At 40.7% G+C, this 57,358-nt stretch carries 61 protein-coding genes (2 of these 61 only partly in view); 35 read left to right on the top strand and 26 right to left on the bottom strand.

Annotation, left to right across the window (positions count from 1 at the left end; all coding sequences use genetic code 11):
* A protein-coding gene (locus CFH81_01255) for a cytochrome C (protein ID DAB40954.1) crosses the window boundary here: on the top strand, nucleotides 1–205 show its end. 2,390 nt of this gene lie to the left of the window's left edge; the window shows 205 of its 2,595 coding nt (coding positions 2,391–2,595); its start codon lies off the left edge, out of view; its stop codon occupies nucleotides 203–205.
* A 174-nt stretch (nucleotides 206–379) separates the two neighbouring features.
* Here CFH81_01255 and CFH81_01250 read toward each other — a convergent pair whose 3' ends face one another.
* Entirely contained in the window at nucleotides 380–904 is a 525-nt protein-coding gene (locus CFH81_01250; GenBank protein ID DAB40953.1) for a histidine kinase, read from the bottom strand.
* A 261-nt stretch (nucleotides 905–1,165) separates the two neighbouring features.
* On the opposite strand from CFH81_01250, the gene CFH81_01245 reads away from it, so the two are divergent.
* Nucleotides 1,166–1,492: a hypothetical protein gene (locus CFH81_01245; GenBank protein DAB41410.1), complete on the top strand. Its 327-nt coding sequence runs from the start codon at nucleotides 1,166–1,168 to the stop codon at nucleotides 1,490–1,492.
* Nucleotides 1,493–1,540: 48 nt separating this feature from the next.
* Here CFH81_01245 and CFH81_01240 read toward each other — a convergent pair whose 3' ends face one another.
* A complete protein-coding gene (locus tag CFH81_01240) occupies nucleotides 1,541–2,749 on the bottom strand; it encodes an acetate kinase (protein ID DAB40952.1) in 1,209 nt (402 codons plus the stop codon).
* Nucleotides 2,746–4,845 (bottom strand): phosphate acetyltransferase, encoded by a 2,100-nt coding sequence (locus CFH81_01235; protein ID DAB40951.1) that lies wholly within the window; start codon nucleotides 4,843–4,845, stop codon nucleotides 2,746–2,748. The genes CFH81_01240 and CFH81_01235 overlap by 4 nt, the downstream gene beginning before the upstream one ends.
* 184 nt (nucleotides 4,846–5,029) lie before the next feature.
* Between CFH81_01235 and CFH81_01230 the strand changes: the two genes are divergently transcribed.
* Nucleotides 5,030–5,608: a hypothetical protein gene (locus CFH81_01230; protein ID DAB40950.1), complete on the top strand. Its 579-nt coding sequence runs from the start codon at nucleotides 5,030–5,032 to the stop codon at nucleotides 5,606–5,608.
* Between the two features lie 32 nt (nucleotides 5,609–5,640).
* Here the strand turns inward: CFH81_01230 and CFH81_01225 are convergent, their stop codons facing one another.
* The gene (locus tag CFH81_01225; protein DAB40949.1) at nucleotides 5,641–6,228 is read right to left on the bottom strand and encodes a hypothetical protein; all 588 of its coding nucleotides are present in this window, start codon (nucleotides 6,226–6,228) and stop codon (nucleotides 5,641–5,643) included.
* Between the two features lie 59 nt (nucleotides 6,229–6,287).
* Nucleotides 6,288–6,497, bottom strand: coding sequence for a hypothetical protein (locus CFH81_01220; GenBank protein DAB40948.1), 210 nt, complete (start codon nucleotides 6,495–6,497; stop codon nucleotides 6,288–6,290).
* 252 nt (nucleotides 6,498–6,749) lie between these two features.
* Between CFH81_01220 and CFH81_01215 the strand changes: the two genes are divergently transcribed.
* The 10 genes from CFH81_01215 (at nucleotide 6,750) to CFH81_01170 (ending at nucleotide 18,558) form a co-directional block, all read left to right on the top strand.
* Nucleotides 6,750–8,186, top strand: a complete 1,437-nt coding sequence (locus CFH81_01215) for a Fe-S cluster assembly protein SufB (GenBank protein ID DAB40947.1) — start codon at nucleotides 6,750–6,752, stop codon at nucleotides 8,184–8,186.
* Nucleotides 8,186–8,935: a Fe-S cluster assembly ATPase SufC gene (gene sufC / locus CFH81_01210; protein ID DAB40946.1), complete on the top strand. Its 750-nt coding sequence runs from the start codon at nucleotides 8,186–8,188 to the stop codon at nucleotides 8,933–8,935. The genes CFH81_01215 and sufC overlap by 1 nt, the downstream gene beginning before the upstream one ends.
* The gene (locus CFH81_01205) at nucleotides 8,932–10,143 is read left to right on the top strand and encodes a Fe-S cluster assembly protein SufD (GenBank protein DAB40945.1); all 1,212 of its coding nucleotides are present in this window, start codon (nucleotides 8,932–8,934) and stop codon (nucleotides 10,141–10,143) included. The genes sufC and CFH81_01205 overlap by 4 nt, the downstream gene beginning before the upstream one ends.
* 49 nt (nucleotides 10,144–10,192) lie before the next feature.
* A complete protein-coding gene (locus CFH81_01200; GenBank protein ID DAB41409.1) occupies nucleotides 10,193–10,630 on the top strand; it encodes a Fe-S cluster assembly protein SufE in 438 nt (145 codons plus the stop codon).
* A complete protein-coding gene (locus CFH81_01195; protein ID DAB40944.1) occupies nucleotides 10,620–10,946 on the top strand; it encodes a FeS assembly SUF system protein in 327 nt (108 codons plus the stop codon). Before CFH81_01200 ends, CFH81_01195 begins: the two co-directional genes overlap by 11 nt.
* A 229-nt stretch (nucleotides 10,947–11,175) precedes the next feature.
* A complete protein-coding gene (locus tag CFH81_01190; protein DAB40943.1) occupies nucleotides 11,176–12,675 on the top strand; it encodes a DEAD/DEAH box helicase in 1,500 nt (499 codons plus the stop codon).
* A gap of 225 nt (nucleotides 12,676–12,900) precedes the next feature.
* On the top strand, nucleotides 12,901–13,923 hold the full coding sequence (locus CFH81_01185; protein ID DAB40942.1) for a cytochrome C biogenesis protein CcsA: 1,023 nt from the start codon (nucleotides 12,901–12,903) through the stop codon (nucleotides 13,921–13,923).
* A 147-nt stretch (nucleotides 13,924–14,070) separates the two neighbouring features.
* Nucleotides 14,071–14,895 (top strand): haloacid dehalogenase, encoded by an 825-nt coding sequence (locus tag CFH81_01180; GenBank protein DAB40941.1) that lies wholly within the window; start codon nucleotides 14,071–14,073, stop codon nucleotides 14,893–14,895.
* A gap of 148 nt (nucleotides 14,896–15,043) precedes the next feature.
* Nucleotides 15,044–16,936 carry an ATP-binding protein gene (locus tag CFH81_01175; GenBank protein DAB40940.1) on the top strand — a complete coding sequence of 631 codons (1,893 nt, stop codon included), beginning with the start codon at nucleotides 15,044–15,046 and terminating at the stop codon, nucleotides 16,934–16,936.
* 359 nt (nucleotides 16,937–17,295) lie between these two features.
* Complete coding sequence (locus tag CFH81_01170) at nucleotides 17,296–18,558, top strand: arsenical efflux pump membrane protein ArsB (GenBank protein DAB40939.1); 1,263 nt, start codon at nucleotides 17,296–17,298, stop codon at nucleotides 18,556–18,558.
* Nucleotides 18,559–18,788: 230 nt separating this feature from the next.
* Here CFH81_01170 and CFH81_01165 read toward each other — a convergent pair whose 3' ends face one another.
* From CFH81_01165 to hemL, 8 genes are all read right to left on the bottom strand, one after another.
* Entirely contained in the window at nucleotides 18,789–19,457 is a 669-nt protein-coding gene (locus CFH81_01165; GenBank protein DAB40938.1) for a mannose-1-phosphate guanylyltransferase, read from the bottom strand.
* Between the two features lie 187 nt (nucleotides 19,458–19,644).
* Entirely contained in the window at nucleotides 19,645–20,640 is a 996-nt protein-coding gene (locus CFH81_01160) for an aminoglycoside phosphotransferase (protein ID DAB41408.1), read from the bottom strand.
* A gap of 98 nt (nucleotides 20,641–20,738) precedes the next feature.
* Nucleotides 20,739–21,944: an anhydro-N-acetylmuramic acid kinase gene (locus tag CFH81_01155; protein ID DAB40937.1), complete on the bottom strand. Its 1,206-nt coding sequence runs from the start codon at nucleotides 21,942–21,944 to the stop codon at nucleotides 20,739–20,741.
* Nucleotides 21,945–22,112: 168 nt separating this feature from the next.
* Nucleotides 22,113–23,627, bottom strand: coding sequence for a sodium:solute symporter (locus CFH81_01150; protein ID DAB40936.1), 1,515 nt, complete (start codon nucleotides 23,625–23,627; stop codon nucleotides 22,113–22,115).
* Entirely contained in the window at nucleotides 23,627–24,190 is a 564-nt protein-coding gene (locus CFH81_01145) for an N-acetylmuramoyl-L-alanine amidase (protein ID DAB41407.1), read from the bottom strand. The genes CFH81_01150 and CFH81_01145 overlap by 1 nt, the downstream gene beginning before the upstream one ends.
* A gap of 144 nt (nucleotides 24,191–24,334) precedes the next feature.
* Nucleotides 24,335–24,889, bottom strand: a complete 555-nt coding sequence (locus tag CFH81_01140; protein ID DAB40935.1) for a hypothetical protein — start codon at nucleotides 24,887–24,889, stop codon at nucleotides 24,335–24,337.
* On the bottom strand, nucleotides 24,876–25,190 hold the full coding sequence (locus tag CFH81_01135) for a hypothetical protein (GenBank protein ID DAB40934.1): 315 nt from the start codon (nucleotides 25,188–25,190) through the stop codon (nucleotides 24,876–24,878). Before CFH81_01135 ends, CFH81_01140 begins: the two co-directional genes overlap by 14 nt.
* A 92-nt stretch (nucleotides 25,191–25,282) precedes the next feature.
* Nucleotides 25,283–26,575, bottom strand: a complete 1,293-nt coding sequence (hemL, locus tag CFH81_01130; GenBank protein ID DAB40933.1) for a glutamate-1-semialdehyde-2,1-aminomutase — start codon at nucleotides 26,573–26,575, stop codon at nucleotides 25,283–25,285.
* Nucleotides 26,576–26,617: 42 nt separating this feature from the next.
* Between hemL and CFH81_01125 the strand changes: the two genes are divergently transcribed.
* From CFH81_01125 to CFH81_01105, 5 genes are all read left to right on the top strand, one after another.
* Entirely contained in the window at nucleotides 26,618–27,514 is an 897-nt protein-coding gene (locus tag CFH81_01125) for a hypothetical protein (GenBank protein DAB40932.1), read from the top strand.
* 118 nt (nucleotides 27,515–27,632) lie between these two features.
* On the top strand, nucleotides 27,633–28,403 hold the full coding sequence (locus tag CFH81_01120; protein ID DAB40931.1) for a sad1-interacting factor 2: 771 nt from the start codon (nucleotides 27,633–27,635) through the stop codon (nucleotides 28,401–28,403).
* Nucleotides 28,400–29,500, top strand: coding sequence for a hypothetical protein (locus tag CFH81_01115; protein ID DAB40930.1), 1,101 nt, complete (start codon nucleotides 28,400–28,402; stop codon nucleotides 29,498–29,500). Before CFH81_01120 ends, CFH81_01115 begins: the two co-directional genes overlap by 4 nt.
* A gap of 121 nt (nucleotides 29,501–29,621) precedes the next feature.
* On the top strand, nucleotides 29,622–30,830 hold the full coding sequence (gene trpB / locus CFH81_01110; GenBank protein ID DAB41406.1) for a tryptophan synthase subunit beta: 1,209 nt from the start codon (nucleotides 29,622–29,624) through the stop codon (nucleotides 30,828–30,830).
* A 9-nt stretch (nucleotides 30,831–30,839) separates the two neighbouring features.
* Nucleotides 30,840–32,303, top strand: a complete 1,464-nt coding sequence (locus CFH81_01105) for a leucyl aminopeptidase (GenBank protein DAB40929.1) — start codon at nucleotides 30,840–30,842, stop codon at nucleotides 32,301–32,303.
* Between the two features lie 50 nt (nucleotides 32,304–32,353).
* On the opposite strand, the gene CFH81_01100 is transcribed toward CFH81_01105, so the two are convergent.
* Nucleotides 32,354–33,982, bottom strand: coding sequence for a potassium transporter (locus CFH81_01100; GenBank protein ID DAB40928.1), 1,629 nt, complete (start codon nucleotides 33,980–33,982; stop codon nucleotides 32,354–32,356).
* Nucleotides 33,983–34,113: 131 nt separating this feature from the next.
* Here CFH81_01100 and CFH81_01095 point away from each other — a divergent pair, with 131 nt between their 5' ends.
* From CFH81_01095 to CFH81_01080, 4 genes are all read left to right on the top strand, one after another.
* The gene (locus CFH81_01095; GenBank protein DAB40927.1) at nucleotides 34,114–35,217 is read left to right on the top strand and encodes a redox-regulated ATPase YchF; all 1,104 of its coding nucleotides are present in this window, start codon (nucleotides 34,114–34,116) and stop codon (nucleotides 35,215–35,217) included.
* An 8-nt stretch (nucleotides 35,218–35,225) separates the two neighbouring features.
* Nucleotides 35,226–35,687 (top strand): hypothetical protein, encoded by a 462-nt coding sequence (locus CFH81_01090; protein ID DAB40926.1) that lies wholly within the window; start codon nucleotides 35,226–35,228, stop codon nucleotides 35,685–35,687.
* Nucleotides 35,688–35,695: 8 nt separating this feature from the next.
* Nucleotides 35,696–36,169: a hypothetical protein gene (locus tag CFH81_01085; protein ID DAB41405.1), complete on the top strand. Its 474-nt coding sequence runs from the start codon at nucleotides 35,696–35,698 to the stop codon at nucleotides 36,167–36,169.
* 296 nt (nucleotides 36,170–36,465) lie between these two features.
* Entirely contained in the window at nucleotides 36,466–36,684 is a 219-nt protein-coding gene (locus tag CFH81_01080; protein ID DAB40925.1) for a cold-shock protein, read from the top strand.
* Nucleotides 36,685–36,850: 166 nt separating this feature from the next.
* Here the strand turns inward: CFH81_01080 and CFH81_01075 are convergent, their stop codons facing one another.
* Entirely contained in the window at nucleotides 36,851–37,405 is a 555-nt protein-coding gene (locus tag CFH81_01075; GenBank protein ID DAB40924.1) for a manganese efflux pump MntP, read from the bottom strand.
* Nucleotides 37,406–37,479: 74 nt separating this feature from the next.
* Between CFH81_01075 and CFH81_01070 the strand changes: the two genes are divergently transcribed.
* Entirely contained in the window at nucleotides 37,480–38,052 is a 573-nt protein-coding gene (locus tag CFH81_01070; protein ID DAB40923.1) for a tellurium resistance protein TehB, read from the top strand.
* A gap of 44 nt (nucleotides 38,053–38,096) precedes the next feature.
* Here the strand turns inward: CFH81_01070 and CFH81_01065 are convergent, their stop codons facing one another.
* From CFH81_01065 to CFH81_01055, 3 genes are read right to left on the bottom strand one after another with little or no spacing between them, the layout of a single operon-like run.
* Entirely contained in the window at nucleotides 38,097–38,714 is a 618-nt protein-coding gene (locus CFH81_01065; GenBank protein DAB40922.1) for a haloacid dehalogenase, read from the bottom strand.
* Nucleotides 38,711–39,625, bottom strand: coding sequence for a hypothetical protein (locus CFH81_01060; protein ID DAB40921.1), 915 nt, complete (start codon nucleotides 39,623–39,625; stop codon nucleotides 38,711–38,713). Before CFH81_01060 ends, CFH81_01065 begins: the two co-directional genes overlap by 4 nt.
* A gap of 11 nt (nucleotides 39,626–39,636) precedes the next feature.
* The gene (locus CFH81_01055) at nucleotides 39,637–40,452 is read right to left on the bottom strand and encodes a phosphatidylserine decarboxylase (protein ID DAB40920.1); all 816 of its coding nucleotides are present in this window, start codon (nucleotides 40,450–40,452) and stop codon (nucleotides 39,637–39,639) included.
* 185 nt (nucleotides 40,453–40,637) lie between these two features.
* Between CFH81_01055 and CFH81_01050 the strand changes: the two genes are divergently transcribed.
* From CFH81_01050 to CFH81_01035, 4 genes are all read left to right on the top strand, one after another.
* Nucleotides 40,638–41,375: a DNA polymerase III subunit epsilon gene (locus CFH81_01050; protein ID DAB40919.1), complete on the top strand. Its 738-nt coding sequence runs from the start codon at nucleotides 40,638–40,640 to the stop codon at nucleotides 41,373–41,375.
* A 145-nt stretch (nucleotides 41,376–41,520) separates the two neighbouring features.
* Nucleotides 41,521–42,831, top strand: coding sequence for a glutamate--tRNA ligase (locus tag CFH81_01045; protein ID DAB41404.1), 1,311 nt, complete (start codon nucleotides 41,521–41,523; stop codon nucleotides 42,829–42,831).
* The gene (locus tag CFH81_01040; protein DAB40918.1) at nucleotides 42,828–43,097 is read left to right on the top strand and encodes a hypothetical protein; all 270 of its coding nucleotides are present in this window, start codon (nucleotides 42,828–42,830) and stop codon (nucleotides 43,095–43,097) included. Before CFH81_01045 ends, CFH81_01040 begins: the two co-directional genes overlap by 4 nt.
* Nucleotides 43,098–43,498: 401 nt before the next feature.
* Entirely contained in the window at nucleotides 43,499–44,665 is a 1,167-nt protein-coding gene (locus CFH81_01035) for a lytic murein transglycosylase (GenBank protein DAB41403.1), read from the top strand.
* Nucleotides 44,666–44,708: 43 nt separating this feature from the next.
* Here the strand turns inward: CFH81_01035 and CFH81_01030 are convergent, their stop codons facing one another.
* Nucleotides 44,709–45,233, bottom strand: coding sequence for a hypothetical protein (locus CFH81_01030; protein ID DAB40917.1), 525 nt, complete (start codon nucleotides 45,231–45,233; stop codon nucleotides 44,709–44,711).
* Between the two features lie 140 nt (nucleotides 45,234–45,373).
* Here CFH81_01030 and mobB point away from each other — a divergent pair, with 140 nt between their 5' ends.
* Genes mobB through CFH81_01015 form a run of 3 tightly spaced genes read left to right on the top strand, consistent with a single transcriptional unit; the run spans nucleotide 45,374 to nucleotide 46,931 of the window.
* A complete protein-coding gene (mobB, locus tag CFH81_01025; protein DAB40916.1) occupies nucleotides 45,374–45,871 on the top strand; it encodes a molybdopterin-guanine dinucleotide biosynthesis protein B in 498 nt (165 codons plus the stop codon).
* Nucleotides 45,871–46,722, top strand: a complete 852-nt coding sequence (locus CFH81_01020; protein DAB40915.1) for a class 1 fructose-bisphosphatase — start codon at nucleotides 45,871–45,873, stop codon at nucleotides 46,720–46,722. Before mobB ends, CFH81_01020 begins: the two co-directional genes overlap by 1 nt.
* A complete protein-coding gene (locus CFH81_01015; GenBank protein DAB40914.1) occupies nucleotides 46,722–46,931 on the top strand; it encodes a hypothetical protein in 210 nt (69 codons plus the stop codon). The genes CFH81_01020 and CFH81_01015 overlap by 1 nt, the downstream gene beginning before the upstream one ends.
* Here the strand turns inward: CFH81_01015 and CFH81_01010 are convergent.
* Entirely contained in the window at nucleotides 46,928–47,173 is a 246-nt protein-coding gene (locus CFH81_01010) for an endonuclease (GenBank protein DAB40913.1), read from the bottom strand. The two genes, CFH81_01015 and CFH81_01010, sit on opposite strands and share 4 nt — an antisense overlap.
* 9 nt (nucleotides 47,174–47,182) lie before the next feature.
* Nucleotides 47,183–48,829: a sodium-independent anion transporter gene (locus tag CFH81_01005; GenBank protein ID DAB41402.1), complete on the bottom strand. Its 1,647-nt coding sequence runs from the start codon at nucleotides 48,827–48,829 to the stop codon at nucleotides 47,183–47,185.
* A gap of 424 nt (nucleotides 48,830–49,253) precedes the next feature.
* Here CFH81_01005 and CFH81_01000 point away from each other — a divergent pair, with 424 nt between their 5' ends.
* On the top strand, nucleotides 49,254–51,212 hold the full coding sequence (locus CFH81_01000; protein ID DAB40912.1) for a methionine--tRNA ligase: 1,959 nt from the start codon (nucleotides 49,254–49,256) through the stop codon (nucleotides 51,210–51,212).
* Nucleotides 51,213–51,214: 2 nt separating this feature from the next.
* A complete protein-coding gene (locus CFH81_00995) occupies nucleotides 51,215–52,195 on the top strand; it encodes a hypothetical protein (GenBank protein ID DAB40911.1) in 981 nt (326 codons plus the stop codon).
* A gap of 56 nt (nucleotides 52,196–52,251) precedes the next feature.
* On the opposite strand, the gene CFH81_00990 is transcribed toward CFH81_00995, so the two are convergent.
* A complete protein-coding gene (locus tag CFH81_00990; GenBank protein DAB40910.1) occupies nucleotides 52,252–52,929 on the bottom strand; it encodes a methyltransferase in 678 nt (225 codons plus the stop codon).
* Nucleotides 52,930–53,044: 115 nt separating this feature from the next.
* Here CFH81_00990 and CFH81_00985 point away from each other — a divergent pair, with 115 nt between their 5' ends.
* A complete protein-coding gene (locus CFH81_00985) occupies nucleotides 53,045–54,142 on the top strand; it encodes a C4-dicarboxylate ABC transporter (protein ID DAB40909.1) in 1,098 nt (365 codons plus the stop codon).
* A gap of 51 nt (nucleotides 54,143–54,193) precedes the next feature.
* On the opposite strand, the gene CFH81_00980 is transcribed toward CFH81_00985, so the two are convergent.
* The 3 genes from CFH81_00980 to CFH81_00970 form a co-directional block, all read right to left on the bottom strand.
* Entirely contained in the window at nucleotides 54,194–54,499 is a 306-nt protein-coding gene (locus CFH81_00980) for a hypothetical protein (GenBank protein ID DAB40908.1), read from the bottom strand.
* A 66-nt stretch (nucleotides 54,500–54,565) separates the two neighbouring features.
* A complete protein-coding gene (locus tag CFH81_00975) occupies nucleotides 54,566–55,321 on the bottom strand; it encodes a 23S rRNA (guanosine(2251)-2'-O)-methyltransferase RlmB (GenBank protein ID DAB40907.1) in 756 nt (251 codons plus the stop codon).
* Between the two features lie 5 nt (nucleotides 55,322–55,326).
* Nucleotides 55,327–56,148, bottom strand: coding sequence for an enoyl-[acyl-carrier-protein] reductase FabI (locus tag CFH81_00970; GenBank protein DAB40906.1), 822 nt, complete (start codon nucleotides 56,146–56,148; stop codon nucleotides 55,327–55,329).
* Between the two features lie 95 nt (nucleotides 56,149–56,243).
* On the opposite strand from CFH81_00970, the gene CFH81_00965 reads away from it, so the two are divergent.
* Both CFH81_00965 and CFH81_00960 read left to right on the top strand, forming a co-directional pair.
* Nucleotides 56,244–56,741, top strand: coding sequence for an asparaginase (locus tag CFH81_00965; protein DAB40905.1), 498 nt, complete (start codon nucleotides 56,244–56,246; stop codon nucleotides 56,739–56,741).
* A gap of 147 nt (nucleotides 56,742–56,888) precedes the next feature.
* Nucleotides 56,889–57,251, top strand: a complete 363-nt coding sequence (locus tag CFH81_00960; protein DAB40904.1) for a hypothetical protein — start codon at nucleotides 56,889–56,891, stop codon at nucleotides 57,249–57,251.
* A gap of 26 nt (nucleotides 57,252–57,277) precedes the next feature.
* Here the strand turns inward: CFH81_00960 and queC are convergent, their stop codons facing one another.
* On the bottom strand, nucleotides 57,278–57,358 hold the final stretch of the coding sequence (queC, locus tag CFH81_00955) for a 7-cyano-7-deazaguanine synthase QueC (GenBank protein ID DAB41401.1). The gene runs 597 nt beyond the window's last position; the window shows 81 of its 678 coding nt (coding positions 598–678); the start codon falls outside the window, past its right edge; it ends in the stop codon at nucleotides 57,278–57,280.

The following is a 57,358-nucleotide window of genomic DNA, read 5'->3' as shown; positions in this document are numbered from 1 at the left end:
CGGTGTTCTTAAACGGCACAGAAATGCAGAACAGTGGGTTGCAGAATACATTAAAAACCCCGAGAGTAAATTTCATGAACCTTACATGAAGAAATTAATCGAGTTTTTCAACCTTAAAATGCCAAACCAAAATATGAATGATCAAGAGATTAAAGATATCGTTGAGTATTTTAAATGGATAGATGAAAATGCGGATCTGTTTTAGTGATCAAAAAGTGTTTTTAAAGCGTACAGACCCGGCTGTACGTTTCAGATGAAAGAATATATTTCTTTTATCTGAAGATTCTTTTTATTTTGATATTTATCTCATGAAAATCAATAGAAAGAAGCGGGGGAATTTGTCTCACCGCCCCTCATTTGCAGAAAATGCTTGTTTGCCTTAATAGAATTTATGGATATTTTCCATAAGATCCTGGATCTCCAAATTTGGATCTTTCTCTTTTAAAAATTTATCCAGATATTCAAAAGATGCTTCCATTCCGCCTTCTTTTTCTAAGGCTACGAGTTTTTTATAAAGAGCATCTATAATCTCAACAGCATCTTTGGGGGCTGCTTTTCTTGATGCTTTGTATCCAAAAATTTCTCCCGTATCTGTATCTCTTTGAGGTTCAAATGAAGTAAATACCCAATAGTATCTCCCATCTTTTGCTAAATTTTTAATAAGGGCGAGCAAATTCTCCCCTTTTTGTATCCTGTCCCACATAAGTTTAAATATAATTTTTGGCATATCCGGATGACGAATAAGGCTATGAGGCTTTCCGATAAGTTCTTCTTTGCTGTATCCGCTGATCTCGGCAAAATAATCATTGGCAAAATCAATCACACCATGCTTATCCGTTCTGCTCACCAGGTATCTCTTTGGATCAACCTGTATCTCTTCATCAATAGGTGTCGGCTTTATCATGATCTATTCTCCTCTAATTTTCAATTTAATTCATTTTTAATGATAGCACAAATAAACATATACTTGTATTACTTTGGGCCGCAAAAAAATAGAATTAAAAAATAATTATGTTATTTCCAACAATTAATAAACTAGATACTATAATCACCTATTGCAATCAAAGGAAAAAATATTACATACACATTCATTCATACCATTCACATCTTTTCGGTTTTCATCTATGGGGGATTTTTATTTACAGACAATCTTTTTATGGCAAAAATGGGCCGATCCCTTAGCCCGGAGGAACACGCAAAGGCCAGAGAGGCTATCATGATACATGTAAGAAAAGTGGTTCCCTACAGCCTGATGGTGGCTGTGGCTTCAGGACTTTTTTTGTTTAGTCAGGTTTTTGGGGAGATAGCGGATGACGGGCCCAGCAGGTTTCAAATACTTCTAAGCATAAAAGCATTTTTTGGGTTATGGCTTGGCTTTCGAGGAATAAATCAAAAACTTTTTGGGATTCAGCCTTTTGTTTTTAAAAGTCATCTTTTTCCATTTTTTCTTGTGATAATAGTTATTTTTTTATCACAATTTATGAATGTTTAATCCATTGCGTCATCAAAACAGTCTTTGTTTGGGTTTATTTGTACTGTATCAGATCTGATTCTTTTTGCTCTTGCGGCCCGTGACCTGAACTGTCTCTTTGGCGATAGCGCACTCTTCATCTGTAGGCGTGATCCAAATCTCTATCTTGCTTTCTGATGCATGAATGCTTCTGCATCCATTTTGGATTTGGGTATTTAAATGCATATCCATTTGTGCGCCAAAAAGTGTAAGTTTCGCACAAACAGCTTCTCTTGTTTTTGCACTGTGTTCACCTATGCCCCCTGTAAATACCAACGCATCAAGACGTCCTAAAATGGCGGCATAAGCGCCGATGTATTTGACGATGCGATAAACAAAAATTTCCATTGCGAGTATGGCCAATGGATCTTCATGAGCTATTTTTTCTTCTATCTGGCGCATATCGTTGGTTTGGACTATTCCTTTGAGTCCGCTTTGTGTGTTGAGCATCTTTTCGATTTCATCGGCATTGAGCTGCGTATGTCTTAGCAGATAAAAAATAATTCCCGGATCAATATCTCCGCTTCTGCTTCCCATCACCAATCCCTCAAGAGGAGTCATCCCCATGGAGGTATCTATGCTTCTGCCCTCCCGGATGGCACATGCGCTTGCACCGTTACCCAAATGCAGCGAAATTATATTGAGTGTTTCTAATTTTTTGCCCATGGCTTCGGCTGTCTGCTTGGCAACATAATGATGCGACGTTCCGTGAAATCCATAACGCCGCACGCCTAGGTTATCGTAAAAAAAATTGGGCAGTGCATACCGGTACGCATAAGGGGGTACGGTATGATGGAAAGCCGTATCAAACACGGCTACTTGAGGCAGATCGCCAATGAGTGCCTGCATGGCGCGTATGCCTTCAAGATTGGCATGATTATGCAAGGGAGCGAGAGGCTCAAGTGATTCGATCTGGCTTATCACCTCTTGGGAAATCAATGTTGGTTCATAAAAAAGATTGCCCCCATGCACTACTCTATGACCCACAGCAGCGATCTCTCTAAGCGAAGAGACAACCTGATGCGATACAAGCATTTTTACCAGCAGCGTGATCGCCTCTGTATGATTATCTATCTTTTCTTGATACCGGTACTGTTCTTTATCGCTGGCAAAAGAGACTGTTGAGATAGGCTCAAAAATACTTTCCGCTATCCCCGACGCAAGAACTGTCCATTTTTCTATGGAAAAAAGTTTAAATTTAACCGAAGAACTTCCGGCATTAAGCACAAGCACTTTCATTGCTGTTCCTCTTTTTGCGCCTGTACGGCCGTAAGTGCAACCGTATTGACGATGTCAACGACACTGCATCCGCGGCTGAGATCATTGACGGGCTTATTGAGTCCCTGCAAAATCGGTCCGATGGCAATTGCGCCGGCGGAACGCTGTACGGCCTTATAGGTATTGTTTCCGGTATTGAGATCAGGAAAGATAAAAACATTGGCGTGTCCGGCCACTTTACTTTCGGGCATTTTGTTTGCTCCCACCGCAGGATCAACGGCAGCATCGTATTGGATAGGTCCCTCAATGGGCAAATCAGGACGTTTTTGCCGCACTATCTCTGTCGCTTTACGAACTTTTTCCACATCTGTGCCTGTGCCGGAATTTCCGCTGGAATATGAAAGCATTGCCACGCAAGGAGCCAAACCAAACTTTATGGCCGTATCGGCCGAAGCGATCGCAATTTGAGCCAATTGTTCGGCATCCGGATCAGGATTGACCGCGCAATCAGCATACACCAGGACCTCAGTATCAAAACACATAAAAAAACAACTTGATACAATGGTAAATCCCGGTTTTGTTTTGATAGTCTGCAGGGCAGGCAAAATCGTTTCTCTGGTCGTATGTGTGGCGCCGCTGACCATTCCGTCAGCCATTCCTTCATGGACAAGCATGGTTCCAAATAACGTTTTACTGCTCATAGCGTCAAATGCTTCTTGGAGCGTCACACCTTTGTGTTTTCTAAGCCCGAAATAACATTCGCACAATCTCTCCCTGAGCGCTCCCTCTTCAGGATCAATGATTCTCGCACCCTTGAGATCCAAACCTAAGATTTTAGCCCTGGAAGCAATCTCTGCTTTTGTTCCCAAAAGTATAATCGATACGATTCTGCGGCGCAAAAGTATATCCGCTGCCATCAGTATCCGATCGTCTTCTGTTTCGGTTAGGACGATTGATTTTATTTCTTTGGCGGCACGCTCAAAAAGCTGATGTCTAAACATCGCCGGGGTAAGGATGCCCGATGAAGCCCTGGAAAGTTTTTGAATAAGCTCTTGGGGGGATGTATTGCTGCTGAAAATTCCCAATGCTGTTGCGATCTTATTGGGTGTTTGCATACTTAAACCGGGAGTAAGCGTCTGAAGTTTTTCCAATGCGGTAAACATATCATACCCAAGATAAAGTATTGGGATTTTGATAGGCTTCATATCTTCAAGAAGATGCATCACGCTCTGTGCAGGCTTAAAGTCTCCGCAGAGCAGTATGGCGCTTAAAGAAGGCTGAGAAGATGTATGGTGGGCCAAGATCGCTGCAAAAATAATATCCGAACGGTCTGCTGATGTGACGATAATATCTTTTTGCTTGATGCGTGTTAAAAAATGATCAACACTCATCGCGGCAACATGGATCCTTCCTATGATACGGTAGAGCATCTCCCGGCTCCCAAACATTAAATCCGCCTTGATATCTCGGACAATCTGTGAAACCGAAATACTGTCAATATCTTTGATATTGGGCAAAAGAGCAACAGGAAACGAAAAATTATTTTTTAGTGATTCTCTGCGTGCTTTATAAAAAGGATTTTCGCACCTATTAACAAAAAGCATAAAAAGTTCTGCATTTTGTGTTTTGATTGCATATTTCCATAAATTGATCTCTTCTATAACCTCTTCTTGTTCATGGATTTGCGGCACAAAAACACCCACAATAGGGGTAGAAAAATTTTTTGCGATCTCCACATTGATATCATAATCAATCAATGAAGAGAGGTGCTCATCCGCCAACCCCAAACACAAAACAAAATCGTAACGTTTTTTCAAATCAAGATATTGATCAAGAAGTTTTGCCATCAGTTCATCAAACAAATCCTCGGAAATAAGCTTTTCGGCTTCATCGATCTGTACACCTATGGCTTCCGGATAGGACTGTTTTAGCCCAAACCATTCTTGGATGGTTTGAGTATCTTCATCCCTGTCAATGCTGTATACCAAAGGACGAAAAAAGGCGATACGCCCATAATGACGTTTTAAAAAATCAACCATTCCAAGAGCAACAACCATGCTCCCTGCTTTTGGATGCTTTGAGACAATATAGAGTGAATTGAGTGCAGTAGCAGTCATTGTTTTACCTTTGTTATCATAGCAGGTCTATTTTTTACCATTTGGATACACTTAAAAAAATTATAGCCTATCCTTGCATAACAGACACTTTAAACCAATATCACATAAATTAATCGATTAGAATCATTTTTTAATATTTAAAAAGTTAAAATTTTTATATTATCACAGGAGGGAAGGAAAATATATGAAAAAAAACGTTTTAGGGGCAGGTTTGGCAATTATGCTGGCAACAGTATGTGCGAATGCAAATGAAGATTTTAAAATCGCCGAGGAAGAGAGTATTTCACCCTATTATATGACTGTAAAACTTATGACAACATCAGGGGGGACAGTTCACGAAGAGCATGAAATCCTAAAAGGCGATCATGCCCGAGGTATAGGTATCGATGTTGGCTACAAATTCAATCCGCATTTTGCAGTTGAATTTTCAGCAGCTTACGGGCGCAATGATATCACCAAGACAGAAGAAGGGGTTTTGGAATCCGAAGTCGTCCGTGCCTCCTATACATCTTACGCATTGAATCTTGTTTTTTCTCAACCGCTTCGGGGTGAAATCGGTTTTTTTGCCAAACTCGGATACGAAAAAGAACATGAGAGAATATCTGCTTTAAATATCAGCGAAGACGAGTATGGTGTAGATTATGCCATTGGATTTAACTATGAACTCAATGCACACAATGCTATTTTTATAGAACACGAAAGATCCACCATCGACGGATTGCGCGGTGATGCCTATTTTGTTGGATTGGAATACAAGTTTTAACAGTATTTGCGCCATCCGCTGGCACTTTAAAATTAATTTTCTTTATACTCCATCGGAGCAATTGTGTTTTTTAAGCTTACATCCACAACAAAACGGTCATTTAAAAAGTTACGCCCTATCAGCAATTGATATTGAAAGTTGCCTCTGTTTGCAAGGGAAACATTAACGTTTCTAGATATTTCGCCCAACGTAAGCCGTAATTTTATAACAGGGCGCTTATGAGCTTTTGCGCCATGCCTTTTAACATATATATATCTCACAACTTTGTGTTTGGTTGTATGATCATCAATAGTTACAATCGCCCAATCCTCTCCATCCTCATTGATAATTTCCACACTGTCAATACCTATCGAGGTTATACTTGCTCCGGTATCAATGCGTGCTTTCATTACAAAATTGCCGGGATTTACACGGATTTTCTCAACTTCCCCGATCACTGCCTTTGAAGTCTCTGCACCGTTATCGCTTTCCTGATTTGATTTAAAAAATTTTTCTTTGGCCGAAGTGGTAATGTTGCTATCTTTGGACATATTTTTTGCGGATGCGCCCGCACCCACCAAAAGTAAAACCATGCCCGTATACAAAATACGAGAGATAAATGTTTTGTTTTTATTGACCATCTAAGATTATTCCTTTGAAATGATATGGGATGCCGAACTTGTTTGTTTGAGATAAAAAACTACTCAAAATCTTCCCAATCCTCTTCCCTGTCTTCATCAGTATCATCATAATTGACAGTAAATATTTTTTCATAGCCTCTTTTAACAAGTTCTTCATCCAATCCTTCGGCACTAAATCCCTTTATTTTACACACTTCAATAATGGCCGCTATATCGCTGTCATCAACATCATTTATCTTCATTTCAAACTCAATATCAGAGATTGTCATTGCCCTGCTCCTGGTATGGATATATAATCACGTTTTATAATTTTTAAAAGTAAAACTCTAATGGAATTATACATTTTTTTCAAAAAATATATCATGGATTTTGCTGAGCGCTTCTTTTAATTTGCATATTTTAGTGCAAAAATTTTATAGAATACAAATCAGATATTTTTACTCTTATTTTTTAAAAGTACTTGACCGTTGGGTATTATTTGTGCTATAAGATAAAATCAAAGCTTTTCGTATGGGAGATTTATGATGCCGCAAAAAGAAATACATAAAGTTGTAGCCGGTGAGTATCAGCTTGGTTTTGAGGTTGATATTGAAACAGACACTGTACCTCCGGGCTTGAATGAAAGCACTATATGCTTTATTTCAGCAAAAAAACGTGAACCTGAATGGATGACACAGCTTCGTCTTAAAGCCTTTAAAAAATGGCAGACAATGACAGAGCCGCATTGGGCGCATATCGAGTATCCCCCTATTGACTATCAGTCCATCTCATACTTTTCTGCCCCAAAAAATCCGCCTCAAAATCTTGACGACGTAGATCCAAAAATTCTTGAAGCGTATGCAAAACTGGGCATACCGCTTGATGAGCAAAAACAGCTTCAAGGCATTGCTGTGGATGCGGTTTTTGATTCTGTTTCGGTCAAAACAACCTATAGCGAAGAGCTCAACAAACTGGGGATTATCTTCTGTTCGATCTCTGAAGCGATACATGAACACCCTGAGCTTATCAAAAAATATATGCATTCGGTAGTACCGATGAATGACAACTATTTTGCCACGCTTAACAGTGCGGTTTTTACGGATGGGACATTTGTGTATATTCCCAAAGGGGTGCGTTGCCCTATGGAGCTGAGTACCTATTTTCGTATCAATGCGCTTAATACGGGGCAATTTGAGCGTACGCTCATTGTTGCCGATGAGGGCAGCTATGTAAGCTACAACGAAGGTTGTTCTGCACCCACAAGGGACGAAAATCAGCTTCATGCAGCCGTCGTTGAACTGATTGCAATGAAAGATGCCCAAATCAAATATTCCACCATTCAAAACTGGTATCCCGGCGACGAAACAGGCAAAGGAGGTATCTTTAATTTTGTAACCAAAAGAGGACTCTGCCAGGGAGATCATTCTAAAATCTCATGGACACAGGTGGAAACAGGATCAGCGATAACATGGAAGTATCCCAGCTGCATTCTCAAAGGCGATCATTCTGTGGGCGAATTTTATTCTGTAGCGGTTACAACCCTTGCCCAGCAGGCCGATACGGGAACAAAGATGATCCATCTGGGCAAAAACACCACATCTACTATCGTCTCCAAAGGAATTTCTGCCATGAGAGGGCAAAATACCTATAGAGGGCTGGTCAAAATCGGCGCGCATGCCCAAGGCGCAAGGAATTTTAGCCAATGCGATTCTCTGCTCATAGGAAGCGAATGCGGGGCGCACACCTTTCCGACTCTCGAATGCAAAGATGCCAAAGGGTATATAGAGCATGAAGCAACCACTTCTAAAATCAGCGATGAACAGCTCTTTTATCTCAGACAGCGCGGAATGAGCGAAGAGGATGCTGTCTCCATGATAGTACACGGCTTCTGTAAAGAGGTGTTTGGCCAGCTTCCCATGGAGTATGCGGTAGAAGCCAAGGCGTTATTAAATTTAACACTAGAAGGGAGTGTAGGATAATGATAAAAATAGAAAATCTCAAAGCAACTATCGGTTCAAAAGAGATACTCAAGGGGCTCAATCTCACACTTGAAGAAGGAAAAGTGCACGCAATTATGGGGCCCAACGGGGCAGGCAAATCCACTCTTTCAAAGGCCATTGTGGGCCACTATGATATAGAGATCACCGGCGGAGATATTACCTATAAAAATCACAGCATTATAAAAATGAAACCCGAAGAGAGAGCCTTGGAGGGTATCTTTTTAAGCTTTCAAAACCCCGTAGAGATCCCCGGCGTAAACAATGCCTATTTTTTAAGAACCGCACTCAATGCCAAACGTAAATATGAAGGCAAAGAAGAGCTCAATGCTGCTGAATTTTTAAGACTCATGAAAGAACATCTTGAAGGCCTCGGAATGAAATCCGACATGATAAGCCGCTCTCTCAATGAAGGCTTCTCGGGAGGAGAAAAAAAACGTAATGAGATTTTGCAAATGCTTATCCTGGAACCTGAAGTGATCATTCTTGATGAGATTGATTCGGGATTGGATATCGATGCACTAAGAGCCGTTTCTGAAGGGATCAACAAGATGAAAAACGGCAAACGAAGTTTTCTTGTTATTACGCACTATAGCCGTATCTTAGATTACATTAAGCCTGATTATATTCATGTTTTAAAAGATGGCAGGATTATCAAAACTGCCGGGCCTGAACTTGTCGCACAACTCGAGGCCGAGGGATATGAGTCTATCAAGGATGAAAGCAGATGAAACCCATAACGCTTCAGCATAAAAACATAGAGGAGTTGCGAGCCCTCTTCAAAGCAAGCGCACAAAAAGATTTATTGCTGGAAAAATTTAGCGAACTTGGCATGCCCAACGCAAAAAGTGAAGCCTATCATTATTTTGACATAGAAGCCCTGATGGAGCAAGAGTACAAAACCACCACTTTTATCCCAAAAGAAATAAAAGAACATGACAGAATAGAGATTGAAGACGGGATTGTCAAGACCGCCCCCAAGGGGATACGGGTCTATTATGGCGAATACAATCATGCAGATATGACACATTTTGATCCTCTCTATTATTTGGGCCATCTTTTAGCTCCATCAATAATTATCATAGAACTGGACGGAGATGCAGAGGTTGAACTTTTGCATCGCTTTACAAAACCTCATACTCTTATTGCTTATCGTTTAGTCATCAAAAATCAAAGCAACAGACATGCAACACTCTATGAGACATTTGAAGGAGAGAACGCTAAAGAATCGCTTGTACTTTACGGTTACGACATGCATATTGCGAAAGACAGCTCCCTAAGAGTTTTGAAAAACCAAACTGCCTATGCCCCGCACTATACCATGATCGCCTCTCACAAAATCTCGGTAGAAAAACAGGCCAATATGGTCTTTAAGAGTTTTGATTTTGGGGACGCATCTGCACTCACGTTGCTCAAAGTAGATTTGGACACCTCCGCACACATGGAAGCCGGACATCTGCTCTATATTGGGGGTCAGGCCAAAAGAGGTATTGTCTCACGGATTGTCCACAAAGGCGAACATGCAAGCTCGCATCAGGAAGCTAAAAATATCCTTGATGAAAATGCAAGAGGAATTTTCGATGCACTTATCAAAGTCGAACATACCGCCAAATACACCAAAGCCCATCAAAATTCTAAAGCGATTTTGCTGGGAGAAAATGCCTACATGGTTACCAGGCCGCAATTAGAGATTTATATAGATGAGCTTGAAGCTTCACACGGAGCCACCACCGGACAACTTGACAAAAAACAGTTATTTTATTTGCAGTCTCGAGGCATCTCTCAAATCGACGCCCAAAAAATACTTGTGATAGCCTTTGCGAATACTTTGATAGAAAAAATTAAAGATACCAGAAATCAAGAACGCATTAAAGTGAGTTTTGAAGAAGCATTTTATGCATCAAGCAGAACAAAGTCTCTGAAAGAAACGGCTCAATAGATTCTTTCATCGGCATTGAAATGCAAAAAATTAAGGAGACATTATGACCATGCAGGAAAAAATAGCCCGCTACAAAGCCGATTTTGATCTTTTTTCAACCGCTGATGAAAAAATAGAATATGTTATAGATCTGGGCAAGCATCAACCCCCTCTTGAGGCAGGTGAAAAAAACAGTGAAAGCTTCATAAGGGGGTGCTCCTCAAATGCTTGGCTGGTTACCCAATACGATCACAACAAAATACATTTCCGAGGCGAAGGGGAATCGATGATGGCAAAAGGAATGATGACTATTCTTTTGGATATCTTTGATGATCGCACACCAGAGGAAATACTCTCGTTTGATCCGCTAGAACTTCAAACCATGGGCATCACAGAACTGTTAAGTCCCGTACGCCAAAAAGGACTTGAAGCATTCCTAAATACGATCTACAGTCATGCCAAAGCATACAAATCGGCCTCAGCCAAGGAGCCACAAAATGACAAATGAAACCATGAAAGAAAAAGTTATTGAACAACTGAAAAATATCTATGATCCTGAAATCCCGGTCAACATCTATGACCTTGGATTGATCTATGATGTAGATTGCCGGACCGATACGGAAACCAAACGTAAAAAATGCAAAGTTAAAATGACGCTTACCTCTGCAACCTGCTCGATGTCTGAAACAATAGTCAATCTGGTGCGCAGTATCAGCTATCGCGTAGATGAACTTGAGGAGTTGCATGTTGACCTGGTGTTTGATCCTCCATGGGGACAAGAAAAAATGAGCGACGAAGCAAAGCTGCAATTGGGGCTTTTATAAAAACAAATATCTTTCGTCCCTATCTTTTTATAAAAAACTCGCTATAATACGAAACTTTTCTGCAAGAGAGTATCAAACTCCCTACGGGCACTCAATTCCCGTATACTATTTTAGTACATCATTAGTACTTCACTGATCATCCACACACATTGTGCGATAGTTTGGTATCAGCTGCATAAAATAGGGACTATCACTATGGCTACCCGCTATTTTACTATAAAGAAACAATATGAAATTTACAGATTTTAACCTAAAAGAGAGCATCCAGGATGCTATAAAAGAGGCTGGATTTACCGAGCCCAGTCCCGTACAAAAAGAGGCTATACCTCTCGTACTTGCCGGACATGATATCATTGCCCAGGCCCAGACAGGAACAGGAAAGACCGCTGCTTTTGGTCTTCCTATCATGAGTATGATGAAAGCAGACGGTTCCGTTGAAGGTCTAGTCATTGTGCCGACAAGAGAACTTGCCATGCAAGTGAGTGATGAACTTTATCGTTTTGGTAAACTATCAAACCTTAAAACAGCCACAGTGTATGGCGGTACGGCTTATGCAAAACAAATAGAACGTATCAACCAAGCTTCTATCGTGGTAGCAACACCGGGCAGACTTCAAGACCTTCTTATGAGCAAAAAGATCAAACTCAATCCGCATTTTGTGGTGCTGGATGAAGCTGATGAAATGCTTGATATGGGTTTTTTGGATGAGATTAAAAACATTTTTACTTTCCTTGCAAAAGACAGACAAACACTCATGTTCTCTGCTACGATGCCAAAAGCCATCAGAAAACTTGCAGAAGAAATACTTCTGGAGCCAAAAACAGTCTCTATCACAAAAAGCGAGAGCACAAATACCTCTATCACGCAATTTTATTATGTTGTGGAGGAAAAAGAGAGAGACGATGCATTGGTGCGTTTGATAGATTTTAAAAATCCAAATAAATGCATCATCTTCTGCCGTATGAAAAAAGAGGTAGACAGACTTGTTGCACACCTTACTGCCCAAGGATTTAAGGTTTCTGGCTTGCATGGAGACATGGAGCAAAAACAAAGAGAAGTGACCATTAAGGCATTTAAACAGGGCGGGATCGATATCTTTGTTGCTACAGATGTAGCGGCACGTGGGCTTGACGTCAATGATGTTACCCATGTCTTCAACTACCATATTCCTTTTGATTCTGAAAGCTATGTACACCGTATCGGACGTACAGGCCGCGGAGGAAAAACAGGCGAAGCGATTACGTTGGTGACACCCAATGAACTCAAGACCATCAAACGTATCGAAAAAGATGTAGGGACTACCATGGCAACAGAAGTTATCCCTACCCGTCAAGAGGTTCAGAATGTCAAAGAAGATGAACTCATAGCAAAAATTGCCGGTACACAAATTACCGAAAGCGCTATCAAATTGGTTAAGACCCTTCAGCATGATTTGGATATTGTGACGATCGCTCATCTTTTGGCATCTATGATACAAAGTGAAAATGCCATCTTGGGAAAAGACAAGATCGGTCTTACGCTTGATCAGATAGCTACAGCTATAGAGCGAATCAGAAACGAACGAAGTCCAAGCAGCAACAGAAACCGAAGTCGCGGACGAAGCGGAAACGACAGCAGCCGAAGAAGAAGCAGCGGCGGCGGAGACAAAAGCAGAAGCGGACATCCAAGCAGAGAGCGCAGCAGTCAAGGCCGTGCAAGCAGAAATGGCGGACAGGAAAGCCGCAGCTAGCCAAATATACCCATTTTAAAATCCCCTGCCAATCAGACGCTCAAAAGCGTCTGCCCTTCTAAAGTTTGTCTTACACACTGGTTTATTTTTATCGTCTTGTTTATCTTTTTAATGCATTTAACAGTAGAATATAGAAAATATCTAGTAGCTAAATAATATTAATTTTCCTTTAATATTTATTATCCTATAATTAGATATTATAAAAATCAAAAAAAGGGATAAAGAATGAAAATGATAAAACTAGTGAGTTTGTCTTTGATTGCTTCAAGTTGTGTGTTTGGTGCATCTTCGCTTGCGGAAAAAGCTAAAACAAATGGGCTTATAGCTATACCTGAAGACGCCAAAGCCCTATCAAAGCTAATCGACCCCAAAGGAACAATTACAGACGAGAAGGTTGCACTAGGAAAGCAGCTTTATTTTGAACCGCGTCTTTCAAAAAGCGGACTTATTTCTTGCAACACGTGCCATAATCTTGGAATGGGCGGTGCTGATGGCGTAAGTGCAGCAGTAGGACACAATTGGACTGCCAATCCTCATCATCTAAACTCTCCAACTGTTTACAATGCTGTATTTGCACAGGTGCAATTTTGGGACGGAAGAAGCCCTGATTTAGAAGATCAAGCACAAGGCCCCATGCAGGCAATGCCTGAAATGGCAGCAGCTCCATCAATGGTAGAAGCAAGAGTCAACTCAATGCCTGAATATGTCGAATCATTCAAAAAAGCATACGGAGATGATGTCAAAGTCGATTTTAAAACGATCACAGCAACTATCGGGATCTACGAAAGAACCTTAGTCACGCCATCACGCTACGATGACTTCTTAAACGGAAAAAGCGATGCTCTTAGCGACGCAGAAAAAGAAGGCCTTGATACCTTTATAGATAAAGGATGTGCCACTTGCCATAACGGTGTTGCGCTAGGGGGAGGCATGCAGCCTTTTCCTCTGATTGGCAAATATAAATATGCTGATGTAGGAGACTTCAAGGGAGACAAAAACGGTATGGTCAAAGTTCCTACCCTAAGAGAAGTAACCCAAACAGCTCCATACTTTCACAATGGTGCCATCTGGAGTCTAGCTGAAGCTGTTCAGGAAATGGGACGCACGCAGCTGGGCGTAGAGATTTCTGACGAAGATACAAACAAAATCATCACGTTCCTTAAAGTCCTAGAGGGAAGGAAACCGGTTATTGAGTATCCGCAGCTTCCAAAAAGCACACAAGACACTCCAAAACCTGATATGAACTAATCCTTTAAGGGTCCTTCCGGACTCTTAAAAGCATAATCCAAAGCGACAAATCAACTTCAATTTTTACTTAAATTATTTATATATTTTTTAAACTTGTGCTACCATGTCACAATACAATCAAAACGTTTTTACGAATGGGCTTTCACATTGAAAAAATCTATCTACATCACCGACCTTGATCATACTTTTTTACGTACAGACCAAAGCATCAGCGACTTTAGCGCCAATGTGTGGAACGAAAAAGCAAAAAATGCCATATTGTCCATCGCTACGGCCAGAAGCTTTCAAAAATCTCATGACTTTTTGGCCACACTTCATCTGGACGCCCCCATGATACTTCTTGACGGGGCAATGGTTGTCACACCTCAAAAAAAACTTATAGAACTTAAACTCGTCAACAAAACACTGGGCGATGCAGTTATATACGAAGGCAGCCGTTTTGGCATCTACCCTTTTGTAATTGCGCTCAAAGACATGGAGCTCAATGAGGCATTCCTCGTCCCTGCCCAACGCAACGATCATCAAAACGGTGTGCTTCAAAACTACAAAAACGATCCTCGCATGAGAGTATGCAAAAAAATTCAAGCCATGGAGATGAATCTAAAAATTGTCTATTTCGGGAACTATCAAACACTAAAACCTCTCACCGAGCATCTTCAAAAAACTTTTGGCAATGAACTGGAATATAAACTTTCTCCCGAAAAATACAGTGACGGCTATTTTCTTACCGTATTGCATCCTGAAGGCGACAAAGCTCATGCATTGCAAAAAATTGCAGACTATATGGGGCGCAACACTCATGAAATAACCGTTTTTGGAGACAGTATCAATGATATAGGCATGTTTAGACTTGCAGGAACTTCTGTGGCGGTGGCCAATGCGCTTGATGAAGTTAAGGCGGTAGCAGATATCATCCTGCCCCACTCCAATGATGAAGATGCAGTAGCAAAATATCTGGACAGTCTTCATTGATTCCTTGGTCTATTTTTGCAAATAAATAAAATTTGTCAACAAAAGTCGCAAGTCGGCATTTTTTGGCTAGAATAATGCAATAAATTTCTCGTTGCATTATCTAGAAACAACAAAGAATACCAGATCAAACACAAACGGAGTGTCCAAAATGGCAATTACAGCAATTCCGGTAGACCAAAGAGTAATCGATATCGATTCGCGACGATTCGCTTCTATAGAAAAAGCCTTGGTTGAATTGATCACCAACAGTGATGACAGCTATGCCAGACTGGAAAAAACCGGCATGCAGACAAACGGGCAGATTCTCATCAAATACGAACGACATCAGACAGGTGCACTGCTGGTGGTTACAGATCAAGCAGAAGGAATGTCTTTTGAAAAAGCATGTTTCATTCTATCCTATGGCGGAGCACATAGTTCTTTAGCCAAGGGAGAAAGCGGAGGACGCGGATATTTTGGCCGCGGCTTGAAACAAGCTATTTATGGCCTTGGTCACGGATGGATAGAAACCATCCGTGACGGTCGATTTTCCCGTATTGAGCTCTTTCGAAGTGAAAACGGCGGATACCTGTATGACGATGGGGGAGGAGACCGAACAGCCCGGAGTGAAGATTATGAACGCTTGGGCATTTCGGAAAATGGCAGCCAGATAACCATCGTTATTGAAAATACGCAGGTAAATATTTCCCGTTATCAGTCTGTCATACAAGCAGTAGCAAACAATATCTATCTGCGAGATATCTTGGCGCGGCGTCATGTGGAATTAGTAAATATACAACAAGGCAAAGAAGCGGAACAAAGCGGCAAGATCTGCTATCAAGAACCGCCTGCTGATATACTGATAGGACCCGATGAAACCGGATATTTTAACTATGAGCAGCAGACGTATCCATTTGCCCTCACCTTAAAACGTGCTATTGATACCGAATTAACGTCCAGGGGCGATGAACGCACAAACGGATTGGTTGTTTTGTCCGATATGGCGGTACTTGACTGTCAACTGTTTGAATACGAAAACCAGATAGGAACAGAATATCTTTTTGGTACAGTATACTGTCCGGCTTTGATTGAAAAATTAAGCCATGGCATAGCCGTCATTAGCGATGAACGCGAAGGATTAAACCAAAAAGACCCTTTTGTGGCAGCTTTCTCCAAATCCGTTAGCAATATGATTGCCCCCTGCGTGTTGGCGGAGCAAGAAAAACTCAAGCATTTGGAACGTGCCTCAACTTCCGACAAAACCGGCCATATGATCGAACATCTTTTGCAACGCATGAATGTAGCCGCAGTTGAAGATTTCGGTATCATCCTGCCGCCGTCTGATGCAGAAATGATTGCTGATGAAACCACTGAGCTTTCGGCTGCATTGCGTTTTACTACACCTTTTTATTATCGAAAACCAAATCACCCTTTTCATGTTGCTCTACTGGTTGCCCCTGAGCAGTTTACTGAGGATAAGACCTTAAACCTTGAGTATATGCTGCCAGAATCTGTCCATATTGAACCCAAGCCAACATCAATATCGCTGGAAGAACTAAAAGAGATACAGCGCATAGAATGGACCATTGTGGGGGATAAGGCGGGTGAACAGGGGGAGATCACGGTGCGGGGAGGTGATTATTGGGCACGGTGCGAAATCGTTATTTCAGAGCGAGCATCCGGACATAGTTACGGCTCATCGATGCATACTGCAAAAAAAAGAGCACCCAGGGATCATGGCGCCAATATGTTTGCCGGCTATGAACTGCGCAATCTAAACAATGACAGAGATCGTGCTGTATATAATCGCAAAGAGCGAAAAATCATCATCAATACCGGTGCACCGACCGTCCAGCTCTATATTGACGGCAGAGGACATTTTAGGGATTCTGCCAGGTTGCTGCTGGCTGAACTTTTTATGGATGTGATTTCGGACGAATTGGCCCGATACTCGATAGAAAAATCAGGTCAAAAAAACAATGTCGAAGCTTATCATGCGGCCAAAACAGATATCATTCGCCAATACGGCAGTGAAATCCATCTTTCTTTTTTAAATACGTAACTATGTAATCATGGAGATAAATAAACGTTTTGCCTTTAACGCTTCAAGGATTTTTGGCGTTGTGGGATATTTAGTTCATCAAATCAAGTGATTGTCTTGGATGATGCACTAAATATGTTTATCAATTGCCTTGTCTCTGGCGTCAAGATAAACCGATGTCTGTATCATGGCCGCCTCATACGCTTTTGCGACATGTATCCTTTTAATTCAAGCAGTGACTGAGTATTTGGGTTTGCTTTATCGCTTGCTCCTTTTTAGAACAATTTGAATTGCAGCAAAATAATATCAATAAATCAATATATCTTGATATTATTATGTAATTTCGCTATAGTTACCCAATTTATTTTCTGGAGTAGACTGTGTTTTTATCGATTTCAATATTTTTAGTTACCTTGCTCTTCATAATCTGGCAGCCCAAAGGGCTTCAGATCGGCACAACCGCGGTCATGGGTGCCATCATTGCACTGCTGGCTGGTGCAGTAAGTTATGCAGACGTCTTTAGGGTGATAGACATTGTCTGGGATGCAACGCTTGCCTTTATAGGCATTATCATACTTTCAATGGTGCTTGACGAGATAGGCTTTTTTGAATGGGCGGCCATCAAAATGGCAAAATTAAGCCGCGGCAGCGGAAACAGAATGTTTGTCTATATTCTGCTTTTGGGAGCACTTGTTGCCGCGTTCTTTGCCAATGACGGCGCCGCACTTATCCTTACACCTATTTTGCTTGCAAAGATGAAATATTTAAAGATGAATCCCTTGGCAATCTTTGCTTTTTTGATGGCAGGCGGCTTTATCGGCGACAGTGCATCCAACCCTCTGGTCATTTCAAACTTGACCAACATCGTAACGGTCGGGTATTTTGATATCGGTTTTGTTGAATATGCGAAACATATGTTTTTACCCAACCTGCTCTCGATCTTCGCTTCAATTGTGGTGCTATGGATCTATTTTCGCAAAGATATCCCTTTAAAAGTTGATGTAAGCACTTTGCCCGAAGCCTCTTCGGTTATCAAAAACCAAACCATGTTCAAACTTTCATGGTTTTTTTTGGTGCTATTGATGATCGGCTATTTTATAGGTGACTCCTACAACCTGCCGGTTTCTATTTTTGCACTGGGGGGAGCGCTTGTTTTTTTAGCAATTGCAAATCACTACAAAGCCACAAAACCCATCATGACCATCAAAGCAGCGCCATGGCAGGTCGTTTGGTTTAGTATCGGGCTCTATGTGGTGGTTTACGGATTGAAAAATGCCGGACTTACCGAAATCATCGCTTCATGGATCACAGCGCTGAATACCCAGGGGACTGCCATAGCTATCATGGGAACCGGCTTTTTATCTGCGGTCATCAGCTCTGTGATGAACAATATGCCAACGATCATGATCATGGACATAGCGATCGACCGTGTGGGCTATGCCGGAAACGAGGCGCTGGTCTATGCCAATATCTTAGGATCAAACCTGGGCCCCAAAATGACACCGATCGGTTCGCTTGCCACTCTTCTTTGGCTGCATGTGTTAGCTAAAAAAGGAGTGAAAATCGGCTGGGGAGAGTATATGAAGGTCGGACTGGTAATCACACCGCCTGTTTTATTTTTTGCTTTGCTGGGTTTGTTGTAAATTGGCAGATATCTATCTGCATTATCAGCGAGAGGGGGGGCTGAAATAAAAAATTGTTTTATAGTCACTTTCCCGTCTCATGATTATATTATTGCTTTGGCGTTGTTTATTGGCGGTGCAACAACAGCAAAAAGAAGCTTATAGAAAAAAGTTAAGAAAAGATATCCTGATAAAACGATATGGGATTTTAAACAGTCCCATATTTTCATAAGCCAAAGCATCGTTTTTATCTAATACCGATTGATTAACTGCACATTCAAAAGTTCAAGTCTCTGAGGGGTTCCTATGTCAAGCCATTCACCCTCATAGAGTTCACCTGTAACTTTCATCTCCCTCATTGCAGATCTTAGCAAAGGAGCCAAGGCATTTTTGCCATAAGGAACATCCTTAAAAAATTTTGGGGAGTAGTAACCAATGCCTGAAAAAGTATATGCTTTGGCATCAGTCACAAAACCATCCTCTAGAGCAAAATCCCCTTTTGGATTGTGTTCGGGGTTGGGCACGAGAATCAAATGCGCCAAGATGCCCTCTTTGAGCTTTTTATCCTGCTTAAAGTCATAGTCAGACCAGATATCGCCATTGAGTACTAAGAATGTTTCATCCCCAAGCAAAGGCAAGGCTTTGACGATACCCCCTGCACTTTCCAGTGCCCCCTCTTCTTGTTCATCGCTGTAAGTTATCTTTACGCCCCACTGCGAGCCGTCACCCAAAGCCTTAGGTATGCGGTAGCCCAAATGCGCAATATTGATAACGATCTCTTTAAATCCGTCATGTGCCAGTCTTTCAAGATGCCACACAATGAGCGGGATACCGCCAACTTCAAGTAGTGGTTTTGGCATCTCATCCGTGAGTGGCCTCATCCGTTCGCCGCGACCCGCTGCAAGTATCATTGCTTTCATTTTATTCCTTTTAAAGCTTTAATTTGTATTTTAAAAAATACTTGTGCTGCCTTTGTGTCCGGTTTCGATTTTTTTAGAAAAAATAGACAAAAGGCGTCACCGTTCTTTGTATTTTATTTTCCGGTTCGCTTTCCCCCTACGTGTATCGGCAAAAATATTGAACACAAAAACATATAAAAACTATCATCTATAACAAACCTTGAAGTAACGATACAAACATCTTTGTTTCATTGTATTTCGAGCCTGTCTCCAAAATATACTTGAGCGTCAAAGGAATATCCTTTAAATACCCGTCTTTTCCATCACGCAAATGCAGCCTGCTGAAAATACCCAATACCTTAATGTGTCGCTGTAATCCCATAAAATCAAACCATTTGATAAAAGTAGCATCATCAATATCCAAACCGATGCTGTCACGATAATAGAGTGCCAGTCTTTCAACCTCTTTTGCGTCAATCTCAACATAACAGTCCCTCAGAAGCGAAACCAGGTCATAGGTGATGGCTCCCGCCCTTGCATCCTGATAGTCTATGATCCCTATCTTGTCTTCGGAGGGCAGCATGATATTGCGCGAATGAAAATCGCGGTGGACAAAAACCCCCTGTGGCTGCTCAAGTACCACTTGGACTATTTTTTTGAGTGCTTCGTTAATAATATCCTGGTGTTCTTTTGCTATTGATATTTTTAAATATTTTTCAAGATACCATTCTTGCATCAATGCCATTTCAAAATGTAAAAAATTTTCATCATAAAACGGCAAGCCTTTTGTGTTGGCATGCTGCATCTTGATGATCTCGTCAATGGCTTTTTGGTAAAGCGTATGGTAATTCTTTTTATTTAAAACATCAAAATAATGCGTGCTTCCAAAATCCTCAAGAATAAGATAGCCTTTTTTTATATTTTTTACTATTATATAGGGAACACGGACGCCGGCGGCCAAAAGCCTTTCAGTGATATCAATAAACATCATCAAACTCTCAGGCATCAAAGAGGAGTCCATCACTATGCAGGTGGGAGGTTCTTGTTTTTTGGTTTCCCGGCTAACTGACTGCTGATCAATCGTAAAATCATGCAGTTTTCTAAGACGGTAGTATGATCTAAAGCTCGCATCGCTAGAGGCTGTTTCTATGCTCCACTCATTCCATCCGATATCTTGAAGCCATGATTTTATACCCTCAGCCATATATCGTTTATCCCTTGTCTCTTTGTCATTTTTTATCATTTTTCTTAAAGCTGTACCCTTTCAAGAAGATTCGCTAAGCCATTAGTTAATGAAAAGTATTATACATAAAGCCCGCCCAATACCGCATTGGCACTTGCGCCCGTTACGTCTTTTAGATCTACTTTTTCGCTTCTCACTCTCTTGTGAGCCAGCCATGCCATCATCATAGACTCCATCGCTTCACTGCTTATTCCAAGGCTGTCAGAACTCACAACTTCGACAGACGCCAACAAACTATGAAGCCTTTGGGTGAGAAAACTATTTTTAGCTCCGCCGCCGCACAAAACAACTCTTTGTCTCTTAAATTTTTGCACTTCATTGGCGATAGTTTTGGCTGTCAATTCCAAAAGTGTTCTTTGGATATCTTGAGGTTTATAGTGCTTCAACAAATCGTCATTCCTGCGCAGGCGCGAATCCGCACGACTGTCATCCCAAACTTGTTTCAAGATCTCTTTGGATCCCCGGGTCAAGCCCGAGGATGACGGGTTGTTGTCATTCCTGCGCAGGCAGGAATCCATTCTACGCATCTTTTCTTCAATCCATGCGAGATTGAAATACTCTCTGCCTGTGCTTTTTGGATAACTTTTGGCAAAATACTCATCACTCAAAAACTCTTTTAAAAGTGATTCGCTTAACTCACCGCTTCTAGCCCAAGAGCCATCTTTATCGTAACTCTTGCCCAAATGTTTTTGACACCAACTGTCAAGCAGTACATTGCCGCACCCCGTATCATACCCTTTCACTTGCTCATCAAGTACTGAGATATTTGCCATGCCGCCGATATTGACAACTGCTGTTTTTTTACCGCTAGCGCCAAATAAAAATGCATGAAACGCCGGAGCAAACGGCGCCCCCTGCCCGTCTGCCGCCATATCTTTTCGTCTAAAGTCCGCTGCTACGGTTAGTCCGGTTTGAAACGCCACTATATTTGGATCGCCCAGCTGCATAGTAAAGTATTTATTTGGCTCATGCCACACAGTTTGTCCGTGCAATCCTATGGCTTTTATGGTATCTTTTAGGATATTGTATTTGTTCAAAAAGCTATTAATCGCTTTGGCATACATGAGTCCCAGGCGATGATCACACTCGCCTATCTTGGAGATATGCACATTGCTATGTATAATTTCCAAAACTTCATCGTTAAGCTCATAAGGATAGCTCTCAAACGTGATGAGTTTGCAGCGGTTCTCATCTACTTCGCACAGTGATATATCTATACCATCCAATGATGTTCCGCTCATCACGCCAATGTACAGCTCACCCATCCGTATCCTTATTCGTTTATATGGATATCATTATATCGTAAGGGAAATTTGTTTTAATGGTTAGTATTGGCGAAAGTTTTCTCTACTTGATTGAGGTGAAATTACATTTTGTGATTAGCATTGGCATATGCTTGTCATGCCGGCTAAGGAGTCCGTGTCTTTATGCGATTATTTCTGGCCAATAGTACCGCTACCCTTCCCTATCATCATAATCCCAAAAGAAACAACAGTTCCGATGATGATCTGCGCTGAGAAATTAATAGCAAAATCAAACAATGTTTCTGTGATATACGGCTGCAAGAACAGAACTGTCATAAATCCGCCCAGAAGTGCGTATCGCACACTTCTCTCATCACCTCTTTTGGTCCATAGAGCCGCACCAAAAACTCCTAGCAATCCAGCGTACGCGAACACCATTACCCCAAGTGCAAAGTCAAGGAGCGGGATATCGCTGGATCTCTGCCAATAGTAGCTGAGTATTGCCATGAGCGATAGAAGCAGCGCAGAGAGAAGCACCCCTGCTCTGGAAGCTTTCAGATAATGCTTCTCGCTTTTACCCTCAAACATCGGCTTATAGATATCCGTCACCGCCACAGATGACATCGCCCCAAGAACTGAACTCGTACTCGTAAATGTCGTCGCAACCACACCGATAGTCGCAAGCGCTTTGAAGCCGTCAGGAAGCTCATGAAGGATATAGGTCATAAAGATAGCTATTTTCTCGCCTGCAAAGCTTTGGTCTATCTCATTGCCAAAACCGGAGAGCTCAGGATGCTGATAAAACAGATACAACAACAGTCCGATAACCAAAAACAAAAACGCGGTAGGTATGGTGATGAGGATGGAGACGATGAGCGACTTTGCTCCTTCGTTTTTATCTTTGCAGGTGAGGATACGCTGTGTCATATCCTGATCGAGTCCGTATGCTGCGATATTCAAAAGAAGCAAACCGCTTATCAAAGCCCAAAAGTTATAACTTCCCGTAAGAGAAAAATCGATTATCTTGAGCTTGTCGCTTGCCTCCAGTGCAGAATAGATCACTCCGATATCACCGCCAAGAGCACCAAAAAGATGATAAATGATAAATAGCGCAGCACCCATATAGATGACGACTTGAACGATGTCGGCTATGATGATAGACTTGATACCGCCAAAATAGGCATATCCCAATGACCCCGACATAAGAATAATAATGGCAAATAGTATATGAGTTGCCGCTATATCGCTAAAAAGTATCATTGATACAGCCAAAGCCCCGATATACAGCCTTGCTCCGCTGGCAAATAATCTGCCGACTAAAAACATCATCCCGGCATCTCTTTTGGCTCGCGGACTATATCTCTTTTCCAAGAGTTCATAAACCGTGATAGCGCCTATCTCGTAAAATCTAGGTACCAATACTTTTGCCACTATGACGACTGCCAAAAGAGCAGAAAAGAAGAAACCTACAAAGGTGAGATTATTGCCGTATGAAGATTCCGGAGCTCCCAAAAACGTAGCAGCCGATTGCGAAGTGGCAAGAACAGAGATGGCAACTGCGAACATCGGAAGGGATTTTTCACTGACGAAATAATCTCTGCTCGTTTTAACCTTTACTCTGCTGAGCCAAACCGATGAGACGATTACCAGAAGAAAATAGATACCAAAGATCACCCAGTCCGGGGTTGCAAACGCTGAGTGCACTATCGGTCTTTTGGAGGTGTTTTAAGCTGAAGCTCTTTCACGGCTGACCTGACCGCATTCATAAACTTGGGACCCGGATCTGCTTTAATGGTTCTATAGCTTGTGTCTTTTTCCAGCCATAGGGGAGTATGCTCCATCCGGGTGTATTCATAATGCCCTATCATGTACTCGATACTCGGATATTTCTTTTTCAAATATCTAACCAAAGCGATGTTGGATCTGAGCTGCGCGGGCGTGAGGTCTTCGGCCTGATTGCCTTTTCCGCCAATATTTTCAATTCCGATGCTTGAATAGTTTAGTCCGATGACATGCCTTGCCATCCAGTTTTCAGGCATCAACCGATAGACAGTGCCGTCACGGTCAACCATAAAATGGGACGAAACATTCAAGGCGCCTGCCTTCAGGATATCTTTGCGGTCACTTAAAAGAAGTTCTGGATTTAAACGGTTGAACGAGCGTTCAAAATCCATCTCCGCCGTCCAATGAAGCACGATAATTCGGGGTGTGATTGCGATATCCTTAACGTCCAAGCCATAACTTGATTTGATGTACTCTTTTGTCATGGCTATACGCTTTTGGGTGAATACTATGGGTTTATCGACAATTTGTAAAGTTTGAGATGCGGACTCTTGAGCCTGAATCAGTGCGCAAGAAGCAAGCAATAATAAAAATATTTTTTTCAAAATGTATCCTAATGGGAGTTGAGATTATTGTATCGTATCTTTGCTATGGTTTGTTTTGTCCCGCAACAGTATCGCGACAATGATAACAGGGGGCAAACTTAATGCAAAAAGGTAACCGGGAATATGTAAAAGTTCGTGACGCTGCAAATATAAAAAACCAAGCACCAAAAGAAGATAGGCTCCTAGGCGGTAGACAGAGAGGGCTGCTTTTGTATCTTTGAGGATCTCAAAAAGTGACCGTCTGTTTTCTTTGCGTTTTTTCTTTTCCTCTTTGACTGTCTCAGCCAAAGACTGTTCTTCTGCTTGTGTGATTTCTTTGTCGTCATAAAGGTCATAAGGATCTTCCACTCTGTCTATTGTATCCTTGCTGTCATCGATGGTGATAATCTCTTTTTCGACGCGAACTGCAATCATACGCCGATAACTGATAAAAGAGGCCAGCATAACCGATACTGAAGTAATAAATCCAATCTGCATGCTGTAAAATACTTTGGTATCAAAAAATATTATACCAACCGCTATCAGTACCGCATCTACAATAAGAAGGAATTTCAGTATCTTTTTGCTAATACCTGTCATTCTCGTCCTCATTGTCATATTTGGCCTGCTGTTCTTTTTTGTATCGGTATTTAGGATCGTTTGCAAGTTCATCCAGAGACCTTTTCTGTTTTTCGTAGGCCTTGTAGACATTCAGCACCGCTGCACCCACACCTATAAATACTCCGATCCAAAGAGTCCAATTTGCACCCGTAAGCTTTTGCAGACCAAGACCAATACCTACACCCATAAGCACAGCCACAACCATGGAAATGCCCAGACTCAGCCCGTCGGCAGCATCTACCAATTTTTTAAACGCGGGGTCTTCTTGATTATTGTTCACTGTTAATTCCTTTGCGCTTTTTATCTTGAGTCCATTCTGGATCCATAAAGCAGTTGTATTTAATTTGATATAAATTCACGATGATGATATCTTTACTTGCTGATATTTGCCATCACCTCATAGGCTGCCTTGATCGTTTCTTCTATCATCTCATCTGTTGTTGCCGCGGAAACAAAACCGGTTTCGTAAGATGAGCACGCAAGGTAAATTCCTCTGTCTAGCATTCCTTTATGAAATTTAGCAAACATTTTCGTATCGTTTTCCAATGCGTCATTAAAATTTTTTACCGGTTTTGAAGAGAAAAAGAAACCAAACATGGAACCTCTTACATCTGTGACCAAAGGAATATCGGCTGCATTTGCTGCTTTTTTAAAACCGTCCATCAGTTTTTTAGCTTTGTTTCCCAGCTCTACATAGATTGCGGGATTCTTTTTGAGTTTTTTAAGACTTGCAAATCCCGCTGCCATGGCAACAGGATTTCCGCTCAGTGTTCCCGCCTGATACACCGGACCTTCAGGTGAAAGATGCGCCATAATCTCTTTTCTTGCACCAAACGCGCCTACGGGCATGCCCCCGCCGATGACTTTACCCAAAGTAACCATGTCAGGCTTGACAGACGTGATACCCTGCGCTCCTTTAAGTGACGCTCTAAATCCGCTCATCACTTCATCAAAAATCAAAAGCGTACCATGGGCATCACATACTCTTCTAAGTGCTTCCAAAAAAGATTCATCCGCAGGAACCAGTCCCATATTTCCTGCGATCGGCTCTATCACGATACAGGCAATACCCTCTTTTGAATCTTCAAAGCATTTTTCAACACTCGCGATATCGTTGTATGTAGCAAGCAAAGTGTGTTTGGTCAGATCAGCAGGCACTCCGGGACTTGAAGGCGCACCGAACGTTGCCAGACCCGATCCCGCCTGCACCAGCAATGAATCGGAATGCCCATGATAACACCCCGTAAACTTTACGATGTTATCCCTGCTCGTAAATCCTCGTGCCAACCTAATAGCAGACATCACCGCCTCTGTGCCGGAACTGACAAATCGCACCTTGTCTATGCCCTCAAAAAGAGAGACTATCTCTTCAGCCAGCCGAGTCTCTATCGTTGTGGGCGCACCAAAGCTCAACCCTTTTTTGGCTGCTTCTATAACCGCATCTTCGATCTCCTTATCACAATGTCCAAAAATAAGCGGTCCCCAACTCTGCACATAATCAACGTATCTGTTGCCGTCAATGTCATAAAGATATCCTCCTTTTCCGTATTCTATAAACGGCGGCGTGCCTTCCACTCCATTAAATGCACGTACGGGCGAATCAACACCTCCGGGTATCACGTTGTAAGCTTCTTTGAATGCTGCTATACTTTTTTCATATGCCATCTATTAATCCTCATCTATGTATAATTGCGAAGATTATACACTATGGGCACTAAGGAGACGATTATCAGAACATTAAAAGGAGTATTGCTCTCTTTATTGTTGCATCTTTTGCTTTTGCTGCTTTTTGTGGTGACCTTTAAAAAGGTTGTCTTACGGCCCCCTCCTTTGGCAAAAGAGGAAAAAATTGCACTAAATCTATCGCAGTTTATGCCTCCCTCCCCCAAGCCTATAGCCGCGCACGCACCAATAACACCTCCCCGGGCAAAGCCTGTGGAAAAAAAACCAAATAAAGTGCCGACAGCAAAACCTATCGTTAAGAAAAAAATTTTAGACCAAAAAAAGCGTCTTGCCGTCCCCCAAAAAGATAACAGTGAAAACAATGCTACCAAGATCACAAAAAAACAAGTAAAAAAAATCAGAAACAATATCTTTCAAACGAAGGCGACACGGCACACAGCAAAACCAACAATCAAATCAACTCGTCCCAAAAGTCCCATATCAAAAGCGTCAAAAGATCCGCTTGCCAACGCCCTTATGGGATCGGGAACCTCGATGTACAGAGCAACAAAATCTAACAATTCCAACCAGACAGGCAACATGATCAATCAACTATACGGCAGAGAATTTGACGGTTTCAGCCAGGTTCAAAAAGAATTTATACGAGACAATCTTGGCACGATACACCGCATCACCCAAAATACACTTTCTAGAAACGGATACCCCGATGTAGCGATACAAACAAAACAGGAGGGCACCAATATCGTCTCTTTTAACCTTCATCCCAACGGGGATATTACCAATCTTCAGCTCAAAAGACCTATAGGATACGCAGCTTTAGATGAAAATACGCTTGAGGTAATACGTATCGCCTACAAAGAGTATCCAAGACCCGCCAAAACCACAAAGATCGTTTTTTATGTGCAATACCTTTTGCATTGAAACATCAAAGCATTAAGAAATTTCAAAAAATGTACTATTTTTATGTCAATATAAGACACGAAACACTCAAAACCGTTATAATATATCATTATGGATATCTTAAAAGAATGGGCATGCAATGAATACTATAAAAAGCTATAAATTTGTAAACGATTTTGATTTTAAAGAAATCACTCAAAATGCTATAAAAACTTTTAGAGCAAAAATAATAAAAGACGCTATCATTATCGAAAAAGAATCGAAGTTCGCTTTCATCTTTAAACATGGCGTTGCAGTATTTTGGGACTTTGGGGAAGAGGAGTTTTTACTTAAAAAAATCTCCTCCTCATCTTTTTCTTCCGAAAACTGCGAAGAGTTTAATTTCGAGTTTTCACAGACACAAAAAATAAAAATAGAGACCGATACCGTCTATTTGGACAACAGTAACGAACTTACGATGCTCTCAGTCTCATTTGCGATCGCACAATCTATAAAATTAAATGAATTTGAAGATGCAATGCATGAAACATTGCAGCAAACAGAGCATATCCCTCTGGAACTTGCAAGCAGCGGACGTGTTTTGATGTCAAGAAAAGAGATTGCCAAAGCAAGAGGACATCTTTTCCTGGCCAAATCAAAAATCTATCTACACTTTGAATTGCTTGACACACCCGAATTTTTTTGGGAATATCCTGAGCTTGAGATCTACTATCAAGCAGCACGAAAATATCTTGAACTGCAGCCTCGCATAGAGATCTTAAACCGAAAACTTAATGTTTTGCAAGAAGTGCTGACTATTTTGGCAGATGAACAAAATCATAAACATTCAAGCCTCCTTGAATGGATTATTATCATTTTGATTGCTTTTGAGATTATTATATTCATCTTTAACGATCTGCTCAAATCATGAAATCATCGTTTTTTTTCTTCATTTTTCTTCTTTTCTTCTTTTCACTGCATGGGCTTTTCTATTATAGGGTCGTCAAAAAACTGCTTGTTCCTGCCCGTGTCAAAAAGATACTCACGATACTTTTATGGGTCAATTTTTTATTTAACCTGCTTTACGTAACCGGCAGATATACGGATATTTTGCCAAATGAGCTTTACTATCTTTTTTCAATCTCCATAGGCATTACTTTTGTGCTGCTTCTATACCTCACAGTACACGAAATTATTTATCTTCTTGGCAAAAGCGTTAAAAAAATGGATCGCTCAAAAAGAAACTTTATCAAAAAAAGTACAGACGGTATGCTTCTTGCTCTTTCGACGGGATATATAGGTGCCGGAATTTACGAAGGAAGCAAGGAGCCCGTGATCAATATTGTAGATTTTAAGCATTTTGATTTTTCAATTGTTCAGATCAGTGATTTGCACATAGGAGGACTTATCGACAAAAAATTCGTAGAAACATCTGTAAAAAAAATAAATGGGCTCAATCCGGATATTGTGTTTATTACCGGAGACCTGATCGATACCGGCATTGATCAAATCAAAGATGCGGTTATGGAACTTGACCGTATCGCTTCCAAACATGGTGTCTATTATGTCTTGGGCAACCACGAGTATTTTCACAACCCTGTCAAGATTATTGATTTTATGCAAAAAACACAGATTAAAGTATTGTTAAATGAAAATATAACCATTGATGCCCTTAAGCTCAATGTGGTGGGCGTAACTGATCTTTTTGGATACCGTCTTGGGCTGTTGATCCCGGATATTGATAAAGCTTTCAAGGGATGCAACAAAAATTATCAAACTATTCTTTTGGCACATCAACCCAAGTTTATTGAACAACTCAAAAACTATGCGCCCGATCTCATACTTAGCGGACATACGCATGGCGGACAAATTTGGCCCTTTAATTATCTTGTGGGACTGCAGCAACCCTATGTAAAAGGACTTCATAGACTTCCCAAGGGAAACCATATCTATATCAATAGCGGTATTGGATTTTGGGGGCCGCCCATGAGACTGAATTCTCAAGCAGAAATCACTTATATCGTTTAAATAATCGTGACAGACAAATAAGATGTAAGAGAAGGCGGTTTAGGAGGATGTTTCTAATCTCCCATACGATATAATCCAACTATTAACAAAAACGAGAGTAGCATAAATGAAAAATAACACAATGTATTATATCCCCACGCCAAGCCCAAATGATCCTGATGCATTAGGGCATTTTGGCAAATTTGGCGGGCGTTTTGTGCCCGAAACGCTGATGCCTGCACTTGAACAGCTTCGGCTTGATTATGAGGCGGTACGTTTTGATCCTGATTTTTGGGGCGAGGTGGATTATTATTATAAGCATTATGTAGGGCGTCCATCCGCACTTTATTATGCTGCAAATATTTCTAAAGAGATAGGCGCAAAAGTCTACCTCAAAAGAGAAGATCTTAACCATACCGGAGCCCACAAAATCAACCATGCCGTAGCTCAGGCCGTTTTGGCAAAAAGACTGGGAAAGAAAAAGATCATAGCTGAAACAGGCGCAGGTCAACACGGAGTGGCTACGGCTACGGTGGCCGCACTCTTTGGGCTGGAGTGTGAAGTATTTATGGGATCCAAAGATGTGGCGCGTCAGGAACTTAATGTTTTTCGCATGAAACTACTGGGCGCAAAAGTCCATGCGGTTGAATCGGGAAGCAAAACCCTCAAAGATGCGATGAATGATGCTATTCGCCATTGGGTAACACATGCAAGAGATACCTACTATCTTATCGGCACCGTAGCCGGACCGCATCCCTATCCCATGATGATTCGCGATATCCAATCGATAATCGGATGGGAAGCAAAAAAACAACTGCAAGAAGCAGAAGGATGCTTGCCTGACAAGGTCATCGCCTGTATCGGGGGAGGCTCAAATGCAATGGGGATCTTCAATCATTTTTTAGAAGATGAAAGCGTAGAATGTATCGGCATTGAAGCCGGCGGAGAGGGGCTTGACTGCAAACACGGCTGCTCCCTTGAAAAAGGTACTCCTGGCGTACTGCATGGCCAGCTTACCTATCTGCTCCAAGACGAAGACGGACAAATACAAGAAGCACACTCCATCTCTGCAGGTCTGGACTATCCGGGAATCGGGCCGGAACATGCCTATTTAAAAGATATGAAAAAAGTGACCTATGATCATATTACCGATGATGAAGCGCTTGATGCGTTTGTATGGCTTTCGCAAAAAGAAGGTATCATCCCTGCTTTTGAAAGTTCCCACGCTGTAGCCTATCTGAAAAAAATGAAACCAGAATCAATCAAAGATAAAATTATCCTTGTCAATCTTTCAGGACGCGGAGACAAAGATATGATGCAGGCAAAAGAAATCTTAAAAGACCAATTTTAAAGGATACATATGAATTTTGAACTCACCATAGCACCCCTAAATGATATCAAGAGCGATCTACAGATCATTATGGTTGTAGAAAACGATCTTAAGCACTCTTTCGTCCATGATAAAAAATTACTCAAAAAAGCAGGATTCAAAGGAGGCCAAGATGAAACTGTTCTTTTCCTGGAGCATGACAGACTCTATGTCGGCGTAGAAAAGATCAGCGGCGCCAATATAAGAACGGCCGCTGCATCGGCTATGCGCGCACTTGCATCAACAACCTATAAACATATCAGCATTGCCAGCTACATGAACTCAGAAAAATGTACTGCTATGCTTAGAGCAATGGTTGAAGGATTCATTCTGGGTGCTTATCGTTTCGAGACCTACAAGAATGAAAAATGTATAAATCCCGTTAAAGAGATTACCATTTCTCTAGAGGAATACCATGGATTCACTTTAAATATAGATGTTTGCGCGCAAACATTAAATCGAGCACAGATCGTTGCCGAAGCAACAAACTTTACGCGCGATATCGTCAATACCACGCCGGATGACTGCTATCCTGATGTAATGGCTCAGATTGCTGAAACTCTAGCGAAAGAAAACGGTCTGGAATGTACCGTTCTAAAGCCCAAAGAACTCAAAAAAGAGAAAATGGAAGCCCTGCTGGCAGTTGCACGTGCAAGCCGCCATAAACCAAGAGTGATACATCTTGCGCATAAACCTGAAAACCCCAAAGCGGTCATTTCTTTGGTAGGAAAAGGTCTTACGTATGACAGCGGCGGACTCAGCCTCAAACCTGGCGACTATATGGTGACAATGAAGTCCGATAAGAGCGGCGGTTCTGCAGTGCTTGGGATCATGAAAGCGGTCTCAGATATGAACTTGCCTATCGAAGTACACGGTTTTATCGGTGCCGTAGAAAATATGATCGGAGGAGATGCCTATAAACCCGACGATATCCTTAAAGCAAAGAACGGTAAAACCATCGAAGTAAGAAATACAGATGCGGAAGGTCGACTTGTACTTGCGGATGTACTTGCCTATGCCCAGCAAGAAGTTAAAGCCGACTATCTCTTTGACTTTGCAACACTAACGGGCGCCTGTGTTGTGGGAGTAGGAAACTACACCTCCGGTGTCATGGGCAACAGCGATATCCCAAAAAATCTCATTATTGATGCGGCGCAAAGCTCCGGAGAATTGGCTACCAAGCTTGATTTTAACCGCTACCTCAAAAAGACGCTCAAGTCTGAAATTGCAGACATTTGCAACATTTCCAATACAAGATACGGAGGAGCAGTCACAGCAGCAATGTTTCTTTCTGAATTTATTGATGATACGCACAAAGAAAAATGGGCACACATCGATATCGCCGGACCGGCATTTGTAGAGCATGTATGGGGAGAAAATCCGCATGGCGCATCGGGAGCCGGCGTGAGAATGATGGTCAGACTGCTTGAAAAACTGACACAACACAAAGTCTAATATTTTTTATCGGGAACGTCAAAACTTTCCCGATATGCCAAACCACCTTTTTATTCTTTTTCATAATTCAATTGACAAGTTAAAGCTTTTTGCGTGAGCATATCAGCAATAATATCTCTGCTGTTGACAATATGCTTAATGCCAAGCGAAGCAATAATCTCCCCCTCAATCGTATTGCTGACCTTAACAATACTGTTGATATGGTCACCGAAAGAGACGATATTTTCACAAATCAACCGTTTTTGTATCTCGTTTTCTATCGTCACAATAATCGCCACAGAATCAGTTACATTAAAATGCTCCAAGGCCATTTTATTTGCAGCATTGGCAAGAAAAATTGTATTCTCTCCTTTAATGATGGCCGCGTCTACAATTTTAACATCATGTTCAAGTATGACATAAAGCAGATTCCTCTCCCTAAAAGTTTTTGCAAGCTTCTGGCCTATTGGTCCATAACCGCAGATAATAATATGTCCGGCATAAGTCCCTCCAATAATTGCACGTTCACGCAACTCCTCGGGCTCAACAGTAAGCAAATCGGATATCTTTTTAATATTTTTGAGCACAAACGGAGTAATAATCATCGAAAGTACCACCGTGATTGTTAGTATCTGATTTAGCTCATAGTCAATTAAATGAACTCCTTTGGCAAGTTCAAAAACAGCCAAAGCGAACTCTCCGACCTGAAAAAGCGCAAAAGCCGACTTTAATGCTGTTCTTCTTTGTATAAAAAATTGCAAAATACCCCAAATAACAAGCCCCTTGATAGCTAAAATGCATACCAACAAACCTAATATTTCCGTTCCATAATCAACAAAAGAATGCCAGTCTATCTGCATACCTATCGTGACAAAAAATATACCCAAAAGAATATCCCTAAAAGGGACCAGATTCGCTTCTATACGGTAACGGTACTTGGTTTCGGCCAACGTCATACCTGCCAAAAAAGCACCTAGCGAATAAGTAAAACCAAATGCATGCGCAAGTACCGAAGCACCAATGACCCCCAGAAACACAGCAATCAAAAAAATCTCATCAGAATCAGTTGAGGTGATCATATCAAAAAAACGTTCCAAAAAATATTTACCGATTAAAAAAATGATCAGAAAAACAATTACAGCGCCCACAAATGTCTGCAACAATAATGTGCCAACCGATGCTGTTTTGGAAGCAAAAAGAGAAACCATCAAAAGAATCGGAATAACAGCCAAATCCTGAAAGATAAGGATTCCCACTGAGACGCGCCCATATCCGGAATGAATGTCACGATTGTCATTGAGCACCTTTAGCACGATCGCTGTAGAAGAAAGAGAGAGTGCAAACCCGACAATAATCGCACTTTCAATCGTAAGTCCGAAAAGCCAGCGTCCAAGCACGGTAAAAAGAACTCCCAACAAAATGACCTCAAGCCCTCCATAGACAAAAACTTCTTTTTTCATTTTTCTAAGGTGGGATATTGAAAATTCGAGCCCTATCGTAAACATCAAGAATACGATTCCAAATTCAGCCAAATGCGATAAAAAGACTTTGGATTCTTCGCCAAAATCAAAAACAGTAGAGATAGCAAGCCCGGAAAAAATATATCCTATTACAGTCGGAATAGCGAATTTTTTCAAAAAAACATTCGACAACGTCGAGAGCGCAATCGTAACAATAAGTATTAGCATTCCATTTTCCATTATTGCCATCCCTTCCCGTTTTTCCGTATTATATACTCTTTTTCTTATACTGCCTTCAAAGGCCGACTAATCGCTCTTTGAATATTTTTTGGATAAAATTACACTAATTTATAAACACAATAAGGAATATCATGGGATTAGGCATAGGACTTGTAGGGCTACCAAATGTAGGGAAATCAACCACTTTTAACGCGCTTACAAAAGCACAAAATGCAGAAAGTGCAAATTACCCGTTTTGTACAATAGAACCAAACAAGGCCATAGTACCGGTGCCCGATGCCAGGCTTGACACTCTTTCAAAAATTGTAAATCCTGAACGCGTTCAGCATTCTACTCTTGATTTTGTAGATATTGCAGGGCTTGTAAAAGGTGCAAGCAAAGGTGAGGGCTTGGGCAATAAATTTCTCTCCAATATACGCGAAACAGAAGTAATCCTTGAAATTGTAAGATGTTTTGAAGACGATAATATTACCCACGTAGAAGGCTCGATAGATCCGATACGCGACATTGAGATCATCGAACAAGAATTGCTTCTAGCAGACATTGATTCTCTGCAAAAACGAATCGATAATCTCACCAGGAGAGCCAAAGGCAACGACAGAGAAGCCAAAGCACAATTGGAAATTGCGCAGCAACTGATGGAATTTATTGCTGAAGGCAATCCTGCTTCAAATTTTGAAGGCAAAAACGAAGAAACTTTTATAGCTTTGAACAAAGAGCTCAGACTGCTTACCAGCAAAGAGATCATGTATGGCGCAAACGTTGATGAAGATGGACTGGTTGAAGATAGCATATTTGTCAAAATACTCAAAGAATATGCCCAAAAAAACAACAGAGAAGTGATCAAGCTTTGTGCCAAAGTCGAAGAAGAGATGGTGGGCTTTGACGAAGAAGAAAAAACCGAGATGCTCGAATCTTTAGGAGTCACCGAATCAGGACTTGACCAGATTATCAGAAAAGGTTTTGAAAAACTTGGATTAATGAGTTATTTTACAGCGGGCGTCAAAGAGGTCCGCGCCTGGACTATTCGTCAAAATACTACCGCTCCAAAAGCTGCTGCTGTTATCCATAACGACTTCGAAAAAGGCTTCATTCGGGCAGAAGTTATCGGCTATGAAGACTTTATAGCCTGCAACGGTGAAGCCGGAGCTAAGGAAGCAGGGAAAATGCGGCTTGAAGGCAAAGAGTATATCGTACGAGACGGCGATGTTATGCACTTTAGATTTAATGTATAGCAAATAGCATGAAACAGTTTCTTCTGCTCGGGTGCATGGCTTTAATTTTGTTGGGATGCGATACCAAAAAGGGTGCCTTTCTCAATACCGTAGAGAGTCAAAATGATCTCACTGCCAGTATCAACAAATTTGTCTCTGCTCTCTCTTCGCAGGGCTTGAGCTATTTTGAAACAATCGATCACTCCAAAAATGCACAGAATGCAGGAATGATACTTAAGCCCGAAACCGTAATTGTTTTCGGCGATCCGAAAACAGGAACACTTTTGATGCAGTGCAACCCTTCCATCGGGCTGGATCTGCCGCTTCGTATGCTTTTTACGACCGACTATACCGGCAAAACGACATTGACCTTCACCAATCCGGAATACTGGTCGCTTAAGCACAACATCAAAGATGACAAATGTTTGGATATCATTGCAAAAATGAAGATAACAATGCAAACATTAGCCCAAGAAGCAGCAAAAAAGTAGGTAACACATTGAAAACAAACGACATTCTTTACAAGATCAAAACAGCACTCAATCTTGACAATGAAACCATTTTAAAAGCATATGCTTTAGCCTCATATGACATGAACCCCGTACAGTTGGAAAATCTGCTCAAACGCCGACAGGACAAAGGATTTAAAATTTGTACCTATGAAGAGTTGGGAGTTTTTCTTGACGGATTAGTGCTGCTCAAAAGAGGTCCGAGCCCTAAAAAACAAAATGATGATGCAGCAATAGAGCTCACAAACAATCTTATTCTTAAAAAACTTCGCATTGCGCTTGAACTCAAAGAGCCTGAAACTGAGATCATTTTTAATCTCGCCGATGTTCATCTCACCAAACAACAGCTCGCAGCTTTTTTTCGAAAAGAAAACCACAAAAATTTTAAAGTCTGTTCGGATGAGCTTCTTATGGCATTCCTGGAAGGATTGGATGAATTTTATTATACAGGAAATAATGAATAGATTTATTTGCCCTGCAATGGCATAACAGCACCCAAGACATATTAGGTTTGGGTTAAGTTTATGAGGCGGGAATTTTGCTTATCCGTTCTTTTACTTTTTAGTTGCAAAATAGTACTTGCTATTATAAAATATTTCAGCTATACTTCTTCTATTGAAAGATGATTTAGAGTTTCATCTTTGGTTTGTTTTTATTGATGACCTTTCGTTAGCTGTATAATCCACCCTCAAAGAATACTCCACTTTTATATTTTCAACCACTTCAGCAATGAAGTGCATCAATAAACAAAGGAATTGCAATGGCAAATCAAATGAATGGAACCGTTAAATGGTTCAACAGTGAAAAAGGTTTTGGATTTATCCAACCAGATGATGGAAGCAAAGATGTATTTGTACATTTTCGTCAAATCAACAGTAATGGCTACGGTCGTGTAGACCTAAGTGAGAATCAAAAAGTTTCTTTCGTAATCGGACAAGGCGAAAAAGGTCCACAGGCTGAAAACGTTACTATTCTCTAATTTTTCAAAGGATATTAACCTTTGACGCGAGGGTATGAAAAAATTATTTCAACCATCCATCTCTCCGGAGATGGAATATGCAACACAACAACCCAGAGTAAAAAATAAACGTCTTACCTTTCTCTTGGAGGCTGATCAATCTGCCGCCACAATCAGAAATAACTCTTTATGAAAACAATGTATGCGCCAAAAGTATCTTCACTCCGATACCTATAAGCATAACACCCCCAAAAATCTCTGCTTTTTCCTCTAAGAAGCTTCCGCCTTTCGTTCCCAAAAAAACTCCCGCATAACTAAAAATAAAAGTAACAATAGCGATACATGCCATTGATACAAAAGGATTTAATTCAAGCAATCCCAGCGTAAATCCTGCAGCCAAAGCATCTATACTTGTAGCGACCGCAAGAAGCAATAAGACCTTGTTTGTAAAGGCTGCAAATTCCTCTTCTACTTTTTCTCCGAAGCTCTCATAAATCATCTTGCCCCCGATAAGACCCAAAAGCACAAAAGCGATCCAATGGTCCACAGACTCAATAAAACTTCCGACTCCGATACTTGCCAAATATCCAAAAAGCGGCATTGCCCCCTGAAAAACACCGAAAAAAAGTCCTGCTTTTATCGCCAGAAGTCTAGTGAAACTGACATTTTTCACACCGATACCCACCGATACCGCAAAAGCATCCATACTAAGTGCAACTGCTAAAAATAGAACCTCTATCATAAAAATCCTTGATACATATCTGCATTGTTTTTCCAGCAAATTTTGATAGAATCATATCCAAAAAGGCTAAAAAAATGGCGCATGAAGACAAGCTTCGCTGGGATAAAAAATATCAAAACAGTTCTGTTCGGGACACCCCTATCTCGCTGGTCACACAAAATATTGCACTTGCAAAAGGGACAAAAGCGCTTGATATAGCTTGCGGAATGGGCAGGCACAGTAAACTCTTGGCTTCCGTTGGTTTTGAAGTGGATGCACTGGATATCAGTTCCGTCGCCATTGCTTCTTTGCAAAATATTCCTCATATTCATGCCAAAGAGGTTGATTTTGATACTTACGCACTATCGCAAAACAGCTATGATTTGATTGTGTGCACCTATTTTCTTAAACGTTCACTTTTTCCTCAGATTATCAATGCCCTAAAAGAAGAAGGAATCTTTATCTATGAAACCTTCTTGTATCATCCCGACAACGAAAGAGCTCCTTCTGAGCGCGCATTTTTACTTGAAAAAGGGGAACTGGAAAGCGCTTTTCATGGACCATGTGAATTGCTGCATATTTGTGAATACTGGGATACCGATATAAGCGGAACCAAAACAATGAAGGCTTCCATGGTTGCAAGAAAAAAATGCCGGGATAGATGCTAAGAATTTTGAATGCGATCCAAAAACCGAATGTCAAGCAATAGCCATCAAAACAACAGAGCTTCCAATTCATGGACGCTTTTTATAGCATTATGATGTTTCGTAAAACCCCAGGAAACCATTCTATAGTCAATGCCTGCTTTTTGACTTGCCATCTCGTCCCGAGGACCATCTCCGATAAAAAGTGTTTCGCGCGGATCCAAGCGCACCTCTCTTAAAATTTTAAAGAGCATGTCTGGGTGCGGTTTACCCTGGAGGACATCATCGTAGCAGGCAATCGCATCAAAATAGTCATAGATTTTTAAATGTGTCAAAGATTCTATGGTTGAGTTTCGGTAAGCATTGGTTGCGATAGCCAGTTTGTGTCCCCTGTTTTTCAGCTTTTTTAAAAGTGTATCTATCCCCTCATAAAGCACCAGCTCTTTTTGATGGTTGTTCGTATAATATTCAGAAAACCATTTTTCATGCTGCTTGTCAAAGACTTTGGCATAATAAAAGAACTGGGAAGGATTAATGGCAGGATCATTAATATGCCTTATGATATGCCCATGCTCCATAGGTTGAAAACCTAGATTTTTCCTTACATAATTGATAGCATTGGCGATAGAAAGAGAACTATCTACCAATGTGCCATCCATATCAAAAATGATCAATTTGTGCTTCATTTGCTTTTATTGTTGCTCTTATTGTTGGCGTTCAAGTAGACCGAAAGTGCTATAATCAGCGCAGTAACCCCGCCGATTAGGTAAACGGCATAAAGCAATTTGCTGGGGTCGGTTAGTGCAAACTTAAAGACTAGCATCAGTGCTTCAATAGAAAGTGCGATAATGATAGAGCCTAAAAAACGTACCATTGTTTGATGGGTGTCGGTCGAACTGTTCTTGTTTTTAACTCCAAGCACTTCTTCTTCAAATATTGCTTTGACCAAATCCACAATTGCCAACGAAAGTGTAAGTAAAATTGTAGATTTAAATACTTCATTGATATCTATTTTGGTAAAATCCATACCAAAAGCCATAAAACTGATGATCCCCTCAATAAAGAGCAAGAGTGCTACGGCAAAAAGAGCAACCGAAAATGCTCCATAGACCACTTTGCTCAATGTGCCAAAATTCGAATCAACCGAAGAAGGATGCACCATCTTTAGGATATCGTGAAGAGTGATATCCACGCATATGATACATAAAAGATTATTCTCTTGGTCATATACGGGAAAAGTAGACGTAACCACAAGCTCATTGCTGACCAATGAAGGATAGGGATCGGTCAGAATGCAACGGTGCTCATTAATGGTACGATAATAATAAGCCCTATTGCTTCTGTCTTCTCCTTTTCCAATACTATTAAGCTTCGGATTAGCAGAATAATTATCAGTGAGTTGTATGCCATTTTTATCAATGGCATAGATTACTTCACTCTGAGGCAAGGATTGTTTGATTTTTTTAATATTATTCAGTACACTCTCCAGGCTTGCCCCGTCAAGATTGTGAGAAATATTGCGGCTAAGAATATAACAAAGATAGGCTCTGGCTTTGGTGCGTATCTGTGCGTATTCCTGTATCTCTTTGATTACCATAACTTGCTCCTTTAAAACACCTTACCTATTTTTTGACCAAAAAAGACTTTCTGGTTGATTGCAACCTCTGTTTGAATGCTCTCTTTTTCACTCAGCAGCACAATGGTCGATCCCATCTCAAACCAGCCAAACATTTCACCTTTTTTTAAAGAAAGATCCGAAAAAGTATAGTGGGACGTATAATAAATATTTGCATTGGTTTTAACCTTCTCTTCAAAAGTTACCACCATTTTTCCTACGTTAAGCGCACCTACAAGAATCAAAAAATGCGTTTTTCCTTTGTGATCTTTGCATTCTATGACGACTCTTTCGTTTTCAATGAAAAGATTCATTTTGTTTCGCAAAAGAGGCATGTTGACAGGATAAATTTTACCGGGTATATGTGTTAGGCTTTTTATTTTTAGATCAAGCGGCATATGATATCGATGATAATCTTTGGGGGATAAATAAAAATTGATAAAATTTCCTTCTTCCAGCAACGCAGCTTTTCCTTGATAGTCATCTCCCAAAAGCCTGTCAATATCATAACTCATTCCTTTAATTTGATAAGCTTTGCCTTCCTTAATCCTGCCATAGTCCGTGATTAAAGAATCTGCCGGAGAGATCAAAGCTGTCTCGTCCCCCTCTATCGTCCTCTCTTTTACAAAAGATCGCGTAAAAAGCGCATTGAGCGTAGGATACTGACTTGAGTCCATAAATTCACTCATGTCTAATCCCATCAACGAAACATAGCCTTTGTTAATAAAGTTTTGAACAGGCTTTGGAAATGCTTTAGAAGCAAACTTTCCAAAAGCATTTGAAATAACCGATGTAAAATGTTTATCCATTTTTTTCCTTTGTTGATAGCGTTTAAGCATCTTTTTGATGCAACAGGGAAACTTCTTATTTTTAAAAATGAGTTACACATCTATAATCATCGTTTCTGTATCTGATGATTATATCTTGTTAATTATTCAGAGTTGTTATTATAATCAAAAATAAGGTATTATCCAACATTACATCGGGGGATCACATGGCGAAATATATACTTTTTGATACAGAGACAACAGGAAATCAAGAGCAGGATCGTATCATACAGATAGGGGGAATGATTATACACAACAAAGAACAGATTGAGACCTATGATGAATTCTGCTCTACGAATGTACCGATCAGCATAGAAGCAATGGAAGTACACAATATCACTCCTGACATCATTAAAGATAAAATCACCCTGACCCAAACGGATTTTTATAAAAAATTACAACAATTCAACCACATCGAAAACTATCTTATTGCACATAACATCAACTTTGATCTTGCCATGCTCAAAAAAGAGGGTTTCGAGAACCATTACACCCTTGTCGACACTTTTCGCTGTGCCAAACACCTTTTGCCGAATATGCCTTACCATCGTTTGCAATATTTGCGGTATGCGCTGAACCTTTACAAAACAGAGCAGGAAGAGGCAGACAAGCTGCATATCACCATAAAAGCGCATGATGCTATAGGTGATGTTTTGGTGATGAAATTGCTGCTCTCCAAGTTGGTGCAAACCACAAAAGAGACTCATCCCGGCGTCGATGTAATGCATAAACTCTCAGAATTGACCAACACCCCCGTAATGATGAAAACATTTAAATTTGGCAAATACAAAGAGAGAGAAATCGAAGAAATAGCCCACGAAGATATGGGATATCTAAGATGGATGAGAAACAATCTGGAACTTGATGAAGATATGCAGTTTACTTTGGACTTTTATCTAAAGTAACCCCTTCGTCACTTTGCTAAACAATGCCGAAATAAACCAAAAAAACAAATTTATTTTCGGCGGCTCCTTTTGCGTTCTTAGTGCATTTTCAGTAAAAGAGCCTATAATATCATCGTTAAATTACCCACTATTGGAGCTAAAAAATATGTTAAGATTTGCCCCGTCGCCTACAGGCGATATGCACATAGGAAACCTTCGTGTTGCCATACTCAATTATTTGGTTGCGCAACAACGTCATGAACGTTTTATCATTCGCATAGAAGATACAGATAAAGCACGCAATATTGAAGGAAAAGATACAGAAATTATGCAAATTTTGGAAAAATTTGCACTTAAGCACGACAGTGTTTCTCATCAAAGCGAAAATCTACATATGCACCAAATGTTTGCCATGAAACTGCTCGAAGAAGGAAAAGCATTTGTCTGTACCTGCACAGCTGAAGAACTCGAAAGCCATAGAGAAAAAGCCATAGAACAAAAAATTGCCTATCGCTACAGCGGTCAATGTATGGATGTCGACAAAAAAGAACTTGCCCTGCTTAAAGAAAATGGCATACCTTTTGTTGTCCGCATCAAAAAACCTGCAGCACAGATCATCAATCACGACCTTATCAAGGGCGATATCGTTACTTCGCCCAATGAAGTTGACAGCTTTGTTATCCTTAGAACTGACGGAACATCCACCTATAATTTTGCCTGCGCATGCGATGACATGCTTAGCGATGTAGATTTCATTATTAGAGGGGAAGACCACCTTTCCAATACCCCCAAACAAATGCACATCAAAACACAACTAGGCTTTACAAAAGAAACAATATACGCGCATCTGCCCATAATTCTCAACAATGAAGGTAAAAAAATGAGCAAAAGGGATGATGCCAGTTCAGTAAAATGGCTCTTCGAACAAGGATTTATTCCTGATGCTATTGCGAATTATCTTCTGCTGCTTGGCAACACCAAGGCACCAAAGGAGATTTTTACGCTTCCTGAAGCTATAGAATGGTTTAGATTGGAAGATATTTCCAGAAGTGCTGCTAGATTCGATATAGATAAACTGCGCTTCATCAATAGAGAACATCTCAAGATGATGGAAGATAAGGCGCTCTCTTCTCTCTTTGGTTTTGCCGATGAAAATATAGGTAAACTTGCCAAGATTTATCTTGAAGAAGCCAGCACCGTCAATGAACTAGAGAGCAAAATAAAACCTATTTTTACTCCTAAACGATTTGAGGGAGAATGGGCTGAACAGATGCGCACATTGGAAGAGATCATTGCTGATGCACCCATGATCGGCACATTTGACGAATTTAAATCATATCTCATGGAGAAAAGCGGACTTAAGGGTAAATATTTTTTTAAGCCTCTTAGACTTTTGCTTACAGGTGCCGAACATGGTCCTGAACTTAGTGAAATTTATCCGTTAATCAAATCATACTTATTGGAGATTGCTTCATGAATGCCCTAATCTATGCTATCGTACAGACTCTGCATACGGTTATCTCGCTGTATATCTGGATAGTAATTATTGCCGCTTTGCTTAGTTTTGTCAGGCCTGATCCTCGAAATCCTATTGTGCAGATACTTTCTCGTTTGACAGAACCTGTATTCCGGTGGATAAGAGACAAATTGCCATTTGTTGTTTTTTCCGGGATTGATCTCTCTCCATTGATCGTAATTTTAGGATTGCAGCTTATAGACAATTTTATGATGGCTTACTTTTAGGAACAGGTATGAAAATTCGTGCTATTTATGCTGCTGCAGCCATTGTATTGACCTTGGGCACAATAAGTCTGAATGCGAAAACCTTTGAATATTGGCAAATACACAATATGCCCAAAAGCATAGAAAAAGATTATTATATTTGGCGTTTTTTGTCTCAAAGCACTACGACTGCCTCGGAAGCAAAATCCATTATTCAAGAAGCCAGTTTTCTCAACAAAAAACTGCGAGAAGTTTATAGGCGAAAAACCGGTTTAGCCCCTCATGTGCAAGCAGCAAGTGCTCCCGTAAGACGCAAGGCAACCGAAGCCGAGAAGCAGCAATGGAAAGCCAACCACCAAAAACTTCAGGCACTCAAACAAGGCAAGCTTATTGCTCCGGCATGGGTAGCAAGCACGCCGCAAATGGAGTGCTACCTTTTCAACAATTGCGGACATACCATACGCAAACAAAGATTTGACAAGCTTCTCTCCTCAAAAGAGTATCGACTCATGACTATGGATGAAAAATTTGACCAAAGTATTCGGATTATACTCTCAGAGGATCTGCCCAAACTACGTCAGTCACTAATGCAGCCGCCGGCAGAAGGCAATCTCATCTCCCCTCAAACGCATTTTAAACTTGGCCTTTATGCACTTTCGCAAAATAAGCCTAAAATCGCATTACTCTATTTTGGACAAGCCAGAAAAAAATTTACCGAAAGAAAAGACAAAGACAAAGCTAATTTTTGGCTGTATCTAGTCAGCAAAGACAAGGGATATCTAAAAAATCTGCTCAACGGCTATCATGTCAATATGTATACTCTTGCCGCACGTGATATCATGAAAATGAAATACCCAAAGACGATCACCCCAAAGCTTTCCCCTGCTCGCATTGGTCATTTCAACATACAAGATCCTATTCATTGGGCAGCGCTTAAAGAAAAACTCTTTTCGGGCAGATACAACCTGCAGCATTTAGCCGATGAATATAAATCTGATGAAACCATTGGACCCTATACTTACATCAAAGCCAAAGCATCCAACTTCAAAGAATCATACTTTCCAATGCCTTACCGCAATATAATGAAAAATCTTAGCCCAAAACGCCAGGCGCTTTTGTATGCAATCGCCAGACAAGAAAGTCGTTTTGTACCCGCTTCGGTTTCGCGTTCATTTGCGCTTGGCATGATGCAAATCATGCCGTTTTTGGTCGAAGATATAGCTATGAAAAAAGGCGAAAAAATAGATCTCGATGAGATGTTTAATCCCTATAAAGCTTTAGATTATGCCAATTTTCATTTAGACTATCTCACCACATATCTTTATCATCCGCTTTTTGTCGCATATGCATATAATGGGGGCATAGGGTTTACCAGAAATCTTATCACAACACAAAAGTATTTTAGACCCGGCGCCTATCAACCTTATTGGAGTATGGAGACAATACAAAACGAAGAAGCAAAAGAATACGGCAAGCATGTCCTTACTAACTATGTGATCTACATGAATAAACTCGGACAGCCGACGAGACTTTTACCCTTTCTTGAGTCACTCACCACACCCTCCAAAACAGACAAGTTTAGACAGTAGTCTCCGCTAGACCATAAAAAATATTCCAAAAAAACAAAGGGCTTTAATCCGCCTTTTGAGTCAATACATATTTCGCTACTTTTGCAAAATGCAGTGTGCCTCTCGCATAATTTTTACTTTCAAAGACAAGATCAAAGCTTTTGCTTTCAACATGAGAAAAAGTCATCAGATAATAACTTCCCCACTCCGTTACAAAAGAGATATCTTTCAGTCTGATATCTTTATAGTTAAGCTTTTGTATCTTTTTGGGCGGCTGTCCATTAAGCGTAAGCGCATATTCTGACTTTGTAAAATCATCGTTCCCCGTACCGTCTTCTGCGTAGATTCCTATGATAAAAACTTCATCTCTTTCGTCTTTTTTGTGCGATGTCTGAGTATAAAGATATGTTGCAACAAGAAGTGCCCTGGTCTCTCCTGCCAAATTGTAAAGCTGAACCTTTTCGGTCTTGCTCAAATTTTTATGGAAAGGCTTGTGTTTTTCAAATTCCCGGACAAGAGATATCTCTTCTTTTTGCGTACAGGCCGTCAGGAAAGTTGCTGCGATGACCATAAATGTGATATTGCGCATCGACCCTCCTTTATTGTAGTGATTTTAACATAGTTTCAATAAAGTTTTAAGTATAATCTTTTTCATACAAATCTCCCGACAATACCCCAAGATACCCTCTTGGTGCAGGGATGTAAAAATCTATACGAGGAACCAATAAGATGCATAAAAGAGTTGCGGTAGCCTTTACGGGTCCGTCAAATAGCGGCAAAACAACACTGATTGAAAAAATTGCAAAAGAACTAATTAAAAATTATAAAGTTGCCATTATTAAAAACGACCCCAAAGACAAAGCAAGGTTTGATATCGAAGGTAAAGACAGCTATATCTTTTCACAAACAGGCGCGGAAGTGGTCGTCACCTCACCTACCCGCACCACCTACTTTTCGCAAAAAGAAAAAAATTTGGATGACATTGTTCACATGATAAGAGACTTTGATATCCTGCTTGTTGAGGGGCTAAAAACACTTCCGCTTCCGCGCATTGCCATTTTTAGGAATAAGATAGATGAAAGCTATTTTGATTGCAGTGAAGCCATCGCAATTGATGATTCAATCGATACAAGCTGCTATACTATACCTTCATCCATAAATATACTTGATCTCAATGATACAAATGCGATCATTGAATGGATCAATCATCACGCCAAAGAGATATAATGCAAACTATTTTTAACACCATCAAAACTATTGCTCTCAAAATAGATCACGCCATAAAAACAGAAGATCTTGGATACAGCAACACGGAGAATTCTTCCGGTGAAGAACAACTCAAGCTGGACGTAAAAAGCGACTACATCGTTGAACAGGCTTTCATGGAAGTTTCCATTGTCAAAGCGCTGGTGAGCGAAGAAAAAGAAGGGATTTTGGAGATAAATAAGGATGGAAAATACACGATCTGCTATGACCCTCTTGATGGCTCCAGCTTGGCTGATGTCAACCTTTCTGTCGGATCTATTTTTGGTATCTATGAAGGGGAGCTTAAAGGCGAAAATCTCATTGCATCGGCATATGTTGTCTATGGACCGCGCATTGAACTCATGGTTGCCACCAAAAAGGGCAAACCGCTTCACTACAGAGCGCAGGGAGAAGAGTTTAATCTCATTGGCGAAGTTTCACTGGGTCAAAAAGGCAAACTCAACGCACCGGGCGGCACACAACAAAACTGGAGCACCTGCCACAAAAATTTTGTAGATGATCTTTTTGCGAAAGGATATAGGCTGCGTTATTCCGGAGGCATGGTGCCGGACCTCCACCAAATCCTGCTTAAAGGCGGCGGACTCTTCTCTTATCCCGGCACCTCTGACAAACCGGAAGGTAAACTCAGACAGCTTTTCGAAGTTATCCCTTTCGCACTCATGTATGAACAAGCAGGCGGTAAAGCAATCAACAGTAATGGTGTCAGGCTTCTTGAGCTTATCCCAGAACATCCCCATGACACTACCCCTTGCTTTTTTGGTTCAGACTACGAGATAGAAGCACTCAAAAAAGCCTATGGAATCAAAGCCTAATGCAAAAAAATGTGCAAAAGAAAATGCCTGACCAGTGGGAAATCGCACTAACCGTGAAGCAAGAAGAGTTGCAAGCCTGTCAAGTTTCACGAGAGCTCAACAGCTGCCTCAAATGCGAACTCGTCTTAAAGTGTGAACTAAGAGATGCCTACGTTATAAGTGTTTATGAGAGTATGAATAAAGGAGAAAGCGGAGGATTTGAGTTTTAATCTTTTATAAGATTTAGTTTTTGCGCCCTGGTCATCTTTTTTTTAATTTCATATTCTCTTCTGGAAGCACTGCTTCTATCTTCATGCATTTCACTATAAACAAGCATTACAGGTCGTCTGCACATTGTGTATTTCGCTCCTTTTGGAGAGTGATTGTGTTCATCAATACGACGTTGCAACTCTGTAGCAATACCCGTATAGAGCGTGTCATCTGCACATCTGAGAATATAAACGTGATACATAAGAATATTTTACTTACTCTCTGCGTTGAGTATGCTTTTTGCATGAATTAACGCTTTTTCAAAAGACTTCGATATATGATTTTCGCCTATCAATGAGATGATATTGTGTTGCTTTAAATCTTTGTATACCTTATCGTTAGTTCCGGACATTATTATGGTAACTCCGGCGTTTTTTAATGTTTTTACGGTTTCTTCAAGATTATGAAGGGCGGTTGAATCAATAAAGGGAACATGGCGCATACGGATAATCAAAATGTTACTTGAAAATCCAATATTTTTTATCGTTTCTGCATATTGTTTTGCTGATGCAAAAAAAAGCGGTCCGCCTATCTCATAAACGGAGATCCCCTCGGGAATATTGGAGTAGTTTTCCATTTCGTCGCTGTCCGTATTTTCCGGGATCATGCCTCCAATGTCCGCCATACGCTTCATAAATAAGAGTGAGGCCAAAACAACGCCGACCTCTATAGCAATGGTTAAATCCACCAGTACCGTTAAGAAAAAGGTAGAAAGCAAAACAGCTATATCAAACGGCGAACCTCTCAAAATAGACACGAAAGAGCGCCATTCACTCATATTGTATGAAACAACAATCAGAATACCGGCCAAACATGCCATCGGAATAAGTTTTGCCAAATCTGCAAACAAAATCATGATTAAGAAAAGTGTTAAAGCATGAACTATGCCGGCAATAGGAGTTCGTCCCCCATTTTTTACATTTGTTGCCGTTCGTGCAATCGCGCCGGTTGCCGGAATCCCGCCAAAAAACGGCGTGACCACATTTGCTATACCTTGTGAAATCAGCTCAGTGTTTGAGCGATGGTTTGATCCTATCATGCCATCAGCGACAACCGCAGACAAAAGTGATTCTATCCCTCCTAGAAGAGCGATAGTAAGTGCCGGAGCAATATACATAGACAGATTGCTCAAATCTAAATTCGGAAGAGTAAAATTTATATCATTAGGAATGGTTCCGAAAAAAGATTCTATAGTTGAAACAGGAATGTCTGCAACGGCAACAACGGCGGTAACCACAATAATAGCTATAAATGAACCGGGAACTTTTGTTGTAATATGTTTAGAATAAACCACAATCAAAATAGTAATTATTGCAATTATGAGTGCGTAGAAATTTATATCTGCGCTATGCAAAAAATAGACTTGCCATTTTTCTATAAATTCCGATGGTAATTTTTCTATGTCCAGCCCAAAAGCATCTTTGATTTGTGTTGAAAAAATAACAACTGCAATCCCGCTTGTAAAGCCGACTATGAGAGGGTGTGGAAAATATCTTAGCAGTGCGCCGAGTTTCAAAAGTCCAAAAATGATCAAAATAATTCCGGCCATAATCGTAGAAATGATAAGCCCGTCAATACCGTACTGCTCAACTAACGCATAAATAATAACCACAAAAGCACCGGTTGGACCTCCGATTTGAACTCTGCTCCCCCCCAAAAATGAGATAAGAAAACCGGCAATAACTGCAGTAATCAATCCTTTCTCGGGAGAAACACCCGAGGCAACAGCAAAAGCTATCGCAAGTGGAAGAGCAACAATACCCACAATAATGCCTGCAAATACATCCGACATGATCTGCTCTTTGGAGATACCTTCTTTCAAGAGAGTAAAAAGCTTTGGTTGAAAAATATTTTTCATCTTAATCTGCCTATTTTTTATAATGGGAATTATAGTACAATTGACTAAAAAAATGAGACCATCCGTAAAAACATAATCGATCATCGTTTGCATATTCGGCCCCTTGCAATACATGTATATTTTATATACATAAAGAAACAATTAATTAAAATATATAAAGGTTTACGAGATGTTATATTCGGTCACTATTTGGCAAAATTTTTAAGTAAAAGCATCATCTTAAAACTCCGGTATCCAATGGGATTTCTGCGCAAAAACTTTTAATAAATCGGCAAGAGAAAAACAAAATTACGGGTGAAAGAATAGTGATAATATCAGATCATTTTAAATGATTTACCCACACTACAGCATCATTTAGTTAAAATATCTATCAAATTTACACTACGTAAACCAAAAACTCATTTGTTTAAGGAAATGCTACACTATGCCTTGTTATAAAAATGTCTACATTACAACCCCCATCTACTATGTCAACGATATTGCACACATTGGTCATGCCTATACAACAATCATTGCAGATACTTTAGCGCGCTACTCCCGTATGAGCGGTCTTGACACTTTCTTTCTTACCGGCACTGATGAGCACGGTCAAAAAATCGAAGAGTCAGCCAAAACCAAAGGAAAAAGTACACAGGCCTATGCTGATGAGATCTCTGCAACCTTTAAAAACCTTTGGGATGATTTTCATATCTCCTACGATAAGTTTATTCGAACCACCGATAAAGACCACAAAACAGGTGTGCAAAAAGCTTTTTCTGTCATGCATGGCAATGGAGATATTTATAAAGATGTCTATAAGGGGCATTACTGTATCTCATGTGAGACTTTTTTTCCAAAAACACAACTTGTGGATGATGAGTTTTGTCCCGAATGCGGAAAAAGCACAGTAATTGTCGAGGAAGAGAGTTATTTTTTTAAACTTTCAAAATACCAAGAGAAACTCTTAGAGTGGTATCACAATAACCCTGATTGCATCCTTCCAAAAAGCAAAAGAAATGAAGTAATTCGTTTTGTAGAAGGAGGACTGGATGACCTCTCTATCACGCGCACAAGCTTTGACTGGGGTGTAAAGCTGCCTGAAAATTTCAATGATCCCAAACATGTGATGTATGTATGGCTGGATGCTTTGATGAATTACGTTACCGCGCTGGGATACGGTACAGATGAGAAAAATATGCGTTACTGGCCTGCACATGTGCACCTTATAGGAAAAGATATCTTGCGTTTCCATGCTATTTATTGGCCGGCATTTTTGATGAGCCTCGACTTGCCTTTGCCTAAACATATCGCGGCACACGGATGGTGGACAAGAGACGGCGAGAAGATGAGCAAATCCAAAGGCAATGTTGTAAATCCAAGAGAAGTAGCCCATGCTTATGGTTTGGATAATTTTCGCTACTTCCTGCTCAGGGAAGTGCCTTTTGGCGGAGATGGCGACTTTTCCCAGAAAGCCCTCATAGACCGCATTAACTCAGATCTTGGCAATGACCTTGGCAACCTGCTCAACCGCCTTATAGGCATGAGTGAAAAATATTTTGAAGGCAACGTCGATTGTACCGATATCTATAAATTTTATCAGACCGAACTCGATGAAATGGAAGCTTCTTTGGAAAAACTTGAACCTATGCTTTTTGAAATGCAAATCCATCGATACCTCGAAGAACTCTGGAGACCGCTTTCAATAGCAAACAAAGCAATCGACAGATATCAGCCATGGACACTTATGAAGGAAGGCAAAACAGAAGAGGTTATGGCACTCAATGGGCTTGTAGCGGTTATTCTGGCCAAAGTGTCCACCATGCTCTACCCCGTGATGCCGGAAACTTCTGTCAAGATTGCCAATGTACTGGGCTTCAAGATAGATCACGCGAACTGGAATCATCTCATTAAGCAGAAAAATCTCTTAAGTCCTTTTATGCTTGAAAAGATCCCTCCCCTGTTTCCTCGCATTGAAGAACCTCTGCTTGCACAGACTGAGCCTGAAAATAAAAAGCTTGAAGCAAAAGCAACAAAGAAAGAAGAGCAAAAAACAACGGAACAAAAAAATGCAGGCATTGCACTTATAGGCATCGACCAATTCTTTCAAACTTCACTAAAAGTGGGGACCGTCATAGAAGCTGAAGAGGTACCCAAAAGCAGCAAGCTTCTTTTGCTTCAGGTCGATATAGGCGAAGAAAGCCCGCGCCAGGTTGTCGCAGGAATTAAAGAGTGGTATAGTCCCGAAGATATTCTTGGTACCCAAGTCTGCATGGTTGCAAATCTTAAGCCTGCAAAACTTATGGGCCTAAAAAGCGAAGGCATGCTTCTTGCAGCCAAAGACAGCGAGGGACTCTCCCTCATCCGCCCGGAAAAACCAAAAACAGCGGGCACCCCCATAGGATAATAATGAAGATAGAAGACATCGTAAACCTCACAGAGGGAACCCTTACTAATATACCAAAAGTTCAAGCTATAGAGGCTGCAACCGTGTATCCTTCCAAAGTGGAGCATGGTGATCTTTTCTTTTCCTCAAGCCAGGAAGAGATAGACATCGCCATTAAAAACGGTGCCTATGCAATTGTTTATGATGATGAAAATATCACTAAAAACGATGAAGAGATCGCATGGATCAAAGTTAGAGATATTCAATTGGCGGCCTTTAAACTTATCCGTTATGCGATCATTAAAAAAGAGGCAAAATTTTTTCTGCTCTCGGCACATGAAATGAGTTTTTTGAAAATGATACTGCTTCAAAAAAGCAATATTGCTTTTATTGCAAATGATTGGCGTAAAGCATTTGAGCAGATACTCAACTCAAACGATTCACTTTTTGTGGGCACAAATAAAGAATTGATGGAACTCATCAAGCCGGACATACAAAGACTTGAAAGCGACGTGGAAGGCTATGCAATTTCTGACACTCTCTTTAGAAGCACTTTTAAAGTAGGAGGCTATGCTTATCAGGAGAAAGAACTAATCCCTTTTCATCTAGAATATCTGTTGCGTGTCGTTGCTTTTTGTGAGTCTTTCTCGCTTCCCTACTCTATCGACCGCGTCAAATACACTAAACATTTTATCCCGGTATTTATCGATGGATCGCTCAAAAGCACACAGGCGAGCAAAAGTGACAAAGTGGCAATATTTTGCGACAATATTCCGGATATTATCAAGGCCAGAGAATATATCAGACACAGCAACACTTGGGTAAAAGGCATTGTGCTCACTCCCCCAAAAACTAAAGTAGAAGGCATTGACCGTCCGCACTGGTTTAAAACCGAAGAAGAGGTAAGAGAGATACTCAAAAGCATTCACTTTAATTATGCATTTATCTATAATGCAGACAAAAGCATCCTCAATACGATTCAAAAAGAGTATAGTCTATTTTAGGCTATGCGATTTCACTGCCTGTATTTTTTCAACTTTCCATCTTTTTGTTTCATGAATTAAATCTTGCCAGATTCAAATATTTTTGGGATTTTAGTAGAATTTTTCCTGATCACTACTATATTTTTTCCATTATTCCCCACAAGCTTGCAATTAAACTGTTCACTGAGTACCATAAAAGTCTTGGCTGTAAAAAAAACAATATGTGTTGCGTCATGATGATAGTACCAACGTAAAAAATCTTCTCTATTGTTGGTATGAAATTGCGTTTGTACTGCCAGTATCCCATTATCACTCAATCTATTTAAAAGGGACTCAAAGACTAATTTAGGATGATGCAAATGCTCAAACACTTCCGTCGAGACGATAAGATCATATTTTTTATTTTTATCAATCAGATCGGAATGATAGATAGGATCATAGTAGTCGCACACTATATTGTTTTTTGCAATCATATCCGACAGAAGAGAGGTGGCGCCGCACCCAAAATCCAATCCATTTTTTGCATGACCGGCAAAAGGCAAGATAAAATTCAAAAAGCGCCGATAGTACTCGCGATATCCTGCATCGTTTTCGTTATTTTGATGCAGATCATATCTCTTTTGCTGAACAGCCAAATCCTGATAGTATTTAGGGGATTTAAATATATACTCGCACTCCCTGCACTGATAATAGAGAATAGTTGTTTTTGGATCTGCAAAAGACAAAGTCTCTTGGCTGCAAATGTGACACTTCAATTTTCATCCTTTTAAAACGATTGTTATGTTACTATTTAAACTATTAACACTACCTATACTGTTTTTATTTTCCATGAAAATTTAAACGGTATTTTCTAATAAGGATTATTATTTTATGCAAAGACGAGACTTTATAACATCCGCCGCACTGGGTGCAACTGCTTTTGCGCTGAACGCTTGCCACAGAGAGGATGAGGCCAAGAAAGGGAGTTTAGCAACTATCAATAAAGCAAAAAAAGTCACTCTTAAGCTTGCAACATCATGGCCTGCACATTTTCCCATAATGGGAACCGGCGTTGATAAGTTTGTCGAGCGATGTGCCGAACTTAGTGATGGCACACTCGAGATCAAAGTCTATCCGAAAAACATTCTTGTTCCGGCCTTACAGGTTTTTGATGCAACTTCGGCGGCACAGATTGATGCTTTTCACTCCGGTGTCTATTATTGGAAAGGTAAAAATTCGGCATTTTCTATCTTCGGAGGAATGCCTCTTGGATTTACGAGCGAAGAGATGATTACCTGGCTTAAATTTGGGGGCGGATATGCACTATGGAGAGAGCTGTACGGAAAGTTCAATCTCTATCCGTTAGTGGGAGGGACCACAGGACCGCAAATGGGCGGATGGTTTAAAAAACAGATCAACTCCCTGGCTGACCTTCAAGGGCTTAAAATGCGTATACCGGGACTTGCGGGCGAAGTCATGGAACATCTAGGCGTTAATCCCGTTCTTTTGCCTGCAGGGGATATCTATACTGCACTTGAGCGAGGCACCATTGATGCTACAGAATGGGTGGGGCCGGCGCTGGATAATATGATGGGTTTTTCCAAAGTTGCGCCCTACTACTACACAGGCTGGCATGAGCCGGGTTCGATTTTGGAGCTGACTTTTAACAAAACAAGATGGGAAAAACTAACTCCTCAGCATCAAGCCATCATTACTGCAGCAAGCGAAGAGATGACAAGCACGATGCTTCAAGAGTTTAGATACGAAAATGCAAAAGCATATCAAAGTCTTTCCTCGGCTGTTGAGATCAAAACGTTTCCTCCGGAAGTGATCGATGCTGCCAAAAAAGCGTTAAAAGATGTTTTGGCACAAGAAAGTGCAAAAAGCGAAGACTTTAAACGTGTCTTAAAAAGCTATGAAACTTTTAGCAGCCTTAACAAGCCGTGGGATGACATCAGCACAAAAAACTTCTTGGAAATCAGAGGATGAAACGGCCTGCACCCTCAGGATAAAGGAAAGTAGCAATTTTTTGAAACACAATCACTTGTGATCCAACTTATCCACGGCTTTATCTATCTCACCCAAAAATTTTTCGATCTTTTTTCCTAAATCTTCTATAAAACTTTTGGCTTTATTTAGATCCACATGAATCTGCTCTTCATTCACTGTAATCCCGACAGTTTCAGGCATGTCCATTTTGCCTTCACTAATGTTTTGGGCAGTCTCCTCGAACTGCTTTTGCATAGTTCCGAAAAAATCTTTTGTTTTGGCCAAATCTATATTGATCTCATCATTACCTATTTGCAAACCTACTTTTGAAAGCAATTCTTCATTCTCTTTTTTCATGGCCGCTCCTCTCCTTTTTTTGCAAAGTATATCATATTTGAACGCCCAAAAACTCTAAATACTCATCTATAAAAAAGCTAAAAGTGAAGCCGCAACAGCCACATTGAGTGATTCAACATCTCGCTGCATCGGGATAGAGATGCCCCCATCACATACAGACTCAACATCGCGGCTCACACCCTCGCTCTCGTTACCCAAAACAAATATGGTTTTATGGCCATACTTCTCATGCTTATAGCTTTTGCCGGCATGGGAAGAGAGCGTATAGAGCATTGCGCCGTGTGCTTTAAAATATTCCAATGTTTTTTTGAGATTGGGTGTTTGAATAATTGGTATTTTAAAAAGTGTTCCCGCGCTTGCCTTGATTACCAAGGGTGAAATCTGTGCCGCACCTTTAACAGGAAGCAAAATTGCATCTACATTCCCCGCGGCACAAGAACGAATAATCATGCCAAGATTCTGGGGATTGGTTACCCCATCAAGCGCCACGATACGGTATTTTTCATGAACCGAGAGGAAATGCGCTGCATCGTTTGAATATTCCAATACAATATCAAGAGCCACCCCCTGATCTTGTTTGGCATTTTTTGAGATGCGCGAAAGTGCCTGCTTGTCATGATAGGCAATTTCAATCCCTCTTTCTTTGGCGATGCTTACCATTTTATCTAACTCAAAAGAAGGTTTATTGGAAGAAGAAAGATGCAATTTATGGACAGCAATACTTTTATCCTCCAGTGCCTCGTGCACGGCATTGCGGCCATAAATCGTGAGCACCTTGTCAAAAAATGCTTTTTTGGCAAGGTATTGATCAGAATCTCTCACCTAGCTCACTCTCCATTCCAGGCAATTTTTGGTCTTCCGTTTTCGTCAAATTCAACTGCCGGCATCCCCATAATGTTAAATCCGGCATCCACATAATGAATTTCACCCGTGACACCCGAACTCAAATCAGAAAGAAGATACATCCCCGAATTTCCTACCTGCTCGATCGTTACATTCTGCTTTAGCGGAGAATGTGCAGCATTCCATTTGAGCATAAAACCAAAATCTCCGATACCCGCAGCGGCAAGTGTTTTGATAGGTCCCGCAGAGATTGCATTGACACGAATACCGTCTTTGCCTAAATCTTCGGCAAGATATTTGGTTGTCATTTCCAATGCTGCTTTGGCGACACCCATAAGATTGTAGTTGGGAATATATTTTACACCGCCGTAATAACTCAATGTCAATACTGAAGCGTTGCCCGATAGAATAGGTTTTAGTTCCCTTACCACTTCTATAAGTGAATACACAGAAATATCCATCGCCACATCAAATGCCTCTTTGGAAATATCCATAAACCGACCGCTAAGTCCTTCTTTGGGTGCAAAGGCAATAGAATGCACAATAAAATCTATCTGTCCCATCTCTTTTTCAAGTGATGCTCTTAATGCTTTGATTTCTTCAGGCTTGCTTACATCACATGGATAAAATCTTCCCCCGCATTCCAATTCATCGGCAACGGGTGCAAGTTTTTGCTCAAATCGTTCATTAAGAAATGTAATTGCCATCTGGGCGCCCTGCTCTTGACATGCTTTTGCAATCCCGTAAGCGATAGATTTTTTATTTGCGATGCCTAAAATAACACCTTTTTTGCCTTTCATTATCATACTTTGCTTTCTCCAAAAATTTAATGGTGTTATTTTACCATGAATGCGATAGAATGTAAAATAAACTATTTAACAATTCAAGGCAATCATCACTTATGAAGAAAAAAATACTGCTTATTAGCACCGGTGGCACTTTTAATAAACATTATAATCCTCTTAACGGAAAACTTGAAATAGATACTCGCTCTTTGGCATTAGAAGAAATAAGCAAGCGATGGCTTTGCAACTTTGAGATAGTCAATATTATCGGAAAAGACAGTCTTGACATAACCAACGAGGACAGACTCCTGCTGCTTGCAACCATCAACCTCGCAAAAGAAGAAGATATACTTATTGTTCACGGAACAGATACTATGGATGTTACCGCACGCTATCTTGCCGATGCCGATTTGGAAAAACGTATCGTTCTTGCAGGATCCATGGTGCCTTTTTCAATTGATCCCATCGAAGCCACTGCCAACCTTGCCTCGGCTTGGGGATACATGCAAAATCTAAACGAATGGGGTATTTATATTGCAATGAATGGTGTATTTGGCCCCCATGATGCCGTGATAAAAGAAAGAACGGAAGGCAAATTTATCGTAAAATATTAAAGAGCGGCCAATTTTTCTGTCTATAATGCGGCAATCAAAATCATGTTACCCAAAAAACCAAACGATATCTTTTAGATAAAAGATGGTTTTACTGTAAAGATTTTAGTCCATTTGGCTACAATACAAAAAATAATCAAAGGAGAAAAAATGAACTATAAACTATATATAACTGCATTGGCAGGATTTGCTTTTACGGCTTGTACTCCGAGTCTAGATCTCTCCGGACCTTCAGGGGCCTCAACTATTCAAAAGACATATAAAGCTCCTACGCCAGAAAAACTCGAACGCTATCAACAAAAAATGATGGAAGTAGCATCAGGAATAAAAGATGATCCAAAATACGATAGAATCATACTTGATACACCGGAGAAAAAATCTTGGTTTAAAGATTTAACTTACAGACTTTGGGATCGACAGATCACCGCAGATCAATTCATGGAAGAAGGACTAGAAAAATATCCAACACATCGCTATGAATTTGAATTTGTCATACGGGGCTTTAGTTTCTAGCCCCAACCTGCGTTGAAAAATACGGATTAGCTTTGATAGCTGATGGGATCGGTCACTCCCGCATTTGCAAATCCTCGCAATCGCAATCGACAACTATCGCAAACTCC

The organism is Sulfurovum sp. UBA12169 (assembly GCA_002742845.1).
Lineage (GTDB): Bacteria > Campylobacterota > Campylobacteria > Campylobacterales > Sulfurovaceae > Sulfurovum.
Note: the sequence above shows the minus strand (reverse complement) of the source record. Positions and strands in the feature narration are given on the sequence as shown.

What these genes read in the sequence shown, in the direction of transcription:
- CFH81_01250 (DAB40953.1), bottom strand. Translation starts at nt 904, where the DNA reads ATGATAAAGCCGACACCTATTGATGAAGAGATACAGGTTGATCCAAAG.
- CFH81_01245 (DAB41410.1), top strand. Translation starts at nt 1,166, where the DNA reads ATGGGCCGATCCCTTAGCCCGGAGGAACACGCAAAGGCCAGAGAGGCT.
- CFH81_01240 (DAB40952.1), bottom strand. Translation starts at nt 2,749, where the DNA reads ATGAAAGTGCTTGTGCTTAATGCCGGAAGTTCTTCGGTTAAATTTAAA.
- CFH81_01235 (DAB40951.1), bottom strand. Translation starts at nt 4,845, where the DNA reads ATGACTGCTACTGCACTCAATTCACTCTATATTGTCTCAAAGCATCCA.
- CFH81_01230 (DAB40950.1), top strand. Translation starts at nt 5,030, where the DNA reads ATGAAAAAAAACGTTTTAGGGGCAGGTTTGGCAATTATGCTGGCAACA.
- CFH81_01225 (DAB40949.1), bottom strand. Translation starts at nt 6,228, where the DNA reads ATGGTCAATAAAAACAAAACATTTATCTCTCGTATTTTGTATACGGGC.
- CFH81_01220 (DAB40948.1), bottom strand. Translation starts at nt 6,497, where the DNA reads ATGACAATCTCTGATATTGAGTTTGAAATGAAGATAAATGATGTTGAT.
- CFH81_01215 (DAB40947.1), top strand. Translation starts at nt 6,750, where the DNA reads ATGATGCCGCAAAAAGAAATACATAAAGTTGTAGCCGGTGAGTATCAG.
- sufC (DAB40946.1), top strand. Translation starts at nt 8,186, where the DNA reads ATGATAAAAATAGAAAATCTCAAAGCAACTATCGGTTCAAAAGAGATA.
- CFH81_01205 (DAB40945.1), top strand. Translation starts at nt 8,932, where the DNA reads ATGAAACCCATAACGCTTCAGCATAAAAACATAGAGGAGTTGCGAGCC.
- CFH81_01200 (DAB41409.1), top strand. Translation starts at nt 10,193, where the DNA reads ATGCAGGAAAAAATAGCCCGCTACAAAGCCGATTTTGATCTTTTTTCA.
- CFH81_01195 (DAB40944.1), top strand. Translation starts at nt 10,620, where the DNA reads ATGACAAATGAAACCATGAAAGAAAAAGTTATTGAACAACTGAAAAAT.
- CFH81_01190 (DAB40943.1), top strand. Translation starts at nt 11,176, where the DNA reads ATGAAATTTACAGATTTTAACCTAAAAGAGAGCATCCAGGATGCTATA.
- CFH81_01185 (DAB40942.1), top strand. Translation starts at nt 12,901, where the DNA reads ATGAAAATGATAAAACTAGTGAGTTTGTCTTTGATTGCTTCAAGTTGT.
- CFH81_01175 (DAB40940.1), top strand. Translation starts at nt 15,044, where the DNA reads ATGGCAATTACAGCAATTCCGGTAGACCAAAGAGTAATCGATATCGAT.
- CFH81_01165 (DAB40938.1), bottom strand. Translation starts at nt 19,457, where the DNA reads ATGAAAGCAATGATACTTGCAGCGGGTCGCGGCGAACGGATGAGGCCA.
- CFH81_01160 (DAB41408.1), bottom strand. Translation starts at nt 20,640, where the DNA reads ATGGCTGAGGGTATAAAATCATGGCTTCAAGATATCGGATGGAATGAG.
- CFH81_01155 (DAB40937.1), bottom strand. Translation starts at nt 21,944, where the DNA reads ATGGGTGAGCTGTACATTGGCGTGATGAGCGGAACATCATTGGATGGT.
- CFH81_01145 (DAB41407.1), bottom strand. Translation starts at nt 24,190, where the DNA reads ATGACAAAAGAGTACATCAAATCAAGTTATGGCTTGGACGTTAAGGAT.
- CFH81_01140 (DAB40935.1), bottom strand. Translation starts at nt 24,889, where the DNA reads ATGACAGGTATTAGCAAAAAGATACTGAAATTCCTTCTTATTGTAGAT.
- hemL (DAB40933.1), bottom strand. Translation starts at nt 26,575, where the DNA reads ATGGCATATGAAAAAAGTATAGCAGCATTCAAAGAAGCTTACAACGTG.
- CFH81_01125 (DAB40932.1), top strand. Translation starts at nt 26,618, where the DNA reads ATGGGCACTAAGGAGACGATTATCAGAACATTAAAAGGAGTATTGCTC.
- CFH81_01120 (DAB40931.1), top strand. Translation starts at nt 27,633, where the DNA reads ATGAATACTATAAAAAGCTATAAATTTGTAAACGATTTTGATTTTAAA.
- CFH81_01115 (DAB40930.1), top strand. Translation starts at nt 28,400, where the DNA reads ATGAAATCATCGTTTTTTTTCTTCATTTTTCTTCTTTTCTTCTTTTCA.
- trpB (DAB41406.1), top strand. Translation starts at nt 29,622, where the DNA reads ATGTATTATATCCCCACGCCAAGCCCAAATGATCCTGATGCATTAGGG.
- CFH81_01105 (DAB40929.1), top strand. Translation starts at nt 30,840, where the DNA reads ATGAATTTTGAACTCACCATAGCACCCCTAAATGATATCAAGAGCGAT.
- CFH81_01100 (DAB40928.1), bottom strand. Translation starts at nt 33,982, where the DNA reads ATGGAAAATGGAATGCTAATACTTATTGTTACGATTGCGCTCTCGACG.
- CFH81_01095 (DAB40927.1), top strand. Translation starts at nt 34,114, where the DNA reads ATGGGATTAGGCATAGGACTTGTAGGGCTACCAAATGTAGGGAAATCA.
- CFH81_01090 (DAB40926.1), top strand. Translation starts at nt 35,226, where the DNA reads ATGAAACAGTTTCTTCTGCTCGGGTGCATGGCTTTAATTTTGTTGGGA.
- CFH81_01080 (DAB40925.1), top strand. Translation starts at nt 36,466, where the DNA reads ATGGCAAATCAAATGAATGGAACCGTTAAATGGTTCAACAGTGAAAAA.
- CFH81_01075 (DAB40924.1), bottom strand. Translation starts at nt 37,405, where the DNA reads ATGATAGAGGTTCTATTTTTAGCAGTTGCACTTAGTATGGATGCTTTT.
- CFH81_01070 (DAB40923.1), top strand. Translation starts at nt 37,480, where the DNA reads ATGGCGCATGAAGACAAGCTTCGCTGGGATAAAAAATATCAAAACAGT.
- CFH81_01065 (DAB40922.1), bottom strand. Translation starts at nt 38,714, where the DNA reads ATGAAGCACAAATTGATCATTTTTGATATGGATGGCACATTGGTAGAT.
- CFH81_01060 (DAB40921.1), bottom strand. Translation starts at nt 39,625, where the DNA reads ATGGTAATCAAAGAGATACAGGAATACGCACAGATACGCACCAAAGCC.
- CFH81_01055 (DAB40920.1), bottom strand. Translation starts at nt 40,452, where the DNA reads ATGGATAAACATTTTACATCGGTTATTTCAAATGCTTTTGGAAAGTTT.
- CFH81_01050 (DAB40919.1), top strand. Translation starts at nt 40,638, where the DNA reads ATGGCGAAATATATACTTTTTGATACAGAGACAACAGGAAATCAAGAG.
- CFH81_01045 (DAB41404.1), top strand. Translation starts at nt 41,521, where the DNA reads ATGTTAAGATTTGCCCCGTCGCCTACAGGCGATATGCACATAGGAAAC.
- CFH81_01040 (DAB40918.1), top strand. Translation starts at nt 42,828, where the DNA reads ATGAATGCCCTAATCTATGCTATCGTACAGACTCTGCATACGGTTATC.
- CFH81_01035 (DAB41403.1), top strand. Translation starts at nt 43,499, where the DNA reads ATGGAGTGCTACCTTTTCAACAATTGCGGACATACCATACGCAAACAA.
- CFH81_01030 (DAB40917.1), bottom strand. Translation starts at nt 45,233, where the DNA reads ATGCGCAATATCACATTTATGGTCATCGCAGCAACTTTCCTGACGGCC.
- mobB (DAB40916.1), top strand. Translation starts at nt 45,374, where the DNA reads ATGCATAAAAGAGTTGCGGTAGCCTTTACGGGTCCGTCAAATAGCGGC.
- CFH81_01020 (DAB40915.1), top strand. Translation starts at nt 45,871, where the DNA reads ATGCAAACTATTTTTAACACCATCAAAACTATTGCTCTCAAAATAGAT.
- CFH81_01015 (DAB40914.1), top strand. Translation starts at nt 46,722, where the DNA reads ATGCAAAAAAATGTGCAAAAGAAAATGCCTGACCAGTGGGAAATCGCA.
- CFH81_01010 (DAB40913.1), bottom strand. Translation starts at nt 47,173, where the DNA reads ATGTATCACGTTTATATTCTCAGATGTGCAGATGACACGCTCTATACG.
- CFH81_01005 (DAB41402.1), bottom strand. Translation starts at nt 48,829, where the DNA reads ATGAAAAATATTTTTCAACCAAAGCTTTTTACTCTCTTGAAAGAAGGT.
- CFH81_01000 (DAB40912.1), top strand. Translation starts at nt 49,254, where the DNA reads ATGCCTTGTTATAAAAATGTCTACATTACAACCCCCATCTACTATGTC.
- CFH81_00995 (DAB40911.1), top strand. Translation starts at nt 51,215, where the DNA reads ATGAAGATAGAAGACATCGTAAACCTCACAGAGGGAACCCTTACTAAT.
- CFH81_00985 (DAB40909.1), top strand. Translation starts at nt 53,045, where the DNA reads ATGCAAAGACGAGACTTTATAACATCCGCCGCACTGGGTGCAACTGCT.
- CFH81_00980 (DAB40908.1), bottom strand. Translation starts at nt 54,499, where the DNA reads ATGAAAAAAGAGAATGAAGAATTGCTTTCAAAAGTAGGTTTGCAAATA.
- CFH81_00970 (DAB40906.1), bottom strand. Translation starts at nt 56,148, where the DNA reads ATGATAATGAAAGGCAAAAAAGGTGTTATTTTAGGCATCGCAAATAAA.
- CFH81_00965 (DAB40905.1), top strand. Translation starts at nt 56,244, where the DNA reads ATGAAGAAAAAAATACTGCTTATTAGCACCGGTGGCACTTTTAATAAA.
- CFH81_00960 (DAB40904.1), top strand. Translation starts at nt 56,889, where the DNA reads ATGAACTATAAACTATATATAACTGCATTGGCAGGATTTGCTTTTACG.